The 57,671-nt window shown below is 56.5% G+C and carries 49 protein-coding genes (1 of these 49 running past the window's edge); 19 read left to right on the top strand and 30 right to left on the bottom strand.

Going from position 1 to position 57,671, the window contains the following annotated elements; translation table 11 throughout:
• The first annotated feature begins 91 nt into the window (after positions 1–91).
• Genes marR through marB form a run of 3 tightly spaced genes read left to right on the top strand, consistent with a single transcriptional unit; the run spans position 92 to position 1,175 of the window.
• Positions 92–526, top strand: a complete 435-nt coding sequence (marR, locus tag L463_RS07725) for a multiple antibiotic resistance transcriptional regulator MarR (RefSeq protein WP_017383983.1) — start codon at positions 92–94, stop codon at positions 524–526.
• A 20-nt stretch (positions 527–546) separates the two neighbouring features.
• Positions 547–927 (top strand): MDR efflux pump AcrAB transcriptional activator MarA, encoded by a 381-nt coding sequence (gene marA / locus L463_RS07730; protein ID WP_001303241.1) that lies wholly within the window; start codon positions 547–549, stop codon positions 925–927.
• Positions 928–959: 32 nt separating this feature from the next.
• Positions 960–1,175, top strand: coding sequence for a multiple antibiotic resistance protein MarB (gene marB, locus L463_RS07735; protein ID WP_015570538.1), 216 nt, complete (start codon positions 960–962; stop codon positions 1,173–1,175).
• Between the two features lie 38 nt (positions 1,176–1,213).
• Here marB and eamA read toward each other — a convergent pair whose 3' ends face one another.
• The gene (gene eamA, locus L463_RS07740) at positions 1,214–2,113 is read right to left on the bottom strand and encodes an O-acetylserine/cysteine exporter (protein WP_023303725.1); all 900 of its coding nucleotides are present in this window, start codon (positions 2,111–2,113) and stop codon (positions 1,214–1,216) included.
• 193 nt (positions 2,114–2,306) lie between these two features.
• Here eamA and ydeE point away from each other — a divergent pair, with 193 nt between their 5' ends.
• On the top strand, positions 2,307–3,524 hold the full coding sequence (gene ydeE, locus L463_RS07745) for an efflux MFS transporter YdeE (protein ID WP_017383985.1): 1,218 nt from the start codon (positions 2,307–2,309) through the stop codon (positions 3,522–3,524).
• 46 nt (positions 3,525–3,570) lie between these two features.
• Here ydeE and zinT read toward each other — a convergent pair whose 3' ends face one another.
• From zinT to L463_RS07785, 8 genes are all read right to left on the bottom strand, one after another.
• The gene (zinT, locus tag L463_RS07750) at positions 3,571–4,209 is read right to left on the bottom strand and encodes a metal-binding protein ZinT (protein WP_023296607.1); all 639 of its coding nucleotides are present in this window, start codon (positions 4,207–4,209) and stop codon (positions 3,571–3,573) included.
• A gap of 52 nt (positions 4,210–4,261) precedes the next feature.
• Positions 4,262–4,960: an urea ABC transporter ATP-binding subunit UrtE gene (gene urtE, locus L463_RS07755; protein WP_032103021.1), complete on the bottom strand. Its 699-nt coding sequence runs from the start codon at positions 4,958–4,960 to the stop codon at positions 4,262–4,264.
• A gap of 9 nt (positions 4,961–4,969) precedes the next feature.
• Complete coding sequence (urtD, locus tag L463_RS07760) at positions 4,970–5,767, bottom strand: urea ABC transporter ATP-binding protein UrtD (protein ID WP_032103022.1); 798 nt, start codon at positions 5,765–5,767, stop codon at positions 4,970–4,972.
• Positions 5,767–6,840 carry an urea ABC transporter permease subunit UrtC gene (gene urtC / locus L463_RS07765; protein ID WP_032103023.1) on the bottom strand — a complete coding sequence of 358 codons (1,074 nt, stop codon included), beginning with the start codon at positions 6,838–6,840 and terminating at the stop codon, positions 5,767–5,769. Before urtC ends, urtD begins: the two co-directional genes overlap by 1 nt.
• Positions 6,840–8,414, bottom strand: coding sequence for an urea ABC transporter permease subunit UrtB (gene urtB, locus L463_RS07770; RefSeq protein ID WP_032103024.1), 1,575 nt, complete (start codon positions 8,412–8,414; stop codon positions 6,840–6,842). The genes urtC and urtB overlap by 1 nt, the downstream gene beginning before the upstream one ends.
• A 22-nt stretch (positions 8,415–8,436) precedes the next feature.
• Positions 8,437–9,708, bottom strand: a complete 1,272-nt coding sequence (gene urtA, locus L463_RS07775) for an urea ABC transporter substrate-binding protein (RefSeq protein ID WP_015570544.1) — start codon at positions 9,706–9,708, stop codon at positions 8,437–8,439.
• A gap of 200 nt (positions 9,709–9,908) precedes the next feature.
• Entirely contained in the window at positions 9,909–11,012 is a 1,104-nt protein-coding gene (locus L463_RS07780; protein ID WP_032103025.1) for a cobalamin-independent methionine synthase II family protein, read from the bottom strand.
• 156 nt (positions 11,013–11,168) lie between these two features.
• A complete protein-coding gene (locus tag L463_RS07785; RefSeq protein ID WP_032103026.1) occupies positions 11,169–11,579 on the bottom strand; it encodes a rhodanese-like domain-containing protein in 411 nt (136 codons plus the stop codon).
• Between the two features lie 73 nt (positions 11,580–11,652).
• On the opposite strand from L463_RS07785, the gene ftrA reads away from it, so the two are divergent.
• Entirely contained in the window at positions 11,653–12,651 is a 999-nt protein-coding gene (gene ftrA / locus L463_RS07790) for a transcriptional regulator FtrA (protein ID WP_032103027.1), read from the top strand.
• A 148-nt stretch (positions 12,652–12,799) separates the two neighbouring features.
• Here the strand turns inward: ftrA and L463_RS07795 are convergent, their stop codons facing one another.
• Complete coding sequence (locus tag L463_RS07795; RefSeq protein ID WP_015570547.1) at positions 12,800–13,162, bottom strand: hypothetical protein; 363 nt, start codon at positions 13,160–13,162, stop codon at positions 12,800–12,802.
• A 243-nt stretch (positions 13,163–13,405) separates the two neighbouring features.
• Between L463_RS07795 and L463_RS07800 the strand changes: the two genes are divergently transcribed.
• Entirely contained in the window at positions 13,406–13,639 is a 234-nt protein-coding gene (locus L463_RS07800) for a DUF2554 family protein (protein WP_015570548.1), read from the top strand.
• Here L463_RS07800 and L463_RS07805 read toward each other — a convergent pair.
• The gene (locus L463_RS07805; protein ID WP_032103028.1) at positions 13,636–15,600 is read right to left on the bottom strand and encodes a peptidase U32 family protein; all 1,965 of its coding nucleotides are present in this window, start codon (positions 15,598–15,600) and stop codon (positions 13,636–13,638) included. The two genes, L463_RS07800 and L463_RS07805, sit on opposite strands and share 4 nt — an antisense overlap.
• Before the next feature lie 80 nt (positions 15,601–15,680).
• Positions 15,681–16,208, bottom strand: coding sequence for a helix-turn-helix domain-containing protein (locus L463_RS07810; RefSeq protein WP_032103029.1), 528 nt, complete (start codon positions 16,206–16,208; stop codon positions 15,681–15,683).
• 92 nt (positions 16,209–16,300) lie between these two features.
• Here L463_RS07810 and L463_RS07815 point away from each other — a divergent pair, with 92 nt between their 5' ends.
• Positions 16,301–17,467, top strand: a complete 1,167-nt coding sequence (locus tag L463_RS07815) for a benzoate/H(+) symporter BenE family transporter (RefSeq protein ID WP_032103030.1) — start codon at positions 16,301–16,303, stop codon at positions 17,465–17,467.
• On the opposite strand, the gene L463_RS07820 is transcribed toward L463_RS07815, so the two are convergent.
• Positions 17,447–18,319 (bottom strand): helix-turn-helix domain-containing protein, encoded by an 873-nt coding sequence (locus tag L463_RS07820; protein ID WP_006810606.1) that lies wholly within the window; start codon positions 18,317–18,319, stop codon positions 17,447–17,449. The genes L463_RS07815 and L463_RS07820 overlap by 21 nt on opposite strands.
• Positions 18,320–18,493: 174 nt before the next feature.
• Here L463_RS07820 and L463_RS07825 point away from each other — a divergent pair, with 174 nt between their 5' ends.
• A complete protein-coding gene (locus L463_RS07825) occupies positions 18,494–19,390 on the top strand; it encodes a DMT family transporter (RefSeq protein WP_032103031.1) in 897 nt (298 codons plus the stop codon).
• Between the two features lie 33 nt (positions 19,391–19,423).
• Here the strand turns inward: L463_RS07825 and L463_RS07830 are convergent, their stop codons facing one another.
• Positions 19,424–20,098: a DUF3313 domain-containing protein gene (locus L463_RS07830; protein ID WP_015570552.1), complete on the bottom strand. Its 675-nt coding sequence runs from the start codon at positions 20,096–20,098 to the stop codon at positions 19,424–19,426.
• 134 nt (positions 20,099–20,232) lie between these two features.
• Positions 20,233–21,828, bottom strand: coding sequence for an ABC transporter substrate-binding protein (locus L463_RS07835; RefSeq protein WP_017693443.1), 1,596 nt, complete (start codon positions 21,826–21,828; stop codon positions 20,233–20,235).
• Between the two features lie 111 nt (positions 21,829–21,939).
• On the opposite strand from L463_RS07835, the gene pepT reads away from it, so the two are divergent.
• Positions 21,940–23,169 (top strand): peptidase T, encoded by a 1,230-nt coding sequence (gene pepT / locus L463_RS07840; protein ID WP_032673216.1) that lies wholly within the window; start codon positions 21,940–21,942, stop codon positions 23,167–23,169.
• Here the strand turns inward: pepT and tehB are convergent.
• Together tehB and tehA are read right to left on the bottom strand one after the other, a co-directional pair.
• Complete coding sequence (gene tehB, locus L463_RS07845) at positions 23,166–23,759, bottom strand: tellurite resistance methyltransferase TehB (protein WP_032104100.1); 594 nt, start codon at positions 23,757–23,759, stop codon at positions 23,166–23,168. The two genes, pepT and tehB, sit on opposite strands and share 4 nt — an antisense overlap.
• Entirely contained in the window at positions 23,759–24,754 is a 996-nt protein-coding gene (tehA, locus tag L463_RS07850; protein ID WP_023296595.1) for a dicarboxylate transporter/tellurite-resistance protein TehA, read from the bottom strand. The genes tehB and tehA overlap by 1 nt, the downstream gene beginning before the upstream one ends.
• Before the next feature lie 121 nt (positions 24,755–24,875).
• Between tehA and ydcK the strand changes: the two genes are divergently transcribed.
• Positions 24,876–25,856: a YdcK family protein gene (gene ydcK / locus L463_RS07855; protein WP_032104101.1), complete on the top strand. Its 981-nt coding sequence runs from the start codon at positions 24,876–24,878 to the stop codon at positions 25,854–25,856.
• Here the strand turns inward: ydcK and rimL are convergent.
• From rimL to L463_RS07875, 4 genes are all read right to left on the bottom strand, one after another.
• On the bottom strand, positions 25,851–26,390 hold the full coding sequence (gene rimL, locus L463_RS07860) for a 50S ribosomal protein L7/L12-serine acetyltransferase (protein WP_017384000.1): 540 nt from the start codon (positions 26,388–26,390) through the stop codon (positions 25,851–25,853). The two genes, ydcK and rimL, sit on opposite strands and share 6 nt — an antisense overlap.
• A gap of 95 nt (positions 26,391–26,485) precedes the next feature.
• Positions 26,486–28,141: a glucan biosynthesis protein D gene (locus L463_RS07865; RefSeq protein WP_017384001.1), complete on the bottom strand. Its 1,656-nt coding sequence runs from the start codon at positions 28,139–28,141 to the stop codon at positions 26,486–26,488.
• A gap of 230 nt (positions 28,142–28,371) precedes the next feature.
• Complete coding sequence (locus tag L463_RS07870) at positions 28,372–29,145, bottom strand: ABC transporter substrate-binding protein (RefSeq protein ID WP_003857237.1); 774 nt, start codon at positions 29,143–29,145, stop codon at positions 28,372–28,374.
• A gap of 10 nt (positions 29,146–29,155) precedes the next feature.
• Positions 29,156–30,325: a pyridoxal phosphate-dependent aminotransferase gene (locus L463_RS07875; RefSeq protein WP_017384002.1), complete on the bottom strand. Its 1,170-nt coding sequence runs from the start codon at positions 30,323–30,325 to the stop codon at positions 29,156–29,158.
• Between the two features lie 113 nt (positions 30,326–30,438).
• Here L463_RS07875 and L463_RS07880 point away from each other — a divergent pair, with 113 nt between their 5' ends.
• Positions 30,439–31,281, top strand: coding sequence for a LysR family transcriptional regulator (locus tag L463_RS07880; protein ID WP_015570561.1), 843 nt, complete (start codon positions 30,439–30,441; stop codon positions 31,279–31,281).
• On the opposite strand, the gene L463_RS07885 is transcribed toward L463_RS07880, so the two are convergent.
• Together L463_RS07885 and L463_RS07890 are read right to left on the bottom strand one after the other, a co-directional pair.
• A complete protein-coding gene (locus L463_RS07885) occupies positions 31,268–32,773 on the bottom strand; it encodes a carboxylesterase/lipase family protein (protein WP_032104102.1) in 1,506 nt (501 codons plus the stop codon). The genes L463_RS07880 and L463_RS07885 overlap by 14 nt on opposite strands.
• Before the next feature lie 42 nt (positions 32,774–32,815).
• Positions 32,816–34,159 carry a 2-oxoadipate dioxygenase/decarboxylase HglS gene (locus L463_RS07890; RefSeq protein ID WP_017384005.1) on the bottom strand — a complete coding sequence of 448 codons (1,344 nt, stop codon included), beginning with the start codon at positions 34,157–34,159 and terminating at the stop codon, positions 32,816–32,818.
• A 227-nt stretch (positions 34,160–34,386) separates the two neighbouring features.
• Here L463_RS07890 and L463_RS07895 point away from each other — a divergent pair, with 227 nt between their 5' ends.
• Positions 34,387–35,310, top strand: a complete 924-nt coding sequence (locus L463_RS07895; RefSeq protein ID WP_032104103.1) for a LysR substrate-binding domain-containing protein — start codon at positions 34,387–34,389, stop codon at positions 35,308–35,310.
• A 41-nt stretch (positions 35,311–35,351) separates the two neighbouring features.
• Here the strand turns inward: L463_RS07895 and L463_RS07900 are convergent, their stop codons facing one another.
• The 3 genes from L463_RS07900 to L463_RS07910 form a co-directional block, all read right to left on the bottom strand.
• Positions 35,352–37,043, bottom strand: a complete 1,692-nt coding sequence (locus L463_RS07900; protein ID WP_032104104.1) for a methyl-accepting chemotaxis protein — start codon at positions 37,041–37,043, stop codon at positions 35,352–35,354.
• 159 nt (positions 37,044–37,202) lie between these two features.
• Complete coding sequence (locus L463_RS07905; protein ID WP_017693450.1) at positions 37,203–38,321, bottom strand: S-(hydroxymethyl)glutathione dehydrogenase/class III alcohol dehydrogenase; 1,119 nt, start codon at positions 38,319–38,321, stop codon at positions 37,203–37,205.
• Between the two features lie 32 nt (positions 38,322–38,353).
• Positions 38,354–38,629: a metal/formaldehyde-sensitive transcriptional repressor gene (locus L463_RS07910; RefSeq protein WP_032104106.1), complete on the bottom strand. Its 276-nt coding sequence runs from the start codon at positions 38,627–38,629 to the stop codon at positions 38,354–38,356.
• A gap of 606 nt (positions 38,630–39,235) precedes the next feature.
• On the opposite strand from L463_RS07910, the gene L463_RS07915 reads away from it, so the two are divergent.
• From L463_RS07915 to L463_RS07940, 6 genes are all read left to right on the top strand, one after another.
• Positions 39,236–39,547: a hypothetical protein gene (locus L463_RS07915; protein ID WP_032673214.1), complete on the top strand. Its 312-nt coding sequence runs from the start codon at positions 39,236–39,238 to the stop codon at positions 39,545–39,547.
• Positions 39,548–39,886: 339 nt separating this feature from the next.
• Positions 39,887–40,510, top strand: a complete 624-nt coding sequence (locus L463_RS07920; RefSeq protein WP_032104107.1) for a hypothetical protein — start codon at positions 39,887–39,889, stop codon at positions 40,508–40,510.
• Between the two features lie 143 nt (positions 40,511–40,653).
• Positions 40,654–40,926: an ElaB/YgaM/YqjD family protein gene (locus L463_RS07925; protein WP_003857263.1), complete on the top strand. Its 273-nt coding sequence runs from the start codon at positions 40,654–40,656 to the stop codon at positions 40,924–40,926.
• A gap of 187 nt (positions 40,927–41,113) precedes the next feature.
• Positions 41,114–41,353, top strand: coding sequence for a regulatory protein YcgZ (ycgZ, locus tag L463_RS07930; protein ID WP_003857265.1), 240 nt, complete (start codon positions 41,114–41,116; stop codon positions 41,351–41,353).
• 119 nt (positions 41,354–41,472) lie between these two features.
• Complete coding sequence (locus tag L463_RS07935) at positions 41,473–41,772, top strand: hypothetical protein (RefSeq protein WP_017693452.1); 300 nt, start codon at positions 41,473–41,475, stop codon at positions 41,770–41,772.
• Positions 41,773–41,795: 23 nt separating this feature from the next.
• On the top strand, positions 41,796–42,074 hold the full coding sequence (locus L463_RS07940) for a biofilm development regulator YmgB/AriR family protein (protein WP_017384011.1): 279 nt from the start codon (positions 41,796–41,798) through the stop codon (positions 42,072–42,074).
• 84 nt (positions 42,075–42,158) lie between these two features.
• Here L463_RS07940 and L463_RS07945 read toward each other — a convergent pair whose 3' ends face one another.
• Positions 42,159–43,616, bottom strand: a complete 1,458-nt coding sequence (locus L463_RS07945; RefSeq protein WP_023296586.1) for an EAL domain-containing protein — start codon at positions 43,614–43,616, stop codon at positions 42,159–42,161.
• Between the two features lie 285 nt (positions 43,617–43,901).
• Here L463_RS07945 and L463_RS07950 point away from each other — a divergent pair, with 285 nt between their 5' ends.
• Entirely contained in the window at positions 43,902–44,786 is an 885-nt protein-coding gene (locus L463_RS07950) for a hypothetical protein (RefSeq protein ID WP_032104113.1), read from the top strand.
• 33 nt (positions 44,787–44,819) lie between these two features.
• On the opposite strand, the gene L463_RS07955 is transcribed toward L463_RS07950, so the two are convergent.
• The 3 genes from L463_RS07955 to L463_RS07965 all read right to left on the bottom strand — a co-directional run.
• Entirely contained in the window at positions 44,820–45,995 is a 1,176-nt protein-coding gene (locus tag L463_RS07955) for an HlyD family type I secretion periplasmic adaptor subunit (protein ID WP_032104109.1), read from the bottom strand.
• The gene (locus tag L463_RS07960) at positions 45,992–48,157 is read right to left on the bottom strand and encodes a type I secretion system permease/ATPase (protein ID WP_032104110.1); all 2,166 of its coding nucleotides are present in this window, start codon (positions 48,155–48,157) and stop codon (positions 45,992–45,994) included. The genes L463_RS07955 and L463_RS07960 overlap by 4 nt, the downstream gene beginning before the upstream one ends.
• A 176-nt stretch (positions 48,158–48,333) precedes the next feature.
• A protein-coding gene (locus L463_RS07965; protein ID WP_032673213.1) for an Ig-like domain-containing protein crosses the window boundary here: on the bottom strand, positions 48,334–57,671 show its 3' portion. The gene runs 6,871 nt beyond the window's last position; only the last 9,338 of its 16,209 coding nucleotides appear in the window; its start codon lies beyond the right edge, outside the window; the stop codon is at positions 48,334–48,336.

Here is a 57,671-nt window from a genome sequence, read left to right as displayed (position 1 = left end):
TTTCGTGGCATCGGCCGATTCATTCAGTTGACTTATACTTGCCTGAGCAATAATATCTGCCGTGACTAAACTACTTGCCAGGGCAACCATTGTGAAAAGCACCAGTGACCTCTTTAACGACATAATCCCACTGGGTCGTCTAATTCATATGGTTAACCAGAAAAAAGATCGCCTGCTCAATGACTATCTGTCACCGCTGGATATCACCGCAACACAGTTCAAAGTGCTGTGTTCCATTCGCTGCGAAGTGTGTATCACGCCGGTTGAGCTGAAAAAGGTGCTCTCTGTCGATCTGGGTGCGTTAACCCGCATGCTGGATCGTCTCGTCTGTAAAGGATGGATAGAACGAAGCCCTAACCCGAATGACAAACGTGGCGTACTGGTGAAACTGACCAGCGATGGCGCGGCCATGTGTGAGCAATGTCATCAATTAGTAGGACAAACACTGCACCAGGAACTGACAAAAAACTTATCGGCAGATGAAGTGGCAACGCTTGAGCTCTTACTCAAGAAAATCCTGCCGTAAACAGAAAAAGAGGTATGACGATGTCCAGACGCAATACTGACGCTATCACCATTCATAGCATTTTGGACTGGATCGAAGATAACCTGGAATCTCCACTCTCTCTTGAGAAAGTGTCTGAGCGTTCAGGTTACTCAAAATGGCACCTGCAACGGATGTTTAAAAAAGAGACCGGCCATTCATTAGGACAATATATTCGCAGCCGCAAGCTGACGGAGATTGCCCAAAAACTGAAAGAAAGCAATGAGCCGATCCTCTATCTGGCGGAACGCTACGGATTTGAATCGCAACAGACCCTGACGCGTACGTTCAAGAACTACTTTGACGTGCCGCCTCATAAGTACCGTATTACCAGTATGCCGGGTGAATCCCGTTATCTGTATCCGCTAAAACATTGCAGTTAATCATCGCCTGTTAAGACGTAACCGAGGAAATCATGAAATTCATCGCCTCCGCCGCCCTCACCTTGCTGGTGCTGGTTTCCGGCCAGAGCTTCGCGGAGCAAACCCCCAATGCGGGGCAGCAAAATAATCGTGACACCATGATTATGCCGTCCACGCAAAACCAGTCGCCCTGGGACTTCAATCACATGGGCGCTGGCAGCGACAAATCCGACGAATTAGGCGTGCCGTATTACAACCACGACCTGTAATTCGTTTTTGCCCCGCTAATGCGGGGCTTTTTTCTGCCTTAACCCCGCACCTGCGTTGCCCGACGCACCCGCAAGCCAAAGACGTTGATATACAGCCCGGCCATAATCAGCCCTGCGCCACACAGTTGCAGCGCGCTGAGCGTTTCATCCAGCAACAGTGCGGCGCTGGCAAGCCCGACCACCGGTACCAGCAGCGATAACGGCGCCACACGCCAGGTTTCATAGCGTCCGAGCAGCGATCCCCAGATACCATAGCCAATGATTGAGGCGACTAACGCCAGGTAGATCAGCGACAAAATGGTCGTCAGGTCGATCTCCACCAGGCTTTTCAACATCGCCTGCGGACCATCCAGAATAAACGACGCGGCCATAAACGGCACGATTGGGATCAATGCGCTCCAGACCACCAGCGATAAGACCGGCGGACGCGTCTCGTGCTGCATTATCAGTTTGTTAAAGATATTGCCGCACGCCCAGCTCAGCCCCGCCGCCAGGGTGAGCATAAAGCCCAGCAGCGCGACATGCTGACCGTTGAGGCTGCCTTCAATCAGCACCAGCACGCCAAAGACCGCAAGGCTAATGCCCGCCAGCTGCTTGCCCTGCAAGCGTTCGCCGAAGACAAATGCGCCGAGAATGATGGTAAAGAACGCCTGCACCTGAAGCACCAGCGAAGCCAGGCCCGCAGGCATACCGAATTTGATGGCGCAAAAAAGAAACGCAAACTGACCAAAGCTGATGGTAAGGCCGTAGCCCAGCAGCAGCTTAAGGGGAATTTTCGGGCGGGCAACGAACAGCAGCGCCGGGAAGGCCACCAGCAGGAAGCGCAGCCCCGCCAGCATCAGTGGAGGCATGTTGTGCAACCCCATTTTGATGACCACAAAATTGAGTCCCCACACCACGACAACCAGCAACGCTAACAGCCCGTCTTTCCGCGTCATTTTCCGCCCCTGAATTATTAAAATTTTGTAAACACTTCAAGGTAACAGAAAAAATAGCCCCGCGAGAAGATCATTAATTCTGGTACTGGAGAGAAGCACCTGCGGATAAATTGGGTGCTATACAAGCTGCCGATCCCATGATAATCCTGTAATAACACAACAAAAAAAGCATAAGCATTTGTCGGGCAGGAAAATGAAACCATCAATCAGGCGCTCAACCGCAGCGCTGCTGGCATCGTCATTGTTATTAACAATTGGCCGCGGGGCAACGCTGCCCTTTATGACCATATATCTCACACGCGTGTACGATATGAGCGTGGAGAATATTGGCTATGCCCTTACCGTGGCGTTGACCATCGGCGTGGTGTTTAGCCTGGGGTTTGGCATCCTGGCGGATAAGTTCGACAAAAAACGCTATATGCTGATCGCTATCGTAGCCTTTATCGCCGGGTTTGTGGCGATTCCGCTGGTGAATAACGTGACGCTGGTGGTGCTGTTCTTTGCCCTGATTAACTGCGCCTATTCCGTCTTCTCAACGGTGCTGAAAGCATGGTTTGCCGACGTGCTGACCTCCAGCGAAAAGGCGCGCGTTTTCTCACTCAACTACAGTTTCCTGAACATTGGCTGGACGATCGGGCCGCCGATCGGCACCCTGCTGGTGATGTACAGCCTACAACTGCCGTTCTGGCTGGCCGCCTTCTGCGCCGCACTGCCGCTCGGGTTTATCCATTTCTTTGTGCAGAAAAGCATAGCCTCAGACAGCCCTGAGGAGAAAATGCCATGGCAGCCCTCGGTGCTGCTGAAAGACCGGGCGCTGTTCTGGTACACGCTCTCCGGCCTGCTGGCGTCGTATGTGGGTGGATCGTTCGCCACCTGCATTTCCCAGTATGTCCTCGCCGCACATGCGGACAGTGATTTCGCAGAAAAGGTGGTGGCCGTTGTGCTGCCCGTCAACGCGGCGGTGGTCGTCACCCTGCAATACGCGCTTGGACGTAAGATCACCGCCAGCAATATCCGTCCGCTAATGACCGCCGCGACGCTTTTTTTCATCCTCGGGCTGGGCGGGTTTATGCTTTCCGGCGAGAACCTGATTTACTGGGGGATCGCGGCGGCGATTTTCACCCTGGGTGAAATTATTTATGCACCGGGTGAATACATGCTGATCGACAATATCGCCCCGCCGGGCATGAAGGCGAGCTATTTCTCCGCCCAGGCGCTGGGCTGGCTCGGCGCGGCGGCGAACCCGATGATCACCGGGCTCATCCTGACCCATCTGCCGCACTGGTCATTATTTATCATTATGATGGCCGCCATCATTGCGGCCTGGCTGATGATATTGCGCGGGATGCGCGTGAAAAGTGAAGATAGCGTGTCGGGTGGCGCTGCGCTTACCCGACCGACAAAACCCTAATCGTAAGCCGGGTAAGGCGAAGCCGTCACCCGGCAAAACCAACACCCTAGTGGTGCAACATCTCCTCCACCACCTGCTCTTTGTACATCTCATTCGGGTAGTAGGTCGGCCAGTTATCCATCTCTTTCAGCAGCGCCTCGTGGGAGGTGTTGCCCATAAAGATATGGAAGTGTGAAGAGGCTTTCGGCCCGATGATATGGTCGCTGAACTGCACAAACTTAGGCGCCTGGCTCGCGTTATCCTTGCATTCAAACAGGTAGCGCACGCCTTTTTTCCCCGACGCATAGGTCAGAATTTTGTAGCCGCTGTAGTCGTAGCGGCAGCTGCTCACCGTTTTGCCTCGGTGGAATTCCATCACGTTGTTTTCAATGCCGATGGCGTCCACGTCCGTCGCGTACCCCTTGCGGTAGTAGGTCTTCACCTCGGCAGCGGATTTTTCTCCCTTCTGCGCTTTCTTTTCGAAAACCGGATCCAGTGAACCATCAAGCAGGAACGGATAAACGGACTGCCAGGTCCCGTCCCAGTCAGACAGCTTCCTGTCCCTGACGTCTTTATCCTCAAAGACGCCGTTTGCCGCCTTCTGTTCCGCCTCTGTCATCTGATGACCGTGCGAATGGGCAAAAAGCGAGCCGCTTACCAGCAGCGTTCCCAGAGTCAGCGCAATTTTTGCAAGTTGTGCAGCCACAGCAAAATCCTCATTCCGTTTTATAAGAATGAGGATGTTATATTATAACATTTCAGATCGCAACCAGCCCGCGAACGCCCTCCTGCTCCATGTTCTCCCCGCGCCCCTGCTGGACGATGCTGCCGCGCGACATCACCAGATAGCTGTCGGCCAGCTCTGCCGCAAAATCATAAAACTGCTCCACCAGCAGGATGGCCATATCCCCCCGGTTCGCCAGGCTGCGGATCACCTGCCCAATCTCTTTAATCACCGACGGCTGAATACCTTCCGTGGGTTCATCCAGAATCAGTAACCGTGGACGGCTCGCCAGCGCGCGACCTATCGCCAGCTGCTGCTGCTGACCACCGGAAAGATCGCCTCCGCGTCGGTGCTTCATCTCCTTCAGCACCGGGAAAAGCTGCCAAATCTCCTCCGGTACGCTCCTTGCGTTTCCCGCGGAGAAGCGTGACAGCCCCATCAGCAGGTTTTCTTCTACGGTCAGACGCGGAAAAATCTCCCGCCCCTGCGGAACATACGCCACGCCGGACTGCACCCGCTGGTGCGGTTTACTGTGAGTGATGCTCTTTCCCTGCCAGACCACCTCCCCGCCTTTCACCGGGATCAGCCCCATCAGGCACCTCAGCAGCGTGGTTTTGCCCACCCCGTTGCGCCCCAGCAGGCAGGTAACTTCCCCGACGACCGCCTCAAAGCTCACCCCGCGCAGAATATGACTTCCGCCGTAGTACTGATTCAGTTCGCTAACCTGTAACATCACCTCTCCTTAACGTCCCAGATAGACGTCAATTACCTGTTCATTGGCCTGTACCTCGCGAAGCGAACCTTCCGCCAGTACCCGCCCCTGATGCAGCACCGTGACGTGGTCGGCGATGGTCTCGACGAAGCCCATATCGTGCTCAACCACCATCAGCGAATGCTTGCCTGCCAGGGTGCGGAACAGCTCGGCAGTGTATTCCGTCTCTGCGTCGGTCATACCGGCGGCGGGTTCGTCCAGCAGTAACAGGTGCGGGTTCTGCACCAGCAGCATGCCGATCTCCAGAAACTGCTTCTGTCCGTGGGAAAGCAGTCCGGCACGGCGATCGCGCTCGCTGCCAAGCCGCAGCAAAACCAGCATCTCATCAATGCGGTCGCGCTGCTCGCCGCTGAGCGTGGCCCGCAGGCTCGCCCAGACGGACCTGTCGGCTTTCATGGCGATTTCGAGGTTTTCCCCTACGGTCAGCGCTTCAAACACGGTCGGCTTCTGGAACTTACGGCCAATGCCCTGACGGGCGATGGCCGCCGGTTCCAGGGCAGTCAGATCGATGGACTGATCGTAAATAGCTTTCCCGCTTTTTGGCCGGGTTTTGCCGGTAATCACGTCCATCAGCGTGGTTTTACCGGCGCCATTAGGGCCAATGATGCAGCGCAATTCTCCGACGCCGATGTTCAGCGAGAGATCGGTCAACGCCTGAAAACCGTCGAAACTGACGTTAATGGCCTCGAGCTGCAACACCGGATCGGTCTGCTCGCGGTAACGGTCGCCCGGTAGCTGGCGGGTAAAGAGTCCTTCAGAGGGCTGCATTAATTCTCTCCCTTACGAAACAGACCGAACACGCCGCGCGGTAAAAACAGCGTCACGGCGATGAAAATCAGCCCCAGAAACAGCTGCCAGTACTCCGGCATCGCCACGGTGAAAAAGCTCTTCGCACCGTTGACCAGCGCCGCGCCAATCACCGGGCCCACCAGAGTGCCGCGTCCACCCAGCGCTACCCAGATGGCCGCTTCAATCGAGTTGGTCGGCGACATTTCACCCGGGTTGATAATGCCCACCTGCGGAACGTACAGCGCTCCCGCCAGGCCACACAGCACGGCGGAAAGCGTCCAGACCAGCAGCTTGAAACCGCGCGGATCGTAGCCGCAGAACGTGAGACGGTTTTCCGCATCGCGCACCGCCGTTAAAATGCGGCCAAATTTACTCTTCGCCAGCGCGTAGCCTGTGCCCAGGGCCAGAAGCAGCAGCACGACCGTTGCGAGAAACAGCGCGATCCGCGTGGTGGTCGCCGTGACGGAAAACCCGAGCAGCGTGGTAAAGCCGGTAAAGCCGTTATTGCCGCCAAAGCCGGTTTCGTTGCGAAAGAACAGCAGCATGCCCGCGTAGGTCAGCGCCTGGGTCATGATGGAGAAATAGACCCCTTTGATCTTCGAGCGAAAAGCAAACCAGCCGAAGACCAGCGCCAGCAGGCCGGGGATCGTCACAATTAACACCAGAGCCCATGCAAAATGCTGCGTTCCCCACCAGAACCAGGGCAGCTCGCTCCACGAGAGAAACGACATAAACGCGGGCAGCCCGTCCCCGGCCGCCTGGCGCATCAGGTACATGCCCATCGCATAGCCGCCCAGGGCGAAGAATATGCCGTGCCCCAGTGAGAGCATACCGGCATAGCCCCAGACCAGATCGAGGGCCACGGCGACAACTGCGTAGCAGAGGAGCTTGCCGATGAGCGTCAACATCCACGTAGAAACGGCCAGCGGATGCGTTGCGGGCAACAGCGCGAGAAAAGGCAGCACCAGCAGCGCCGCAACCAGCAGACTGCCGAAGATTTGCGTGGAGCGCGGTGCCCTGCGCGCCAGTGTTAAGGTCAATGGCTGGCTCATCAGTCTGTCACCCTCCCTTTAAGTGCGAATAACCCCTGCGGACGTTTCTGAATAAACAGAATGATCGCCACCAGAATCAGGATTTTGCCCAGCACGGCGCCCATCTGCGGTTCAAGAATTTTATTGAAGATCCCCAGACCAAAGGCCGCCGCGACGCTACCGGCCAGCTGGCCGACGCCGCCGAGCACCACCACCAGGAACGAATCAATGATGTATCCCTGGCCCAGCTCCGGTCCCACGTTCCCCAGTTGGGACAATGCCACGCCGCCCAGCCCGGCAATGCCGGACCCGAGGCCAAACGCCAGCATATCTACCCGTCCGGTGGGGACGCCGCAGCAGGCCGCCATGCTGCGGTTTTGCGTCACCGCCCGCACGTTCAGCCCCAGACGCGTTTTATTCAGAATGAGCCAGGTGAAGAACAGCACCAGCAGCACAAACCCGAGCACCACAATGCGGTTCCACGGTAGCGTCAGGTTGGCGAAAACCTGCACCCCGCCGGACAGCCAGGCCGGGTTTGCGACCTCAAGGTTCTGGGCGCCGAAGGTCATGCGCACCAGCTGGATGAGCATCAGGCTGATCCCCCAGGTGGCGAGCAGGGTTTCCAGCGGGCGGCCATACAGATGGCGGATCACCGTGCGCTCCAGCACCATCCCGATACCTGCCGTCAGGCAAAACGCCACCGGCAGCGCCACCACCGGATAAAGCGCCAGCCACTGAGGCATCCACTGCGCCATCACCTGCTGCACCATCCAGGTGGCATACGCCCCGAGCATCAGCATTTCGCCGTGGGCCATGTTAATCACCCCCAGCAGACCATAGGTGATAGCCAGCCCGAGCGCGGCCAGCAAGAGTACCGACCCCAACGACAGGCCCATGAAGGCCTGCCCCAGCAGTTCGCCCCACATCAGCCGGTGCTGAATACGGTCCAGGCTCTCAGCGGCGGCGGCACGTACCCGTGCGTCCGGCTCGGTTTGCGCCCGGGTGAACGGCGTCAGCGTGGCCTGAACGTCCGGATCGTCAGACTGTCCCAACAGTTCAACCGCGTTGAGGCGCGTTTCCGCCTGCGGACTCGCCAGCTGAAGATTTGCCAGCGCCAGCCTCAGCGACTGTCGGGTGACGTCATCCGTTTCGCGGTTAGCCCGCTGTTGCAGAAACCCGAGCATATCCGGCTGGGCGTCACGCTGAAGTTGCCGCGCGGCATGACGCCTTTCGGTGACACTGTCACTGACAAGCTGATGCGTCGCCAGCGCCGTGACGGTTAACACGCGCAGCCGGTTGGTCAGCCGCACGGCTTTGGTCGTTCCTTCGGCGCTCTTTGCCGCGCCCAGGGCAACCATTTCGCCGTCGATGCGGGTAAAAGCCTTCTTCTGGCTGTCGGTGTAGAGGTTCTCCTGTTGCAGCGCTTTAAGCAGCGGCAAACGTGCAGGTTCCGGCATGGCTGCCCAGCGGGTCAGCATGGCGGTCTGCTGGCTGCGGCTAGCGGCAACGAAATCATCGGCATCCGATGCCTGCACCATCCCTGGCAGCAGTCCGGTAAGCCACACAATCGCAATAATTATGCGCATGGCGTTCATGACGTCTCTCCCTGGTGGTGGCTTAGTTGCTGGCGGTTTTCATCGGCTGGTCAGGTTTTTTGTCATTCCCGGCGATAAACGGGCTCCACGGCTGAGCGCGTACCGGCTGTTCGGTTTGCCAGACGACGTTGAACTGGCCGTTGCCTTCGATTTCACCAATCATGACGGGCTTATGCAGGTGGTGGTTGGTGGCATCCATGGTCAGCGTAAAGCCGGACGGCGCGTTGAACGACTGGCCCGCCATTGCCGCGCGCACTTTGTCCACGTCGGTTGTCCCCGCTTTTTCAACCGCCTGCGCCCACATATGCAGGCCGACATAGGTCGCTTCCATCGGATCGTTGGTGACGACGGTATCGGCATTCGGCAGCTTATGGGCTTTCGCGTAGGCTTTGTAGGCCGCGACAAAAGTCTGGTTGGTCGGGTTATCGACGGATTCAAAGTAGTTCCACGCCGCCAGGTTACCCACCAGCGGTTTGGTATCAATGCCGCGCAGTTCTTCCTCGCCCACCGAGAACGCCACCACCGGCACGTCCGTGGCTTTCAGCCCCTGGTTCGCCAGCTCTTTATAGAAAGGCACGTTGGAATCACCGTTGATGGTTGAGACCACCGCCGTTTTACCGCCCGCGGAGAATTTCTTGATACTGGCGACAATGGTCTGGTAATCGCTATGACCAAACGGGGTGTAGACCTCTTCAATATCTTTATCTTCCACGCCTTTCGAGTGCAGGAAGGCGCGGAGGATCTTGTTCGTGGTGCGCGGGTAAACGTAGTCCGTTCCCAGCAGGAAGAAGCGTTTCGCGCTGCCGCCGTCCTCGCTCATCAGGTACTCCACCGCCGGGATCGCCTGCTGGTTTGGCGCCGCGCCGGTATAGAAGACGTTAGGTGACATCTCTTCACCTTCATACTGCACCGGATAGAACAGCAAACCGTTCAGCTCCTCAAAAACCGGCAGAACTGATTTGCGCGATACGGAGGTCCAGCAGCCAAACACCACGGCGACCTTATCCTGGCTCAGAAGCTGGCGGGCCTTTTCGGCAAACAGCGGCCAGTTGGATGCCGGGTCAACCACCACCGGCTCCAGCTTTTTCCCGAGCACGCCGCCTTTGGCGTTGATTTCGTCGATGGTCATCAGGGCGACATCTTTCAGGGGCGTTTCTGAAATGGCCATCGTGCCGGAGAGTGAGTGCATGATCCCGACTTTAATGGTCTCTGCGGCCTGGACGCCAAAACTGACCCCCATGGCGACCACGGAGGCGGACAAGGCGAACGCTTTTATAAAGGTACGACGGTGCATATTTTCACTCCTGAAAAAGAAAGCTGTGCGAAGACGTCCGTTACCGCCCGGACGCAGAAAAAGTAACGTCAGTTTCAGGAGAGCAAAAAGGGTGCCAGGTTGCAGAGGCAGGATTTAAACGGGTTCGAAGAGAGGATCTACGGGAAACGACTCAGAATGGTACAGCGCTGCACTGTAATAATGCAGCGCTGTGAACGATGTTACCAGACGTCGCCGGCGATTTGCGTCACCAGGCGAACTTTATCCCACTGCTGGGCTTCGCTCAGGCTGTTACCCTCTTCCGTGGAGGCAAATCCGCACTGTGGGCTGAGGCAAATCTGCTCTTTCGCCACGTAGCGCGCGGCCTCTTCCAGACGCGCTTTCACCCCTTCCGGGTTCTCCAGTTCACCGTGCTTGGTGGTGATTAGCCCCAGAACCACCTGCTGTTTACCCGGGCGCACAAAACGCAGTGGCGCAAAGTCGCCGCTACGGTCGTTGTCGTACTCCAGGAAGAACGCGTCGACGTTCACCGTACCGAACAGCACCTCCGCCACCGGCTCATAGCCGCCTTCGGAAATCCAGGTTGAGCGGAAGTTGCCGCGGCAGACGTGTAGCCCGATGGTCAGATCGTCCGGTTTGCCCTCCAGCGCCTTATTCAGCACCCGGGCATAGGTTCGGGCAAGTTCGTCTGCATCATCACCGCGCTCGCGGATCTGCCGGCGCTGGTCTTCTGAACAAAGGTAGGCCCAGACGGTGTCATCCAGTTGCAGATAGCGGCAGCCTGCATCGTAAAAGGCCCGAATGGCATCGCGCCAGGTGGTCGCCAGATCGTCAAAGTAATCTTTCAGATCCGGGTAGACCGTGGCATCAATATCCTTGCGGCCACCGCGGAAGTGCAGCACGCTCGGGCTCGGAATAGTCATCTTCGGCTGTGCGTTACCGCTGATGCTTTTGAGGTAGCGGAAATCTTCCAGCATAGGATGATCGCCGAAGCCCAGTTTGCCCGTTACGCGCACGCCATGGGCTTTGGTCTGCACCCCGTTGAACTGAATGCCCTGCTGCGAATCATAACGCTCTACGCCCTGTAGCCCGTCAAAGAAGTCAAAGTGCCACCAGGCGCGGCGGAATTCACCGTCCGTTACCACATGCAGACCGCAGGCGCACTGCTGCTCGACAACATGGCGAATGGCCTCGTCCTCAACCGCGCGAAGCTGACCGGCATCGATCTCACCGCTGGCAAATTGCAGACGGGCCTGTTTAACAGAATCCGGGCGTAAAAAACTGCCGACTACATCGGCGCGGTACGGGGCGTGGTGTCGCTGCATGGAAATCTCCTCTGTCTGTCGGCGTTAATTGCCCACAGTGATAATTCATTTCTTGAATCTTTAGACTTCTGGATGTCTAAACGTCCTGAAAAGATGTCATACCGGCTCGCCGCCGACAAACGAGAAAATTTCATCTGTGTTGAAATAAATTCATGTTCATAGGGTGGGTGATGAAGATCCCGCAAACGCGAACCGCTCATCTTCCCAGCCGGTGATGCCCCCGAGCATAATCTTGACCGGCAGACCCAGACGCGCCAGCTTCAGCGCCGCCCTGTCCGCCCCGTTGCAGTGCGGGCCTGCACAATAGACGACAAACAGCGTGCCCTCTGGCCACGCTTTCATCCGCTCGGCGGTGATCTGGCTCCAGGGTAAATGCAGCGCGCCGGGCAGATGCCGCCGGGCAAAATGTTCAGGTTTTCCGACAACGTGCAGCAGAACAAAGTCCTGCTCACCGCTGGAGACCGCGTGATGGACATCGGCGCAGTCCGTCTCGACGCTCAGACGACGCAGGAAATGCCCCACGGCTTCCTGCGGTTCAGCAGCCGGAAATTCAGTAACATAGCTCATGAATCTTCCTCATTTATGGTGTTTGTGTTAACACTACTCTATCCCTTAATTCAGCCCATGAATGCGTCCGCCTATGCCAGAAAACAGCAAAAAGATGACAAACTTAAGACATCACTCGCCGCGTGCGGTCGTGCTGGCATATGACGGTTTATGTACCTTTGAGTTTGGCGTGGCGGTAGAGATCTTTGGCTTGCCGCGCCCGGAGATGGGCGAGGACTGGTATCAGTTCGCCGTGGCGAGCGTGGATGACGGCGAGCTCCGGGCAACGGGCGGGATCCGTATTCTGGCCGATGGCGATCTGCGTCTGCTGGAGACGGCGGATCTGGTTGTCGTACCCGGCTGGCGAGGGCTGGACGAACCCGTACCCGACGCGCTCTGCCAGGCGCTCCGCGCGGCGCATGCCCGCGGCTGCCAGCTACTCTCAATCTGTTCTGGCGTTTTCGTTCTGGCAGCCTCAGGCCTGCTTGACGGGCGGAAGGCAACCACCCACTGGCGCTACACGCAAGCTCTGAAAGCACGCTATCCCGCTATCACCGTGGTTGAGGATGTGCTGTACCAGGACGAAGGCGATATTCTCACTTCCGCAGGCAGCGCCGCGGGGATTGATCTGTGCCTGCACGTGGTGCGCCGGAATTACGGTATTGAAGCGGCAAACCGCGTGGCGCGTCGGCTGGTGATCCCGCCCCATCGGGACGGCTCGCAAACCCAGCAGCTTAGCCGACCGGTGGCTCAGTTGCGGGAGAGCCAGCGCCTGGGCCAGCTGTTTGATTATCTTCACCAGCATCTGGCCGTTTCCCATACCGTCGAATCGCTGGCCCTGCGGGTGGGTATGAGTCAGCGCACCTTTCTGCGCCGTTTCCAGGACGCGACCGGAACAACGCCCGCGCGCTGGTTATTAACTGCGCGATTGCAGCGGGCAAAAGATTATCTCGAAAACAGTCGGCTCAGCATCGACAATATTGCGGAACAAACCGGATTTGGACAAAGCGGCACGCTGCGCCACCATTTCCGGCAGCAATTTGCGCTTTCGCCCGCGCAATATCGCAAACAATTTTCACAGCCGGTACGATAAACGGGCAAAAAAAAACCGCCATAATCTGGCGGTAAATGCTTGCATGGATAGATTTGTATTTTGGTATCTACGCTCCGGTATTCCATACCGGGATGTGGATCATCTGCAATCTACCACTGTGAGCCTCAACGAAGCATAAACGAATCGATTAACCCGCTTTGGTATTAATTTGCAGATAACGCATCAGCCCCTGCTCTGCACTCTGGCGGGCATCATCATTAATCGCTTCGAGATAAAACGCACGAGAGACCCCATACGGCGCCTGCTCGGATGGATAAACGGCGAACTGGAAGGTTTTGCCCCTCGCCTTATTGGTACAGCCCAGCTCCCAGCGATCTTCACTTACCTGGGTGCTATTACATTCGACACGGCCGTAATCGCTGGTTAAATACGATCCGACACGGCTTTTTGCTGACTGAATATATTCTGGTTCTTCATTTGAATAGATGCTGGCCGCAGCACCCACCGCAACCACTACGCCCAGAAGTGATAGCACGATTATTTTTTTCATTTATTCGATCCAATCCTTAGCCAGAAAAATCTTATTGTAAATGATTTCCCAATAAATCTAGCTTCTCTTTGCATACCAGAAATGGGAGTTTACAACGGCGATATTGCTTTTAAGAATAGTCTTAAGTGAGTTTTATTGCGACCACAATTTTTGACAGTCTATTTTCTCAAATTTAAACAGTCGAATAATTACTCTATGAAATTATCCCTACGATGACCGTAGCGTATTTTCAGGGGATAAAGGATGTTCAGAAAAGAATTTTCGCTACTGCTGGTGATTAGCGCCCTGTTCTCAGGGCAGATTATGGCGGAGCACAAAGGGCATGAATTTGTGTATGTGAAAAACGCCGACCATCAGCTTCGTCATGAAGCTGACAGCGACGAGTTACGCAGCGCGGCTGAGGAGTCTGCGGAGGGGTTGCGCGAGCACCATGCCTGGCAGAAATCGCGCAAACCGGATACCCACTCTGCGGGTTAGCTGCCTTTACGCTTCGGCAGGGTCTTCATCAAATCGTCAGGGCTGACGGAGGCCACAATGCTTCCCGGCGGCGGCATTTTGAAGATGTGATTCTTCATCTTGCCGATAACGTGCATTTCACACGGACGGCAGTCAAACTTCAGCGTCAGCACTTCATCGCCATTCACCAGCTGCATCGGCGTCGCTTTCCAGCTTTTAATATTGCCTTTCGCCTGTTTCGGACAAAGGTTAAAGGCAAACCGCAGGCAGTGTTTGGTGATCATCACCGGCACATCGCCCTTCTCTTCATGCGCTTCATACGCGGCGTCAATCAGCTGCACGCCGTGACGATGGTAAAACGCACGCGCTTTGTGGTTGTAAACGTTCGCGAGGAACGAGAGATGCGTGTCCGGGTAGACCGGCGCAGGCACCGTTTCGGCCTTACGGCTGCCGCGCGGATAGTTTGCCAGCCGTGCTTCATCCAGCATCTCTGCCGTTTCACGGCGGAACTGGTTCAGCAGGCTGTTCGGCACGAACAGCGCGTCCGGCAGATTCACCTCAATATTGCGCGCGTAATAAATGGTCTGCCCCAGCTTCGCCACGCCATCCTTGAGGTTGCTAAGCGCTTTCTCCGCATTGTTCGCCACCTCGAACAGGCCGTCGAGCGTATGCGTCACGCTGATACCGTCTTCGCAGGTCATGGTCAGGATCAGCTGCTCTTCCCAGCCCCCCAGCGCGATATCCACCGCAATGCGGCGCTCGCTGGAGGTCTTGAGCAAGGCCTGCTGCCAGTTGTGATCCAGGTTACGGTTAAGCGCCGCATTAGGACGGACTTTGTAGAGATCGGCAGGCATTTCGTTCGGCCAGACGCGATAGCGATTTTCGCCGGTTTTCTCCACCGTATTGGCACGGAAACCCACCACTTCACGTTTGATCATCACGTTGAGACCATCGCCATTCGCCAGCGGCTCTGTAACCTGAACGTCAAGATGATCTTTCGCCACTTTCAGCACTTCACCCACCGGCAGGCCGATAAACTTCGGTGAATCGAACGCGCCAATATCCCCTTTACGGGCATTCACGAAATAGTCCGTGCTGCCGCGGTGGAAGGTCTTGTCCGTCGACGGAATAAAGAAATGCTCTGTACGACCGGCGGACGCGCGCGCCAGGTCACCGCGATCGTCGATGATGGCATCCAGCATCTGACGATAATGGGCGGTGATATTTTTCACGTAGCTCATGTCCTTGTAGCGCCCTTCAATTTTGAAGGAGCGTACACCGGCATCAATCAGCGCGCCGAGGTTGGCCGTCTGATCGTTATCTTTCATCGACAGCAGGTGCTTTTCGAATGCCACCAGGCGGCCCTGATCGTCTTTCAGGGTATACGGCAGACGGCAGGCCTGAGAGCAGTCGCCCCGGTTCGCGCTGCGCCCCGTCTGGGCGTGAGAGATATTACACTGCCCGGAATAGGCCACACACAGCGCACCGTGGATAAAGAATTCAATGGTCGCGTCGGTCGCCTGGTGGATATCGCGGATCTGGTTCAGGTTCAGCTCGCGCGCCAGCACAATCTGCGTAAACCCGACGTCCGAAAGAAACTTCGCCTTCTCAACGGTGCGGATATCGCACTGGGTGCTGGCGTGCAGCTCAATCGGCGGGATATCCAGTTCCAGAACGCCCATATCCTGAACGATCAGGGCGTCAACGCCGGTCTGGTAGAGATCGGTAATCAGACGCTGCGCGGGCTCAAGCTCATCATCATGAAGAATGGTGTTCAGGGTCACGAACACCTTCGCCCCGAAACGGTGGGCGAACGGGACCAGCTCGGCAATGTCGCGCAGGCTGTTGCTGGCGTTATGACGGGCGCCGAAGCCAGGGCCGCCAATGTAGACGGCATCCGCCCCGTGAAGAATAGCTTCACGGGCAATGGCGGCGTCGCGGGCCGGGCTTAGCAGTTCAAGATGATGGGAGTGCAGGCGCATACTTCGTCGTTATCCGTTATGGTCAAAATGGCGGCTATTGTAGTCAGAAGTCTGTGCCAGTGAAACCGTTTTGCGACGCTTTAGCGGGGATAATGGATCAGAGAGTGAAAATGCACAGTCCGGGCGCTGCTGTTGCGGTATGCGTGCGGTTTGTCGCCGGCAAAACGCACGCCGGAATCAGCGTATAGCGTGCGCCAGACACCGTCGATCTGCATGTCCAGCTCACCGCTTATCACCACCACGTGTTCGATCACCCCGGCTTCGTGCGGCGTGGACTCACTCAGCGCGCCGGGCGACAGGGTGATGGAGAAATGGTCGAACTTAAGCTGTTCATCCCAGGGGAAAAGCGGTTTCACCACCATCGCCTGCTGCTGCGGATCGAACACCGCCTGCGATTCGCTCTCTGGAGTGATAAACGCCGAAAAAGGTACGTTCAGCCCGGTGGCGATTTTCCACAAGGTAGAGACCGTCGGGCTGGACTCATTGCGTTCGATTTGCCCAAGCATCGCTTTCGACACGCCCGTCTCTTCCGCCAGTTTCGACAGGCTCCAGCCCCGCGCCTGACGCAGCGCTTTCAGTGTGGTTGCCAGGTGTTGAGTGATATCCATAGTTCCTCCCGTTGCGGCAAAGCATACCACTTGTACGCTATAGCGCACAGTGATACCTTATCCCGGACGTTATAACGCACAACGGAGTTTCCATGCGATCGACTGCCTCTCTCTTTCCTGCCGTGCTGGCCGGTTTTGTTGCCGTTCTGGTGGGCTATGCCAGCTCTGCCGCCATTATCTGGCAGGCGGCTGCGGCGGCTGGCGCCAGTACACAGCAAATTGCCGGATGGATGACCGCGCTGGGGCTCGGGATGGGGATCAGCACGCTGGCATTGTCGTGGTGGTATAAAGCCCCGGTGCTGACCGCCTGGTCGACGCCCGGCGCGGCGCTGCTCGCCACCAGCCTGCAAGGCGTGACGCTGGCGGAAACCATCGGGGTATTTATATTCGCGAATGCGCTGATTCTGCTGTGCGGCGTCACCGGCCTGTTTGCCCGGTTGATGAAACTGATCCCGCACTCGCTTGCCGCCGCTATGCTGGCGGGCGTGCTGTTACAGTTTGGCCTGAAGGCATTCAGCAATCTTGAGGGACACATTTTTCTTTGCGGCAGTATGCTGGCCGCCTGGCTGGTAGCCAAAGCCGTCGCGCCCCGGTACGCCATTGTCGCCACGCTGCTGGTGGGTGTCCTCGTGGCCTGGGCCGGAGGTGACGTTGTCACGAACAGGATGACGTTATCGGTCATCATGCCGGAATTCATTGCCCCTGCATTCACCATCACCAGCCTGCTCAGCATCGGCTTACCCTTCTTCCTGGTGACCATGGCGTCGCAGAATGCGCCCGGCTTCGCCACCATGCAGGCATCGGGCTATCCGCTGGCGGTCTCACCGCTGATCGTTGCCACCGGCGGGCTGGCACTGCTGTTATCCCCCTTCGGCGTTTATTCTATATGCATCGCCGCCATCACTGCCGCCATCTGCCAGAGCCCGGACGCCCATCCGGATGCCAGTAAACGCTGGCTGGCCGCGGCGGCGGCTGGCGGGTTTTATCTGCTGGCGGGGGTGTTCGGCGGGTCGATTTCCGGGCTGATGGCCGCCCTGCCGCTGAGCGGCATCCAGACGCTGGCCGGGCTGGCCCTGCTCGGCACTATCAGCGGGAGTTTGTATCAGGCACTGAACCATGGAGCAGAACGCGACGCGGCGATCGTTACCTTCCTGATGACCGCCAGCGGCGTCACGCTCCTGGGAATTGGCTCCGCCTTCTGGGGGCTGGTGCTGGGTGGGATCTGTTACGCCGTCTTCTCACGCCTTCGCCGCGCGTAGCTGTGACGGCGTGATGCCGGTCATGCTGCGAAAACGGTTACTGAAATGGCTGGCGGAGTTAAATCCACAGGCCAGCGCGATGTCGGTGAGCGGCGTGGTCGTGTGCTGCACCAGCGCTTTGGCCTTCTCCATGCGGCGCTGCATGACATACTGATGCGGCGCCAGCCCCATCGACTGGCGGAACATCCGCGCGAAGTGATACTCACTGAGTGCGGCCTGGCCCGCCAGTTCCGCCAGCGTTAAGGGTTGCGCCAGGTTTTCCTCGATAAAGGCCAGCACGTTGCGCAGCACAAACGGCGATAACCCGCCGGTCACCACCGGCAGCTTCCATTGTACGCTGGAATAGTGCTGGACCAAATGCGTCAGCAATAAGGTCGACGCGGTGCTCAGGGTGAGCTGATTGGCGTTTTGCTGCCAGTCGCAGCCGAGCAAAAACTGGCGATAAAGGGCGGTGATTTTCGGATCGCTGCCGAAGATTTTTTCCTCAAGCGTCAGCGATAGCGGTCGTTTATCCCAGATTTTCTCCCCCACATCCCGCAGGTGTTCATCGGTGCAGTAAAGGTGCACGAACGACAGGTCGTCACGAATATCCCATGTGGATTCGCTCTCTTCCGGCATCAGACAAAAACGGTCCGGCCCGCCGCCATTTTTCCAGCCACCCGGCGTTTTTTGATAGCTTTCATAACCATCCGCCACGTACAGGCTAAGGGTGTGATGGTTGCTTTTCACGGTGATCGTGTCGTGCTTGTTGTACCACGCCGCCAGTTGAATGCCAGTATTGAGCGCGACGGTTTCCCGCAGCACTGCATTTTGTTGGCGTAACGTTTCAAAGGTGTCGTAAACGAGAGACATGGCCGTAAACAGGTGATTAATCAGACTGTCAGTCTAAGAAGTGTTGCAGCCTGTTACCAGCCATCGCGCGAGAAAAAAGCGCAAGAATTTGCAAGTCTGACGCAAGACGATGAAAGCCGGGCCCCCCTTCTTTCGCCACACTGTTGTTTTTCGCGGTATGAGAAGAGAGAAACCATGAACGCATTACTCTATGGGCTGGTCGTTGTGATCTGGGGCACGACCTGGATCGCCATTTTTTTGCAACAGGGGCCGGTTGCAGCGCCGGTCTCCATTTTCTGGCGCTTCGCCGTGGCCAGCGCCACGATGATGATCGTCCTGGTCGCCCTTCGCCGCCTGCGCAGGCTGGCGCTGCGGGATCATCTCTATTGCATGCTTCAGGGCTGCTGCGTTTTCTGTTTCAACTTCTGGTGCTTTTATACCGCTGCCGCCCATATCAATACCGGCCTTGAGTCGGTGATTTTCTCGATGGCCGTGCTGTATAACGCCATCAACAGCTTTATCTTCTTCGGCCAGCGCCCACCCGCACGCTTCTGGACGGCGGCAGCGCTGGGGCTTATCGGGATCATTACCCTGTTCTGGAACGATCTGCTCGCCAGTGGCTGGAGCGCGTCGTTGCTCGCGGGCATCGGGCTTTCCGCCCTCGGCACCTACGGCTTCTCGCTGGGGAATATGATCAGCATGCGTCATCAGCGAAACGGGCTGGAAACTATGACCACCAACGCCTGGGCGATGCTGTACGGCACCGTCGTGATGGGCCTTATCGCGCTCTTCAGGGGCGATAGCTTTATGCCGGAATGGACGGTGAGCTATATGGGGGCGCTGCTCTATCTTGCGCTGTTTGGCTCGGTGATTGCCTTCGGCGCCTACTTTACGCTGGTAGGCCGCATTGGTCCCGGTAAAGCCGCGTACAGCACCCTGCTGTTCCCGCTGGTGGCGCTGTCGATTTCAACGGTGTACGAGGGTTACGTGTGGCATCTCAATGGGATCGTCGGCCTGCTGTTGATACTGGGCGGGAATATGGTGATGTTTACGAAGCCGGAAACCTGGTTCCGCCGCCTGCGGACGGCATAAAAAAACGGCCTGCGAAAATGCAGGCCGTTTTTATTATTTTGTTGTCTGATGGACATCAAACATGGTGGCATCCGTCGCCATGTCATCCACAACCTGCTTCAGGGTGCCGAAGCCCATTGGCGTATTCTCGTTCGCCAGCTCTTTCCCTTCACCCTTACGAACAACCTTAATCACTGGTTTGTTCGTGGCCGCATCGATTAACTCACCTTCGAAGAACAGATGCGTATCCATGGTACGATGGCCCGTTGCCATCTGCGTCCCCGCAACCAGCAGCGCCACAGGCACCACTTCATAGAACTGCAAACCTTCTTTGTCTGAGCTCACACCCGTGATGGCGCCGCGGAAGATCAGGCTATGTTTGCCCGGCGTCGTCACAATCGGCTTACGCTGGCCAATCGCGGTTTTCAGTTTGGTATTGGTATAATTCAACAGCTCATCAAGCGTTTTTTGCCCAAGCTGAGTGGTCGGTTTTGGCGTCGGATAATAGGTTATCGGCGTCCAGATAATGCTGTCGTAATTCGCCTCATTATAGGACGGGTCAACCCAACGCAGGGTTGGCTTCCCGGTTGCAGATTTCATCTCCTGCAAGCCGGAGTAATCTTTTAAAAAGCCTGAATATTGATCGGGGGCTGCGACTTTTGACGCACAGCCGGAAAGGGCCAACAGACCAGAAAGCACTGCAACTTTAAAAAAAGTGTGAGTACGCATGATGGTATTCCATGTTATCTGCAAGTATGCACTTGAAGTTATAACAAAAAACCGGGCGATGTGTTGTGGCAAAAAATGACGAAGACAGCACAAATAGCGAAAAAACTGCCCGACCGAAACCGGGCAGTGAAAAATTACTCCTTAAGGTCCACTTGCCAGAACAGGTGCTTGCCGAAGGGATCGATTTCATAGCCCGTGACCTCTTTACGGACTGGCTCAAAAATCGTCGAGTGGGCAATCATTACCGCCGGCATTTGATCGTGCATCATCTGCTGCGCCTGCTTGTACAGCGCCACGCGTTTTTCGCGATCGGTTATCGATTTAGCTTCGGCAATCAGGTTATCAAACGGCTTATAGCACCATTTGGCCGAGTTCGACCCGCCGTTGGCGGACGTACAGGTAAACAGCGGGCCGAAGAAGTTATCCGGATCGCCCGTCGCCGTTGTCCAGCCCATCAGTGCGGCCTGATGCTCCCCGCCCTTCACGCGCTTCAGGTATTCGCCCCATTCGTAGGTCACGATTTTGGTCTGCACGCCCACTTTCGCCCAGTCCGCCTGGATCATCTCCGCCATACGCTTCGCGTTCGGGTTATACGGCCGCTGCACGGGCATGGCCCACAGATCGATGCTTACGCCGTTGGCAAATCCCGCCTCCTTTAGCAGCGCTTTCGCTTTTTCTGGATCGTAATCGTAGTCTTTCAGCTCGCTGTCGGCACTCCAGACGCCAGGCGGCAGCAGGTTTTTCGCCGCCGTGCCGGTGCCGTGGAACACCGCCTCAATGATGGCGGGTTTGTTAATCGCCATCGCCAGCGCCTGGCGCACTTTTACGTTATCCAGCGGTGGCTTTTGCGTGTTAAACGCCAGGAAACCGGTATTCAGACCGGCCTTGCTCATCAGGTTGATGTCTTTGTTAGCCTTCATACGCGGCAGGTCCGCCGGGTTCGGGAACGGCATCACCTGGCACTCATTCTTCTCGACTTTGGCAAAACGCACCGAGGCGTCCGGCGTGATGGTGAACACCAGACGATCCAGCTTCGATTTTCCCTGCCAGTAGTCAGGGAAAGCGGTAAAGAGGATGCGGGAATCCTTCTGATATTGCGCCAGCTTAAACGGCCCGGTGCCAATCGGCTGCATATCGACCTTTTCTGGCGTGCCCGCTTTCAGCATGGCATCGGCATACTCCGCCGACAGAATGGAGGCAAAGTACCACGCCAGATCAGCGACAAACGGCGCTTCCGGATGCGCCAGGGTGAAGCGCACGGTGCGATCGTCAACTTTATCAATGGCGGTAATCAGGCTGCCGAACTCCAGACTTTCGAAGTTGGAATAACTGCCGTTGGAGACGTTATGGTAGGGATGATTCACATCCTTCTGGCGCATAAACGAGAAAATCACGTCGTCCGCGTTGAAGTCGCGCGTCGGCGTGAACAGCTTATTACTGTGGAATTTCACCCCTTTGCGCAGGTGGAAGGTGTAGATCTTGCCATCCTCGCTTACCTCCCAGCTTTCCGCCAGGCTCGGCACCAGTTCGGTAGTGCCCGGTTTGAAATCGACCAGACGGTTATAAACCGGTACGGCGCTGGCGTCCACGCTGGTCCCCGACGTATAGAGCTGAGGATTGAAATTTTCCGGCGATCCTTCGGAGCAATACACCAGCGTTTTTGCCGCGACGGTGGAACTGACCGTCAGCGCAGCAAGCGCCAGCGTTATCATTGTGAATGTGCTTTTCATCATTTATTCCTGTCTTTTTAATTCGACGGCTAATTACTTCTTTTGCCATTTCATAAATAACATTAAAGTGATGGCGCAAACACATGAAAAATAAATACAGAAGGAAACACTATGGGCTCAGAACTCTCCAGACAATTAACCCAACGCTTTTTCCGCTATCTCGCCATCACCAGCCAGAGCGACCCGAAAGTCAAAACCCTGCCCTCCACCCCGGGTCAGCACGACATGGCGCGGGAGCTGGCGAAGGAGCTGAAAACGCTGGGGTTAGATGATATTGTGATAGATGAGTTCGCCACCGTTACCGCCGTGAAAAAAGGCAATGTTCCCGGCGCGCCGCGGATTGGTTTTATTACCCATATCGACACCGTCGACGTCGGTTTATCCCCGGATATTCATCCACAAATATTAACGTTTACGGGGAATGATCTCTGCCTGAATAAAGAGAAAGATATTTGGCTGCGCGTAAATGAGCACCCGGAAATTCTGGCTTATCCTGCTGAGGAGATTATTTTCAGCGACGGAACCAGCGTATTAGGCGCAGATAATAAAGCGGCCGTCACCGTGGTCATGACGGTGCTGGAAAACCTCACCGCTGAACATAAGCATGGCGATATTGTGGTGGCGTTTGTGCCCGATGAAGAGATTGGCCTGTGTGGCGCGAAAGCGCTGGATTTGAAGCGCTTTGACGTCGATTTTGCCTGGACCATCGACTGCTGCGAGCTGGGGGAGATTGTTTACGAGAACTTTAACGCGGCGGCGGCTGAAATTCGCTTTACCGGCGTCACGGCTCACCCGATGTCCGCCAAAGGGGTGCTGGTCAATCCGCTGCTGATGGCAACGGATTTCATCAGCCATTTCGATCGCCGGCAAACCCCGGAATGCACCGAGGGGCGCGAAGGTTATATCTGGTTTAACGGCATCCAGGCCGGGCAGAACGAAGCGATACTGAAAGCCAATATTCGTGATTTTGACAAAGATGGTTTCGCCGCCCGCAAGCAGCACATTGCCGATGTGGCGGCGCAAATAGCCGCGCAGCATCCCACGGCAAACGTGGAATACCGCATTGAGGATACCTACAGCAATATCAGCAATGCGATTGGCGAAGACCGCCGCGCGATCGACCTGATGTTCGAGGCGATGGAATCGCTCGGCATCACCCCAAAACCGATCCCCATGCGCGGTGGCACGGATGGAGCGGCCCTGTCAGCCAAAGGCCTGCTCACCCCGAACTTCTTCACCGGCGCCCATAACTTCCACTCGAAGTTTGAGTTTTTACCGCTGTCGTCGTTCGAGGCCTCCTGTCGCACTGCCCTGCAACTCTGTCTGCTGGCCGCGCGTTAAGCGGGCTTGCGTGCGAGCATGGTGGCGAAGCGCAACTTGATACGGTTCCCGTTGGCATCGGTACGGTGGAGTTCCCCCACCTCTTCGTTGTATTTGATCAGCTCCCAGCCTTCATAGTAGTTGCTCAGTTCACCGGTTTTGAAGGCAAACGGGAAGCCGACGGTGCACGGATAATCCTCCGTATCCATGGCGGCAACGATCAGGTTATAGCCGCCTGGTTTAGTGCAACGCTGCATATTGGCGATAAGGCCAGGGATGGTATTCGCTTCGAGGAACATCAACACGACGGTGGAAAGAATAAAATCATATTCGCCGTCAAAGGTCAGGTTGTTCAGATCCTTAATCGCCGTTTGCAGATTCGCGATCCCTTCCGCCGCCTTAATGCGCTCTATGTTATCGATGCTCATCGGGTTTTTATCCCACGCCGTCACGTCATAGCCGTTGGCAGCGAGGTAGAGGCTGTTGCGGCCATTTCCGCAACCGAGATCGAGCGTTTTACCCGGCTTAACAATGTCCGCGCTGAGCAGCACCTCTGAGTGCGTGCGGGTCAGCCCATATTTCTCAGTAAAGTAGTTTTCATCGACAGTCATTATTTTTCCTCAGATTGCATAAGCAGTGCCTTATCAGCGCGCACCAGAAGTTTGCCCTGCATCAGCAAGATAAAAGTACGGACCAGCAGCATCGCGATGATGACGTTGGTGAAAATAAACAGGGGAACCGCGAGGGCATGAAAGAACCCTGACGGACTGCTCTGCCCCAGATGTAAACCGGTGGTCGCCAGCGCCGACACCCCGAACGAGAAGCTCCAGAACGACGCGTTGAACGGCTGCGACAGATACCACGGCATCAGACGCAGCATAAACAGGAGTTGCAACAGGCCATAGCCGAATAGCATTTTGGCGAAGGTGTCCGCTTCGCCGCCGTTGACGCTAAACCAGGCGCTACAGGCCACCAGGGCAGGCGCAAGCTGGATACCGAGCGAGGTACGAAGGGCAGCGGGCAGTTCGCCCGCGCTGCGCAGGCGTTGCAAAATGACCGGCTCCAGGCTCAGCCAGGAAAAGACCCCGGCACCAAGGAACACCAGCCCCGCGTCGTGGAAGCCTAGCGCACCGCAGGCCATCGCGCTGATAAAATTGTTCGCTACCGTCGGCAGATACAGTCCCGGCGTCGTGGCTTCTTCCGGATGCTTGCCGCGCCACAGCCCGGCGCTTTGCCAGGCGGCATACGCAAGCTGGATCACCACGCCCACGCTAAACAACCCCAGCGCCAGCGGGCGATACCACGGCACAAAGCCGATGGCCACCAGCAGCGTTGTGGCAGGAAACAGGCTGACAAAACTGCTCATTACCGGATGCCGCATCTCGGCCAGCACGCTATGTGGAAACCGTACCGCACGGGTAAGAAACGCCACGCTCAGAAGGAACCAGATCCCCACCGCCAGCGCCACCAGGATCTCGCCCGGCCAGCGCGTCACCGGCCAGATGGTGCCGGCGTAACGCCAGGCGAACCCCATGCCTATGGTCCCGAGGACCATACCGAAATACCCGGCGGGCAAGTTAAGAACGCGTTGGTTTTGGTTATGCATTTTTTTTAAACTTTAAAATGTATTTTAAATGCCATTTTAAGGGGTTTCCTGAGCGGACGCCAGCACTTCGAAAAACCAAAACTTTGCTACGTTTATTGAAAGGCTTTTCAGGGATAACACGATGACAAAATATCGGCTTAGCAATGAAACGCGTCTCTGGCGCTGGCAGGACGGATCAACGCCGTGCACAACGCCTCTCAGACAAATTATTGCCGTGAAGGATTTTAACGATGTGACCAGCGGGACTAAAGGCGGTTGGGTTGAGGATGAACACGCGCTCGCCCAGGATGGGGATTGCTGGGTTTACGATGAAAACAGCGTGGTGTTTGCCGGGGCCAGGATATCCGGTAACGCCCGCCTCACCCAACCCTGCATCGTAAGCCACCGCGCACACGTTGGCGGCAACGGCTGGCTTGACGCGGCAGAGGTGAGTCACGGGGCGGTAATAAGTGACAACGTCACCATTCAGCACTCCACCGTACGCGGGGAATGCCGTATCGCGGGTGACGCGCGGGTGCTGCATAACAGCCTGGTAATTGCAGCCAAAGGGCTGACACCCGACCGTGAGCAGATCCTGCAAATTTATGACCGAGCCACGGTCAGCCAGTCGCGTATTGTGCATCAGGCGCAAATCTACGGCGATGCCATGGTGACCTGGGCCTTTGTTGAGCACCGCGCCGAGGTGTTCGATCGCGCCATTATTGAGGGCAACGGGCTGAATAACGTCTGGGTGTGCGACTGCGCCAAAGTGTACGGCAACGCCCGTCTGCTGGCCGGTCTGGAGGATGATGCCATCCCGACCGTGCGGTACAGTTCACAGGTCGCGGAAAACGCCCTCGTCGAAGGCAACTGCGTCATTAAACACCACGTATTAATAGGCGGCGAGGCGTGGTTACGCGGCGGGCCGATCCTGATTGATGACAAAGTGGTCATTCAGGGGCGGGCGCGTATCAGCGGCGATGTCCTGATTGAGCATCAGGTGGAAATAACGGACGATGCGGTTATCGAGGCGCTGGAGGGTGAAAGCATTCACGTCCGGGGAGCCAAAGTGATCAACGGCGACACGCGGATCACCCGGACGCCGCTGCTGGGGGCGCTATAGCGGGAAGATTCTGGCGTACAGGTTCACGTCATCGTAGCGACCGTTGAGCATTTCCGCTTCCCGCAAACAACCTTCCAGCGTGAAACCGTTGCGCTGCGCCACCCGGTTACTGCTCTGGTTATCCACGCGACACTTGATCACAAAACGGCGGATCTCACCGCGCTCAACGTAATAGCGCATAAACGCCTGGAGCGCCTGAGAAAGAATACCCTGCCCCTGATGCGCTTCGTCAAGCCAGTAGCCGATATACCCGGCCTTATTCGCAGGCTCGATCGCGTTGAAGGAGAGCACGCCTATCAGCTCGTCATTCATAAAAATCAGGAACATTTTGGCGTAACCGCGCTGGTGCAACATCTGGTTGCTCTGCACGTTGCGGCGCGTGTCCTCTTCGCTGCCGACATGCTGCGCCCAGTCAAAGGCGGTTTGCAGCCAGGTTTTGTTTTTGATTACGAGGTTATGCAGATCGGTGGTATAGCGCTCTTCGACGGCGCGAAGCTCGATTTCCTGGTTAACGGGGATGATTTCTGAAGACATGGTGCCTCTTAATTGCCGGGTGGCGCTAACGCTTACCCGGCCTACAAATGCGTCCGGAGCAGGCCGGGTCGCCACCCGGCACAAACCCATAAGGACTAGCGCATGATCCGGTCGTCAACGTAGTTACGTTTGTCCGGCGCGGGCGGGAAGTACTGGTAAAGCCAGGTCTCGCTGATGGCATCGCCCTGACAGCGCAGGAACAGACGCATATCCACCGGCTCGGTGGAGTCAGAGGTTGGATACCAGTCAAACAGAATGCGATATCCGTCGAACGGCTCGACGTAGAGGATCTCCACCTGCTTCGCTTCACCGCTGGACAGGGTGATCACCGGCTCAATGCCCTTCGGTGCGGCGGCCTTCAGATCGCCCCCGACGAAATCAATGGCAAAGCGACGGGCCCACACTTTCGGGTAATTTTCACCCGGCGCCCAGCCCTCCGGGAAGCCTCCCATACCGGTACGGGTGGCGTAGACGTTTGCCAGCGGGGAACGCACCGGCGGCTGCGCGCTCCAGTAGAGACGGTATTTGAAGTCCAGCTCATCACCCGCCTGCACCGGTTTCTCTGGCTGCCAGAAGCAGACCACGTTATCGAGCGTCTCGCCGGTTGTCGGGATCTCCATCAGGGCAATGGAACCTTTCCCCCAGTTGTTGCGCGGCTCGACCCACAGGCTTGGTCGCTTGTTATACCAGCCCATGACGTCCTGGTAATGAGAGAAGTCACGGTCAAGCTGCAACAAACCAAAACCCTTCGGGTTTTTATCCAGGTAGGCGTTAAATTGCAGCTTTTGCGGGTTGTTCAGCGGCCGGCAGATCCACTCCCCGTTACCGCGCCACATCGCCAGGCGGTCTGAATCGTGGATCTGCGGATGAATGGTGTCGCACATGCGGCGTTCGTTGTTGCCGCAGCTAAACATGCTGGTCATTGGCGAGATGCCGAGCTGCTTGATGTCTTTGCGCGCATAGAGATGGTTTTCGACGTCCATGATCACCTGGCTCTTCTCACAGTGGATCACAAACTTATAGGCACCGGTAATGCTCGGGCTGTCCAGCAGCGCATAGACGGTAAAGGTGGTATCACCCGGCTTCACGGTTTCAAACCAGAAGGAGGTGAAATCCGGGAACTCTTCCGGGGTGTCGGTAAAGGTATCCACCGCCAGACCACGCGCAGAGAGGCCGTACTGGTAGGTATCATCCACCGCGCGGAAGTAGCTCGCGCCCAGGAACGAAACGATATCGCGTCGCGCCAGCTCCGGCGCTTTAAAGACGCGGAATCCGGCGAAGCCGAGGTCGCTCTGCCCTTCAAGCTGGCGGGTATCCACGCCCGTATCGCCGTAGCTGAACAGCTCAGGCCGGAAGTGGATCTCACGCGCCTGAGAGGTGGTTTGATCCAGCGAGAACATGCGCACGCGGCGGCGGAACCCCATCCCCATATGGAAGAACTGGGCGTCCAGCTGACGGCCTTCAATGTTATTCCACAACGACTGCTTCTCATCGTAACGGATGGCGTTGTACGCCTGCGGCGTCATGGTGGCCAGCGTTTCCGGCAGCGGACGCGGCGCACCGCCCCACGCGGTTTTCGCCAGATCGTGCGCCATGGATTGCAGAACAGAGAAGTCAAAGCGACGGCTCTGACCGTCGGCAATGTCGGAGTCAGCAGCATACGCCGCCTGGGAAAACAGAGAAGCAAGGCCAGAAGTGCCGCTCAGGGCAGCCATTGCCAGGGAACCTTTGAGAAAACGTCTGCGATTCATGCCTGAGAAAACGTCCTTATGGTCGTGTGAATGAGTTTCGCGCGCAGCGAAATGACGGCAAGAAAGAACGCACAGCCTAAACAAAAACGGTTAAGAATCCAATTGTTGGCGGGTGATTATCTGAACAAACCGAGAAATATTTTCTGTCGACCAGAACGGCCTGAAAAAGGGGTAAAGTTATATATAAAAGAGTCCCGGCTGGACATCAACAGCCGGGACCAACGAGGCGGTTATTTTACGCTGACATCGATACCCGGGAAGTACTTATCAGCCAGTTTAGCGATCGTGCCATCGGCACGTACTTTATCAATTGCGGCATCAAGCTGCTTTTTGGTGGCCTCATCCCCCTTACGCAGCCCAAAGCCGATCCCACTGCCGAGGATGGTGTCGTCCGACACCGGTTTGCCGATAAAGCCAAACCCTTTACCCTGCGGCTTACTGAGGAAACCTGCCTGCCCGGCCGCTGACATGACCAGCGAGGCATCGATGCGGCCATTCAGCAGATCTCCCCAGGCCATATTCTGATCTTTATAAGACACCACGGTGACACCGTGCTTTTCCCAGTGCTCTTTGGCGTAAGTTTCCTGAATTGAACCCTGAAGAACGCCGATGGTTTTGCCCTTCAGCCCTTCGGGGGTAGCCTCTACCGCAGAACCGGCTTTGCCCACCAGCTGGGAGGGAATGCGATAGATGGGCTGGGTGAAATCAATGCTTTTGCGACGCTGTTCGGTGATGTTCATCGCCGAGTTTATGGCGTCGAACTTTTTCGCCACCAGACCGGGGATCAACGCATCAAACGAGGTTTCAACCCAGCTGCACTTCAGCGCGGCGGCTTTACAGATGGCATTTCCCAGCTCTACGTCAAACCCTTCCAGCTCCCCTGACGCATTGCGGCTTTCAAACGGCGGATATTCCGCTTCCAGCCCGTATCGCAACTCGGTAGCGGCAAACGACGAGAATGAACACAACAGTCCCATGCCGACAACTAACGCGCGTAATTTCATCTCAAATTCCTTAACGTGGTGTAACCCGACAAAGGGCCTGGGCACCTGCCCGTAACGTCGCCTCATCTTTCGCAAAAGAGAGACGGATTAACTTATTGTCCGTGCCATCGGCATAAAACGCCGACAGCGGAATGGTGGCAACCCCGTACTCGACAATCAGCCTTTTCACCATCTCGCTGTCGCGCTCGTCGCTAAAGCCGCTGTAATCCGCCAGCAGGAAGAACGAACCGGCACTTGGTAGCAGCCTGAACGGTGAGTCGGCGAGCAAACTTTGCAGCAGATCGCGCTTGCGCTGATAAAACGCCGCCAGCGACAGCCAGGTTTGCGGATCGGTCATGTGTTCGGCAAACGCGTACTGCATCGGCGTATCGGCCGAGAACATTAAAAATTGATGGACTTTACATATCTCATCCATCAGCTCCGCGGGTGCCACACAATAACCCACGCGCCAGCCGGTGACGTGATAGGTTTTTCCGAAAGAAGAAATAATCACGCTGCGCTCCGCCAGCTGCGGGTGCGTCGCCATTCCGTGGTGCGGTTCGCCATCAAAAACGACGTGCTCGTACACTTCGTCAGACAAAATGATGATGTCGGTGTGGCGCGTCAGCGCTGCCAGCTGGTGCAGATCGGCGGCTGAAAACACCTGCCCGCTCGGGTTGTGCGGCGTATTGACGATGATCATCCGCGTGCGCGGGGTAATAGCCGCCCGTACTTCATCCCAGTTCACGGCAAAATCCGGTACCGTCAGCTTAATGGCGATCGGCGTCGCCCCTTGCAGACGCACAATCGGCGCATAGCTGTCAAAGGAGGGCTCGAAATAGATCACCTCATCCCCAGGATGAACCAGCCCGCTGATGGCTGAGTAAAGCCCTTCGCTGGCGCTGGCGGTCACCAGCACCTCACTCGCCGGGTCATAGCGTGTGCCATAGAGCGTGGCAATTTTGTCCGCAATGCGCTCCCTGAGCGGTTGCAGCCCGGTCATGGAGGCGTACTGGTTATGCCCTGCCTCCATGGCGCGGGTCACGCCGGTGATAAGTTTTGGGTCGCAGGAAAAATTCGGCGCACCCTGAGAAAGGTTGATGGCGTTATGCCGGGCTGAAAGCTGGCCGATAACGGTAAAAATGGTGGTTCCCACATCGGGCAATTTGGATCGTGTCTGCACCGGCGTTTTCAAAGTCATCCTCTGTCCCTTCTCGTGGTGAATGCATAACTATTCAAACAACAACTTCATTGCCGGGACAATCGAATTGTTGTCATAATAGCCATGACAAAAACGCATAGCTAAGGTGAGATATGTCGCGTCGATCATTTCCGCTCAATGCCGTAGAGACATTTATCGTGACCGCGCGTCACCTGAATCTAACCCATGCCGCCAGGGAGCTTTGTCTGACGCAGGGGGCGGTAAGCCGCAAAATCGCTTCGCTGGAAAGCTGGTTCGGCTTCCCGCTGTTCGAGCGCCATGCGCGCGGCCTGCGTCTCTCCTCTCAGGGAAGCGCCCTGCTGCCGGAGCTGCAATCTGCGTTTGAGCACCTGCTGAACGTTGCTGAACAGGCACGAACGCACCAGACCGTTATTCGTCTGAAAGCGCCTACCTGCGCGATGCGCTGGCTGGTGCCGCGGCTGCTACAGGTGGAGCGCGAACAGCCGGAACTCCAGATTGCGCTGACCACCACCACCGATCATAACGTCAATTTCAAAACCGAATCCTGTGACGCGGCGATTGTGTTTGGGACACACATGAGCGCCGGCGATCTGCTGTTCGAAGAGGCCTTAACCCCGGTGATGAGCCCGGTACGGGCCGGTTCTGCGCTGGAAACTCTCACCTTCCTTCACCCCACGCGGGACAAAACGGACTGGACGCTGTGGCTGGCGAAACAGCCGGGTCCGCCGCCAGCTATGCTCAAAAATCAACACTTCGAAACCATGGATCTGGCCATTACCGCCGCCATTCAGGGGCTGGGCATCGCCATCGCGGATGAAACGCTGGTGGAGGAGGACGTGCGCGCCGGACGCCTGATGCGGCCTTTTGACACAAGCATAAAGACGGGGGCGAGCTACCGGCTGGTATTACGCGACGCACCCGGCCCGGAAAACGGACTGGATGCGTTTCGCGCCTGTCTGCTCAGTCGAGGCTGACGTGGTGTTTCATCACCCGTTTGAAGAGGCTCATACGGGCACGCATGAAGCGGTTTTCAAGCCGAAAACCTGCATGTTTATTCATACCAATACGTAACAGCACGTCCCGCCCTTTCCGGCAGGCGGGCCAGCGCGTGGGCCCTGTCAGGCTATCGCGTGCCCCTGCATCCCGGGCGAAGCTCACCCAGTAGTCCGCCACCTGAGCGGCGAAGGCCAGATCGCGTTCATTTACATACTGCCGCGAGGGTTCCACCTGTCCAAGGGTATCGAACACGTAGGGCACTTCGTTGCCGTGCCAGGCGCCGTTGATGTACGTCGCGTGCTCCGCTTCGGCCACATAATCAAACCAGTATCGCCAGCACAGGCCGCCCGCCCGCTGCTGCGCCTGCATCACCACGTATCCCATGGTGGTGAAGGCCATGTCGCGGCATACCTGCCTGCCAAGTTCCTCATCGCCCTTCACGCCAGGATAAAGCAGCTTAATCAGCCCCAGGCCAAAGCGCCGCTCGCGGCGAAGCTTCTGGATCTGCCCGGCCAGATCGACCCCGAACACCGACATCACGCTGGCTTCGTCGCTGTTTGACCCAATCATCACCGGTACAGGATGCTGGCGGGCCGCGAAGAAAACGTCGAGCATGGCCTCAGGCAAAACGCAATCCCCCACGATGGGCGCAGGGGCGATATTCAGCGGCGAGGTCAGCGGCCAGAACGCCTCAGGCGGGATCGCGCGAAGCTGTTCCGCGGTGGCATTGTGCAGGCCGAAATGGGCGGCAATCGCTTCGCCTTTATGCATGGCCTGCCCGCGTGGGGTGTCGGGCAGCGTGTACCCGCTTTGCACAATGGCTTTATGGAACAGTCCTCGCGCAAGCGGAGAGGCCATCAGCGACAGCACGCTGCGCGCGCCGGCCGACTCGCCAAATACGGTGATGTTCTCAGGATCGCCGCCGAACGAGGCGATGTTATCGCGCACCCATTCCAGGGCCTGGATCTGATCGAGCAGCGCAAAGTTATGCACCACGCGCTCTTCTTCCCCCTCCAGCGCCGGATGGGCAAAAAAGCCGAGGTGTCCGAGACGGTAATTGATCGTCACCACCACCGTGCCGCGCTTCGCCAGCGCCCTGCCGTTATACGGAGGCAGCCCGCCAGCGCCGAGGGTAAATCCTCCGCCGTGCAGCCAGACCATCACCGGAAGCGGATCGGCGCGTGCGACTGGCGACCAGACGTTAAGGTACAGGCAGTCTTCAGAGAACTGGCCGGGATCGCCGCCGCCCAGCTCCTGACAGCTTTCGCTGCTCTGCCAGCTGGAGGCGGAGAACGCCGTCGCCGGACGTACGCCATCCCAGCGCGCGGGGGGACGCGGGGAGCGCCAGCGCCACTGGCCTACGGGCGGTGCCGCATAGGGAATGCCGCACCACACGTGAGTATCGCCTTCAGTAAAACCAATCAATGCGCCCTGGCGCGTTTCAACCACAGGGGCGGAGGGATTTTCCATACCAACCTTCTTTTTCCATCACACCCTTGCAGAGTAACGGTTTCAGAGCAAACCGCAACGCTGTTTGCTGCGCGCTTCCGCCTCCTCGTAAAGCGAAAACTCGTCGTACACCGCACAGCCGAGCGCGGCTTCGAAGGCATTGCGGCTGGCATTGCCGTGGCTGCGCGCCTGCGTTTCATTGCCAAGATTCGACTGGAAGATCCCCGCCGCACTGACGGGCAGAAAATCCTCGTAGGTGATGGGCTGTGCCACAACCCAGCCGCGTTCGATCAGCGGCTGCGGATCGTCGCCGGGACGAAATGCGTGGCGATGCGCCTCACCTGTCGGGGTCAGACGGTAGCGGAAATAAGCCAGCCGCTGACGGCGCAGGAACATTTCGCTGTCCGGGAAGGCGCTGAAGATCTCGCGCAGGTGAAGCTGGTGGGTCAGGTTGTCTTTGCCGGTCCCGGCCTGATTTAACAGACTGTCGTACAGCTCGCGCCCTTTCGGCGTAAGGGCCACACCGCGCTGCTCAATCTCACCGAAACGCGCGGTATGGGTGCCCTTGTGTTCTCCCGCGAAAAGCACCGGCTCCTCCAGCGCCTTAAAGCTGGTCTGGCGCAGGAGGATCGGCACCTCGCGGCGCGGCGGGCCTTCAATCAGAATTTTCGGCTCAATGCCGTACTTCGGCATTAGCTCCTGCACCCGGTCGATATCCAGCGTGCGCGGCGTGAGATGGTTTATATGACACCCCGGGAAACAGACCACGTCGGCAATCAGGCGATGTTCGTTGCTCAGCGCCAGATAGGTTTCCTGATCGACCGTCGCATGGCGATGCCAGCGGAAGGTTTCCAGGGCTTCCTGCACAAATTCGCGCGCCTGTGCCTCAGTAAAGTGTCCCTGCGCATCATGCAGGTCGATCAGTTCCAGGCAGCGCGGCGTAAAGATGTTGCGCCGGGAGAGGATCTCCGCCGCCCTTTCGCGCAGCGCAACGTTTTCAATCAGCTCAAGGCGCAGCAGCGAGGTAAAAATGCGAAACGGATTACGGCAGAGCGCCGCATCGTCTGTCGGACGAAACGCCGTCGAGTGGACGGGCACGCCCGCCTGGGAGAGATCGTAATAGCTGACCGGGTACATGCCCATAATGGCGAAGATCCGGCGCAGGGTGGAAAGCTCCTGCGCGGTGCCAACGCGGATCGCACCGTGACGTTCAACATTCAGGCGCGCCAGTTCGTCTGCGTTTGCCAGTTGTTCATGTAAAAGTGGGTTATTTTCCAGAACCGCCAGGTTAACGTCCGCCACCAGTTCCAGCAAGGTGCCGTACTGCGGAACTTCCTGCTGGTACATCGCCGACATAGCCTGCGAAAAGTGTTCCCGAATATCATCAGCCGTGATGGTGTTCGCCATGATGTCATGCCTCCAGTGAATACTACCTGGAGTGTAGAGAAGCCCGTTCCTTTCGTTGGGAAGAATTTACGAATTGTGATCCAGGCAGACCAGTGGTCAAAGCGTGGGCATTTTCGAAAAACGGTTGTAACTCAAATAGATCAAATGTTAAAAATATTTTGCTATCAGGTTATCAAATTCAAACATCTTAACTTGTCACCCGCGTCGCTCTGTTTTTAACATCGCCTATGGAAAAAAATGGTCTGTTCAGTCAGCGCATACGCTTGCGCCATTTGCATACTTTTGTGGCCGTCGCTCAACAGGGAACGCTGGGGCGAGCGGCTGAAACCCTTAACCTCAGTCAGCCTGCACTATCCAAAACGCTGAACGAACTGGAACAGCTTACCGGAACCCGCCTGTTCGATCGCGGCCGTCTGGGCGCTCAGCTTACTCTCGTGGGTGAACAGTTCCTGACGCATGCCGTTAAAGTTCTCGATGCCCTCAATACCGCCGGTCAGGCGCTCAACCGTAAAGAGGTGTCGGCCTGCGACATCGTGCGCGTGGGCGCGCTGCCAACGGCGGCGCTGGGTATACTGCCTGCGGCGATCGGCCAGTTCCATCGTCAGCAAAAGCACGCCACGCTTCAGGTCGCGACCATGAATAATACCATGCTGCTGGCGGGCCTGAAGTCAGGCGAGCTGGATCTGGGCATTGGGCGGATGTCCGATCCGGAACTGATGAGCGGCCTGAATTACGAGCTGCTGTTCCTGGAATCGCTGAAGCTGGTCGTGCGTCCGAATCATCCCCTGTTGCAGGACACCGTGACCCTGAGCCGCGTGATGGAGTGGCCGGTGGTGGTCTCACCAAAAGGAACCGTTCCGCGTCAGAATGCGGAAGCGTTGCTGCAAATGCAGGGCTGCACGCTGCCTTCCGGGTGTATTGAAACGCTTTCGGCGTCGCTGTCGCGCCAGCTTACGGTGGATTACGACTACGTGTGGTTTGTGCCGTCCGGCGCGGTGAAGGACGATCTGCGACGCGGCGTGCTTACGGCGCTGCCGGTAACATCGCCCGGCGCGGGAGAACCGATTGGGATCCTGACGCGGGTAGATGCCCCGCTCTCTGAAGGCGCCCAAACGCTGTTAAGCGCCATTCGTAAATCAATGCCTCTCTGACCCTAAACGCAGAACCCGCCGCGAGGGCGGGTCTGTCTTACTCAGAACGTTTCCCAGTTATCACCGGAGACGGCCGCCGCCGGGGTTAAAGGCGCGGGTTTCGCTGCGGTTGCAGCGGCTGAAGTCCGTTCTGCGCGCGCCCCGTTGAGACGAAACGCGCCAACGGCCTCCGTCAGACGTGCGCCCTGCTCTTCCAGCGAGGCCGCCGCCGCAGAAGCTTCTTCCACCAGCGAGGCATTCTGCTGCGTCACCTTGTCCATCTCGGAAATCGCCTGGCTCACCTGAACAATGCCGCGGCTCTGCTCATCGGACGCCGCTGCAATCTCCAGCATAATATCGGTGACGCGTTTAACCGCCTCGACGATCTCATTCATGGTATTGCCCGCCGCAACCACTTCCCCGGAACCCTGATCGATAAGCGACACAGATTCATTAATCAGGCTTTCAATCTCTTTCGCCGCATTCGCGCTGCGGCTTGCCAGGGTGCGGACTTCACTCGCCACGACCGCAAAGCCGCGTCCCTGTTCACCCGCACGCGCCGCCTCGACCGCCGCGTTGAGCGCCAGAATATTGGTCTGGAACGCGATACTGTTAATCACGGCGGTAATTTCAGAGATCTTCTTCGAGCTGGTGGAAATATTACCCATGGTTTTCACCACGCCGGAGACCATCTGCCCCCCGCGGCTGGCCTTACCGGAGGCATCTTCTGCCAGTTTACTCGCATGATGCGCGTTATCGGCGTTCTGTTTCACCGTCGCGGTGAGCTGCTCCATGCTGGCCGCCGTCTGTTCAATCGCCGCCGCCTGCTGCTCGGTACGGGAAGAGAGATCGGTGTTACCCGCGGAGATCTCGCTGGTTCCACGGTAGATCTCCTCCGCCCCTTGCCGCACGGTGCCCACGGTTGTCACCAGCGCGTGCTGCATCGTTTGCAGATCGCGCGTCAGGCGGCCAATTTCGCTGCGTCCGGTCGGTTCGTCCGGCATGGTCAAATCGCCTTTTGCGATATTTTCGATACGCGTAGCGGCTCGCTGGAGCGGGTTTATCACCGTACGGCGCAGCACCACAAAGGTGATCACCGCCAGCGCCAGCGCAAGGCCAAACGCGCCGAACATAAACATCAGCCCCAGCCGGGTGCGGGTGTGAGCCTGTGCCGTCAGCGCGTTGGCGCGTTCGGTGCGGATTTTTATCGCCTTCAGCAGCACCGCGTTATAGGCATCGTCCAGCGGACGCGCGGTCTCATTTTCGTGGTTAATAATGGCTTCAAACATGCCATTTTTGGCATATTTCAGCATCGGCTGCATACCGGCGATGTAGGCGTCATAGCGGGCTTTCAGATCGCCATCCAGCGCTTCATCAGCCGGGGTACGAACGGTGCGCTTCATATAGGCGGCAAATCCATCCTGCGACTGCCTGATGCGGATCTCAGCCTCAGCGATGTTTTGTTTCATCGCCTCCATCTCCGCGATACGGCTCGCCGCCCCCGCGTGGATCATGTTGATACGGGCGGTGCGTAAATGGTTGGAACTGTTTGACAGACCGGTGCGCACCTGGATTTCTGCCGTGACATCCTGCTGATCGTTATCGGCCTGGAGCAGGAAATAGCCTGCCAGACCTGAGCTCAATGCAAACAGGAGAATAATGCCACCGAGAATGGAGGAAAACAGCGGAACCAGCCGGATGTGATGCAAGAAACTCAGCTTAGGCTGCGCCTGCATCGATGTTGTGTTGTCCATGACCGTCGACTCTCTTATAGGTAAGATGCGTAATAACACGCCTGTAAAAGAGTCATCGGCACGCCAGGGAATTAAATTACGTCTAAAAGCGCCGGACAGGTCACACTTTAGAGAAGATCAGGGAAGAAATGCCAGCGGAAAAAACCGCTGGCAGAATAATCAGTTGTCGCCGAAATGGATAACGGTGCGAATGGATTTTCCTTCGTGCATCAGATCGAAGGCTTCGTTGATCTGCTCCAGCGGCAGGCGGTGCGTAATGAACGGATCAAGCTGAATTTTACCGACCATCGCATCTTCAACCATGCCCGGCAGCTGAGTACGGCCTTTCACGCCGCCAAATGCTGACCCGCGCCATACGCGCCCTGTCACCAGCTGGAAGGGACGGGTTTTGATCTCCTGACCCGCGCCGGCCACACCGATAATGATGCTCTCGCCCCAGCCTTTGTGGCAGCACTCCAGCGCTGAGCGCATTACGTTGACGTTGCCGATACATTCGAAGCTAAAGTCCACGCCGCCATCGGTCAGCTCAACGATCACGTCCTGAACCGGTTTGTCGTAGTCTTTCGGGTTGATAAAGTCGGTCGCCCCCATCTCACCTGCGAGCTTAAATTTCTCCGGGTTGGTATCCACAGCAATGATACGCCCAGCTTTCGCCTGTACCGCGCCCTGGATAACCGCCAGACCGATCCCGCCCAGGCCGAACACCGCCACGGTGTCCCCTTCTTTCACTTTCGCCGTATTATGCACCGCGCCGATACCGGTGGTGACACCGCAGCCGAGCAGACAGACTTTATCCAGCGGGGCCTGCGGATTCACTTTCGCCAGTGAGATCTCGGCGCACACCGTGTATTCGCTGAAGGTGCTGGTACCCATGTAGTGATAAATGGGCTCGCCGTTATAGGAGAAACGGGTGGTGCCGTCCGGCATAAGTCCTTTGCCCTGCGTGGCGCGCACGGCCTGGCAGAGGTTAGTTTTGCCGGATTTGCAGAACTTACACTCGCCGCACTCTGCGGTGTAGAGCGGGATCACATGGTCGCCGGGCTTCAGGCTGGTGACGCCTTCACCCACTTCCACCACCACACCGCCCCCTTCGTGGCCGAGCACCGCCGGGAATACGCCTTCCGGATCGTCACCGGACAGGGTAAACGCATCGGTATGGCAAACGCCGGTGTGGGTAATTTTGATCAGCACTTCGCCTTTCTTCGGCGGAGCAACATCAATTTCAACGATTTTCAGCGGCTGGCCTGGGCCGAACGCGACAGCTGCGCGAGATTTCATGATGTCTTTCCCTTGTTGTGAGGTGTGTGGGTTTATTTTAGATAAGAGCGCAGTAAATGGCCGACTTCCGCCATCCGCACTGCCCGCTGATCCGGGGTGGTCTCCCCCGTCACCAGCTCATCTTTGAGGTGAATTTCGACCATTTCCCCCATCAGACCATTGGCAGCGCCGCGCACGGCGGCAATTTGCTGCAAAATGGCGAGACAGGGATCGCCCGATTCCAGGGCGCGTTCAAGGGCATCAACCTGGCCCCGAATGCGGCGGACGCGGGTCATAATACGTTTTTTATCTTCGGGTGAATGCGGCATACGCCCTCCTGATACTATAGGGGGGTATTGTATCTGTTAATACGATTTTATGTAAACATGAAGTTTAGTGTGGGTTTTAAGTAGAGCCGTAGATAATGTGAAAAATCCGCGTCTGGAGTTAATATTGGTGACTCGCTGATATACCAGAAGTGGGCAATCAGGTGCGTCATGAGCGAAAAGTAGATTGGATAAATCCATGGCAGACATGCACTGTCCCTTTAAAATTAACGTGTTGGTTGTTCTTGTTATTAAGTGTAATGCAAGTGTGGTACAGATGAAGTCATACAACGTCATTCTCCCTTAAAAATCCTACTTTTAAAGACTTGTGCAAGCACACTACCCCCCACTAAAGAATGTAGGTGTCATAAGAATACGAAAAAGAATAGACTAATACATGTTGGATATATTTATCTTTGATAACATTTAGCCTGTAGTAAAAAAAATAAGTCGGATACAGCATGTTCGGACAGAAAACATTGCTGAAACTGGTTCGGATCCGGTTTATCTAATAGAATTTCTATACACTTTGATAAATATTACTATCACAATTGGGTTTTACATATTGAATTCGGATCACAACGCTTCATCATTAAGGAATGACTAAGTATGAAAAGAATTGTTCTCGCCTCTTTGGTTTTAGCTTTTTCGTTATCTGCTAACGCAAATCAATTAAGCATTGATGACCAAATTAATAATGCTTGCGCTAAGGCCTTAAGCGGTGACAAAGAACCTTTGGGTGACTTCCCGCCAGATAGTTATGCTGCAACAGTCAGTCCGAAAGTTAAAGATGCTTACAACGAAGTTTTAAAATCTCGGTCCTCTATTGTAAACGATCAGAGTTTACAGAATGCAACCAGTTGCGCCAACCTTGTTAGAGGTAAACTGAAATCAAAAGGTGAGTACACAGAAGAAAAATAATTGCCAGGGTAGAGAAACAGCATTTTTTGTGGAACTGAACGCTTTCTCTATCAGAGTTCGTTCTTAAAAAAACATCGACAAGATAGTTCCGCAGCTGTGTTTTCCACCTCTCACTGGTCCCTCAATACCCTAACATCCCGTTGCCTGAAGGCACCCTCCGTAATGACAGCGCCCGCCTAAACAGCACAGACGAGGCTGACGATATTTACGCTTTCGTCTCGTCGTGACCAACCCTATTTAGCTCAAAATGTTAAAAATTCGCACTTATATGGCACAATGTGAACAGAAATAACATTCGCGTCACCTAACATATTCGCTACAAACAAAATGGTGGTGTTAATGATTGTACTAAAGAGCTTTTTATTCTTCGTTGGCGCAGCGGCCGCTTGCGCACTTATTGTACTGTGTCTTTGGGTTGATATGCGGTTTGTCGGCCATGATATTCCGGAATTATCACTGACCGAAATTATGCAGGAAACGGTATTAGCGACTATTGTCTTTCTCCATTTTCGTCTGGCGAAAATGGACGAATCCATGCGTTACTGTAATATTCTGGTGGGCGGATTTTTCCTGACAATGCTAATTCGTGAACTGGACGCGCTTTTTGATCTCATTTCTCATGGGAGTTGGGTGTGGTTCGCGCTGATTACCGCTCTGCTGGCGTTAATTCGCCCCGTTATGCATTTTCGCGCTACCCTGGAACAGCTGGCAAAATATACCCAATCCCCCTGGTACGGCATTCTGTTGAGCGGCCTGCTGGCTGTACTGGTCTTCTCCCGCCTCTTTGGAATGCAGGTGCTGTGGCACGACATCCTGGAGCATGGCTATATGCGTGTCGTGAAAAACGCCGTGGAGGAAGGTTCGGAATCATTCGGCTATATGCTGTGCCTGGCCGCATCCCTTGGCTATTACGTTACCTTTCGCACTCACGCACGGCAGAAACAGTCTCTTCGCGCTGCGTAGAGAACGACATTTTTTGGACTTTATGGTGGTCATGTAAGAAAGACATGTCCTAAAAAGGGGCAATCTGCCGTCGATTTCAGCGAATTCTCGCTCACTCCTGCAATCAGCGTCTATCCTTAGACTACCAACAAAAGGAGGCTGGAATGTCTGATTTCGACACTGATAAAAATGCACAGTACGCTGGCGATAAAGCCAAAAACAAACTTGATGAATTATCCGGCTCTGCGCAGCAGCAGTTTGGTGAATTCGTTGATTCCCCTAAACACCAGGTGAAAGGTGCAGCGAAAAAATATGCTGCCCAGGCCAGTGATGCCGTCTCGGATGTCACTGAAGCCGTCAGAAACAATCCCTTAACGGGCTTAATCGCTGCGGGTGCGGTAGGTATCGTTCTGGGACTTCTGCTGGGACGTAAATAATTTCAGGCCCTTCGGGGCCTTTCCTTTTCCCCTCTTTCCTGCTCTTTCCCCCCCTATTGTTGATAGTTTTCCTGACAAAAACACGATCCATGTGAAAAGTTGTACAATTTTAATGTACAGATTTGACCATATAGTATAAATTCGATGCCAGTGATGTTACAAAATTGTTTGTTAACGGTGGAAAATTATGCGTCGCAACCATGCTCCCTCTACAGCAGAAAGCGCTATCACCTTGTATTTTAACAAGGATAACGTCCCGACACAGCAGGAAACCCTTGGTGCCATCGTCAGTGAGATCATCAAAGAAAATGTACAACTGAGCAGAATGACAATCTGTACAAAGCTGTTGCGCAGAATTGAAGAGTCAACGTCTGACGTTGAGAAAGCGCACTATAACGGTCTGATAGCCCTCTTCTTCGAGCGTTAACCTGAACACTGTTTTTTTAACTTACTAAGTTAGTCATGCTGAGTGAGAATAGAGCTCCTGAATGCGATGACTAACCCCATGCTACAGCCTGCTGCGTGTAGCAGAGTGAGATTGAAGCTATGCATAGAACTAAATTTGAACGACTTAAGGATGACCTTATCGGTGAGGCCGTATTATCCATACTGAAAGAGAACGGACCTATTACCTTTGTGTCTCTTGCTAATCGCCTGCGGGCGATGGCTAACGTTGAATCAAATGATGAACGTAAAAATGCATTGATTGCCGCTGAAGATGAAGTGCGCCAGCGTGTAACCGGCGTCTCGCACGACCGGGGAAGAGTGATGGGCGATTATGAAATTGGGCGCATGCGCTCTCTCTTTACTCACAACACGCTTCTGACCCCAGACAAGAAACACTAATTTTAACCGAAACGGTGACCACCATGAGTAAAGCGATTATGCAGCAGACGTATAATTTTGAAGCCCTGCACGATAAAGAACTGGCGGAACATTTTCTTAATGCTGGAAAGCATCTCAGTGGTGAGGTTGAAGTGTTGGGCTCGGCAATACGCTGTATTATGCTGACCGGTGACAATCTCTCAAATAAAGAGATTATCCTGCAACTGATTCACGCCCTCGAAATTACCGAGGAGCCCGAAGCCTGCGATGTCATTCGAAACACGCTTGAAATTGTTGTCGGTTTTACGCGCGATGATATCTGATAACAGATTATTGCCCTGGTGAGTGACTGTTTTTGCTGGTGGTCGAAGAGTTAAGTCTGTCGTACCACCAGTATAGTGAAGCCATTAACTAAATAGCCGTACCATTCGATCCAGCTCATCTTCTTTAACCGCCCGGGAAAGATAATATCCCTGGAAGCGCTTAACCCCTAATGCGACAAGTTTTTCAAATTTTTCTTCGCTATCGACGCCTTCCGCAACGCATTCCCTTCCCGTCATGTCGCTGTATATCTGTATCGCTTTAATAATGCTATTGTCATTGTCGTTAGCAACAAAGTGCTCGACTATATCGCGGTCAAGCTTCAGTCCATCAACATTAATCTGTCGGATGGGTAACATAGCGTAATGTCTGGAAAAGCAATCATCCAGAAACAGCCGGCATCCCTCGGCGCGTAAACGCTGGAGAGTGACAGGAATATTTGGATCCTTCGTTACATCAATGGTTTCAGCTAATTCGAAGACAAGTTTCCCGGCCCACTGCGGTTTCAGTAACATTTCAACGGCTTTTTTCGCCATTCCCGGCAGCGCGTTCCCGGCAGCCAGTTGAGGAGGAATATTAACCGAAAAATAATATTTTCCATTGTATCTGTTGATACCTGATACGGCCGCGTGAATGACTAACGCCGTCAGCTTGAGCCAAATTTCGCCATTTTTTATCCCATCCAGAAATTGGCCTGGTTTCAGGACCTGACCGTTTTTATGCCAGCGCAGCAGAATTTCAAAGCCTACTCCTTTTTTATCGCCATCGGTAATAATTTGATAAGCCGCAAAGATTTCCCGCTTATGTAACGCCTGCAATATATTTATTTCTGCTTCCGAAAACCCCTGCGCTTTGTTCTTTACTGCATAGACCTCATCCCTTAAGACACGTGCATCGCTAAACCACACTCTGATAAGATATAATTTACTCAACCCCACTTTCCGATGGGTATAAATGGTTTTATCTGACAACCCTAACCTCGCTGACTGCTCTTTTATCGAAATACCCCGATAAAAATTCAGCAATACGGTTAACTCACGTTTTGTTAAACCATGCAGGCTTTCCTTACCTTCCTTCTCAGGTCCTTCACGCAATAAACGTGACGAATCGGCATGCACATCAGAAATACTCTCTACACAATTCATTACCTCTGAAATATTCGCCACCCTGATCCTCGACAACGATTTGGTATTATTAACGAGACTTTTCAGCGTGGCATAAAGCCATCTCTCTGGTATTGCACCATACAGGGTCACGCTACAAATAACCGGCAGTGCATTCAGAACCGAGACCAACCGTTTCAGGCTTTCAAGAAAGGCAGTCACGTCGCGACCAAGAAAAACAGAAATATCAGGCTGTTGATTTTGCATCATTTTTTGCACATCACCTGAGCAAACTTCATCATCTTCAAAATGGAGCCGCGTGACGTTTACGCCACGAGACTTGAGAAGCAGGCTATACCCCTCGAAGGTGAAACCGCAGGCTGAAATAACGAATCGTTGCTTGTAGCAAGTACCTTGCATAAAAGGTAAGTTTTGAGACATAACCTGCTCCTGAGAATGCAAACATCATTCCCAAATGTGATTAAAGCCAATATTCTTTGTCGCATTGAATAATTTTACCGCACCCCATTTGGTTAATAAACCGTTATCAATGTTATGCACGGGAACATCTTTGCGTTAATCAACCCACTCATCCATATGCAGCATAAATATTACTTTCTTTTCATATAACGACAGTAAATATGCACTTCACAAGGTATAATGAAAATTCCGAAAAAGAAGACCGGACACTTCATCTTATCGGCCCAGACAAAAAGAGAAAATGCTATGGATAATCACATTTCATCCAGGGCTTTGCTACATCGAAGGGATGTTATTAAAAACAACCCGCGATTTGGTGAAGCTATAACAGAGCACTACAGAATCAATGATGCCATTTATAAAAAACAACCCTTGTTTTACAAAACGATGCTTCAGGAATCACGCTTCAACATAATACTGTCAATGTGTTGTTTTGTTTTTGGCAATCAGGCTGAGTCAGTTTCAGAGATAAAGGCACTGTGTACCCGTTATAATATCGCCAGTCCTAACAGTGTTATCGCCATCATCACCATACTTAAGACCACCGGGCGAATTAAGACCTGGCGCTGTACCGAAGATCGCCGAAAAACAAAAATCGCACCAACGGAAAAAGGACTGGATGAGCTGAAACGCTATATGTCCGGGGCGTTTACGCCTGTTAGCATTCTTTTTCCGACATTTAATATAAATGCTAACCTTCTGGACAATGATATTCTGAGGCACAACTTTTTCCGGCGCGCCGCAGAGTACCTTTTCCGCGGATTAACATTCAGGAAAGTGCTTCCGGAGGTGGGTTTATTTATTGATAAGGATGGTGGCCGAATGATTATGCTCTATCTCTATTTGCAGGCCATTAAAAACAAAACAGCACACGGTGCCATAATAGCGTATTCAGCCAGCACACTGGCAAAAGAATTTTTCGTCTCGCGTATCCACGTCAACCGCATTATCAAATCGGCGCAGGAGGCAGGTTATCTTAAAGATCGCGGCGATGGCCGGATGTCAATTTACCCGGCCTTTATCGAGCTGGTCGAAAATTATGCCGGATTATATTTTGCGTATGTCACACATTACATTAACGTGGTACCAAAAGAACGACGCCATGCTGTCAACATGACGCCTACACTCTGATCTGACGGGCGTTCGGTTTGCTGAACGCCTTTTTTATCGCTCGCGCAGCGCCTCTTTTGCCTTATTCAATGGTTTCAGCAGATAATCAATGACGGATTTACTGCCGGTTTTGATATCAACCGTGGCTATCATGCCCGGGAACACCGGGAATTCCTTGCCCTGCCTGTTGGTCAGATGGTTACTGTCAGTACGAATATAAACGCGATAATAATAAACATCCCGTTTCACCTCGTCCTGAAGGGTATCCGGGGAAATCATCGTCACCTCCCCTTCCAGCCCGCCGTAGATCGAGTAGTCATAAGCGGTGATTTTCACCAGCGCTTTTTGCCCGGGATGGATAAACGCGACATCGCGCGGCGAGATTTTCGCTTCTATCACCATCTGGTCATCAAGCGGTACCAGGCTCATCAGTTTGCCGTTCGGCGGGATCACTCCGCCCACCGTCGTCACGTCAATGTCCTTCACGATGCCACGCACCGGCGCATTAAACGTTAAGCGGGTGAGTGAATCTTCGCGTCCTTTCATGACCGAACGCTGCGCTTCCATTTCCGCGTTCGCTTTTGCCAGTTCTTCGCGGGCGCGAACGTAGTACTGGTTTTTCATTTCGGTGATTTTGCTCTCCAGCTCATTTTTTTGACGTTCAAGGCGTAAGACTTCGACCTTACTGGCCGCCCCCTGCGTCACCAGCGGGCGCGTTAATGCCAGTTCACGCTGCACGAGATCCGCTCCCTGGCGTAAACCCGCCAGCCCTTTTTCAAGGCTTTCGCGACGTGACTGATAAAGCGCCGTTTCCTGTTTTACCAACTCAACGTCGTCATCCAGCTCTGCCGGGAATGTCAGCCCGGTGTCGTTTACCTCAGCATTCAGACGCGCGGCCGTCGCCATCGCAGCGTTTAATCGAGACTCGCTCTCCAGCACGCTGGACTCGGTTTTCGTCCGGTCCAGTTGGGCAAGCTGTTGACCACGCTCGACGATATCGCCCTCGCGCACCATCAGACTGTGAATAATCCCTCCTTCCAGGGACTGGATCACCTGCTCGTGGGAGGACGGGATCACCTTGCCGCTACCCGTCGTGACCTCATCCAGCTGGAACAGGCTGGCCCAGGTTATAAAGACCACCAGCAGGGCAAACAGCGACCATGCCACCAGCGACGAACGCGGCAGGCGGGGCTCCTTCAGCCGGCTGTTAAAGCGGGAGAAATCATTCATGCCACGCCCTCCGTTTTCAGTTTAACCGTGCGCTGCGGCGCCTGCTGCGGGGCCATTCCGTGCTGGCGTAAAATGGCATCACGAGGGCCATCCATCACCACTTTGCCGTTTTCCAGGACGATGATGCGGTCAACCAGGTCCAGAATCGGCAGACGATGCGTCGCCACCACCAGCGTCCGGCGCTTACCGAGCCACTGGTGCAGATGCTGGATAAACTGCTTCTCGCTGACCTCATCCAGCCAGGCGGTGGGTTCATCCAGCAGCAGAATATTCGGCGAGGTGATCAGCGCGCGCGCCAGCAGCAGCGCCTGACGTTGCCCGCCGGAAAGCCCCGTTCCGCCCTCATTGATGATGGTGTTCAGCCCCATTTTCTGCTTGCGCACAAACTCCAGCGCGCCGCTGTTGACCAGCGCCTGATGGATTTCCTCGTCTGTCGCCAGCGGATTACCCATCAGGATGTTGTCGCGTACGGAGCCGAAGAACAGCCGCGCCTGCTGGCTGAGCAACTGCATATCGCGGCGCACGTCGGCCGGGTCAAGATGATTGAGAGCAATATCGTCCAGCAAAATGCTGCCCTGCTGCGGCTCCTGCATTCCCGCCAGCAGATGCAGCAAGGTGCTTTTCCCCGAACCATTCCGCCCGAGCACCGCCACGCGCTCCCCGGCGCGAATGCGCAGTTTGCTGATATTCAGCACGGTAAGCTTCTCTTCTTCATCGTAATAAAACCCAACGTCGTCCAGCCGATAATCACCGCGCAGATGGGCTTTATGCACTTTTTTGCCGTGCTGGGGATCGTCAATCGGGCGCTGCATCAGGTCATCCAGTCCCTTGCGGGCCACCTTTGCCGACTGCCAGCGGGAGAGCACGCCGGAAATCTGCGACAGGGGCGCGATGGTGCGGGACGCCAGAATCGAGGTCCCCACCAGCGCACCGGTGGTCATGTCGCCGCTGATAACCAGATAACACCCCACCAGCAGCACCACGGCGTAGACGATAGACTGCACCTCCTGGGTCCAGGTCAGCAGCAGCCCCGTCAGCCAGCGCTGCTTCATGCCGACGCTCGCGGCAACGTCATTGGTGTTATTCCACTGGTTCTGGAACCTCTGCTCGGCGCGCATTAGCTTGATGTCCTCAAGCCCCTGCACCGCTTCCACCAGCGTGGCGTTACGAATCGCCGATTCACGCATCCCTTCGCTGGAGAGTTTTCCCAACGGGCGCTGCACCAGCAGGCCGGGAATGAGCAGCAGCGGTACGGCCAGCAGCACCACCAGCACCAGCGGGCCGCCAATCATCCACAGAATGAAGACGAACAGCAGGAAGAACGGCAGATCGGAGATAGCGGCAATGGTGGTGGAAGTGATCAGCTCCCGCACCGACTCCAGCTCGCGGATCTGGGCGATAAACGACCCGGTCGATTTCGACCGTGCGCCGTTTTTAATCCTCAGGGCGTGGGCAAACACGCGCTCGGAAATACGCAGGTCGGCGCGTTTCCCTACCACGTCCGAAATATGCACCCGCAGCATGCGCATGATGAATTCAAACACGATGGCGATCATCACACCGCCAAACAGCACCCACAGCGTGGCCTCCGACTGGGACGGCACCACCCTGTCATACACCTGCATGGAAAAGACCATGCCGGAGAGCGCCAGCACGTTGGCGACCAGCGCCACCAGCATTATGTCGCTGTAACGACGCCAGTCTTTCAGCGCCAGCTGCCAGAACCAGTTTTTCTCATAGGGTTTGATGTAATCATCCACGCGCGCATCCGGCGTGGACTCCAGGGGACGCAGCACCATCAGCCCCTTTAACCGCGAACCGAGTTCGTCGCGCGTCAGCGTCGTCTCCAGGCTCCCGTCGCCGCTAAACTGCACGCTGACGTTTCCTTCGTTGTCCATACGGTTGATGACCGCAATTTGCCCGCCGGTGAACTCCGCCAGCAGCGGTAAACGCCACGGATCGAGCGCTACGGCTCCCGCCGCCACCCAACGCATCCCCAGCCCAAGCTGGCGCGCCATCTCCTCCAGCACCAGCTGGCGTGGAGACTGGCTTTCATGGTTAATCGTGACCCGAACATGCTCCGCCGAAAAATCCAGCCGATAATATTTCGCGATGATGAGCATGCCCTGCAACCAGGGTTCGTACTGTGGATGTGTCTTCATAATGCTACGTCCTGTTCAGGGCGATGATTTCGCTCTGAAATGATACCTTTCCGGGATGATTAGAAATCGAACACTGTCTAAACGAGCCCGCAAAATAATCTTGTGAAATATAGGGTTATGGCTATTCGTGTAAAGAAACGCAAAAGGCCGCGAGGATCGCTCCCCGCGGCGTTGTTTTACGCAATTAACAGTTGATGATTGGCCAACAGCGTCGCCAGATCCGTCTGCACGCCGTTCAGCGTTACCAGCGTGGTGGGCGTGAACTGACCGCCCGTCCCGTCCAGGTCAACCTGGATCTCGGTGTTGCTGCCGTTTTGCACAACGCGGATGTAGTCGGCGATGTTGCCCGCGCTGCTGTCCAGCGTCGCCACGCCGTTCACGTAGCTCGCCGAGCCGGTGCCGGTATAGCCGCTGTCGGAAAGCAGGTCGCGCAGATCGATACGGTCCGTATCCGCCGTCCCTTCCCAAGTGCCGACGGTAAAGCCGTTCACCACATCGCTACCGTTGCCGCCCGTCGCGTCAGACGCGTTGATCAGCTTATAGAGCAACGTATCGTGACCGCCGCTGCCGATGTTGAAGGTGTCGTTCCCGCCCCGGCCTTCGAACTGGTTATCACCGCTGTTGCCGGTGATCACGTCGTCATAGTCGGAGCCGTTAATCCCTTCAATATTCAACAACCGCGTGGTACCGAATCCGGTGTCCTGCGCCGTTGAGAGGCGCAAATCAACGGTTATCCCAGAGGTGGCATTACGATAATCCACCACGTCCATGCCGCCGGTATTGCTCCAGGTGTCGTAGTCGGAATGGGTATTCCAGCCGCCGGAGCCGTTATAGGTATAGGTCCCATCCTCTGCGATAAAGGTGTCGTTATACCCGGTACCGGTAATGGTTCCGCTGTGGCCGCCGGTGGCCGCTTCGGCGGTGAGAACATAACCCTCTTTGCCGTTGCCCGCGTCCAGGCCGGTCCAGGTGACGTTATCCGAGACGCCGTTGGTGATCTTCACGATCTCCGCCGAGTAGGTTTCGTTCGGATCCAGCCCGTAGAAACTCACCAGCGCAGAGGTATCGTTCGAGCCAATGCCGGACTGAGCGTTGATGATCTGCGAGGCCACCAGCACGCCCGCAGCGTTATACAGATTGACCGTATTGCCGTAGTACGCGTTGATGCCTTCGCTATCGACAATGTGCAGATGCATCGCGGTACCGTCAGCGATCTCCGCATTGTTCTGCACCAGCACCACCTTACCGTTCTGCTGAGACACCAGCAGATCCTGCGCACCGTCCCAGTTGTAGTCCACCGCGGCGACGCCGGTGACGTTGGCCAGCCCAGAAGCCAGCTGGCTTGAAGTCCAGGTTGAGCCGTAGCCGTTGTTGGTGAACAGGGTCGCCGTCTGTGAGCTGCCGTAGGTGCTGAGCTTGATGATGTCCATCTGCCCGTCACCGTTCCAGTCTACCGCCACCGACAGATAGCCCGCCGTGGCGTTAGAGGCTTCCACCGCGCTTTTGGTCGTGGAAAGCTGCCCGGTACCGTCGTTGTAGTAAATCACCCCGCCGTTGTTGTTGTAGCTGCTGCCGAGGTACAGATCCATGTAGCCATCGCCGTTAAAGTCCGCCCACGTCATGGAGGCCGCCGTGGTGGTATTCGAGGCGTTGGCCACAAACACGTTGGTCAAGTTCTGGCCAATGGAAAGCGTACCGTTCCCGTTGTTGTTAATCACGGTGAGCGAGTACGCCCCGCTGCGGTTGGTGTGCTGCACGATGTCCACGGTACCGTCGTTGTTCAGGTCGACGCCGGAGATTTCACGCCCGGAATCGAACTGGCCGTAGAATCCACCTTCCCCGCCGGTGCCGTCCGGCGACAGAACGCCGTTGGTATTCACCAGGTAGGTCAGGGAGTCCATACCGGCATCGCCGTACGCCAGATCAAGATAGCCATCGCCGGTTTTATCGTAGGCAATTACGCCGCCGTACCAGATGGTGGTTCCCATCGCCAGCTGGCTGGCGGTGTAGCTGCTGCCATCGTAGGTCCACATCACCTGCGTAGAGCCCGCGTAGGTGTTCTCCGTCGCAAAGATATCCTGCGTGCCGTTACGGTCAAAGTCAGCTGCCGTCTGGCTCACCACATAGTAGCTACGGGTGTTAGTTAACGTATTCCCGGCATAGGTTGAATCATCGCTGCTGGAATAAGACTGTCCATTAGCAATGATATTCCACAGCCCGCTGCTGTTCATGCCGAGAGTCATGGTTGAGTTGTTGCTGTTCCCCGCAGTGGTCGCCCAGTCGGTATTCACCGAGGTGGTATCGATCACCAGGCTACCGGTTGCCGTACCGGTGGTGTTACCGTTGCCCGCGCTACTCTTCACCTGCGCGGTTACGTCGTAACTCGCCACACTCAGGGCATCGCTGTCCGGGATCTGTAGATACCAGGTATTGTGATCCGGGTCGACGACCACCGCACCGCCGGTCTGGGAGGTGTAGGTTTTCCCGTTCACCGTCACCACCAGATATTCACCGTTCACCAGGTCTGCGGAGACCGTACCGCTGACAATCGGCGTGGTATCCGAGGTGGTCTGGGCAGTAATCGCCGCGGTGGTGGTCGGGATGCTGGTATCGACGTTCAGCACAAAGCCATCCGATTCCGTGTAGTTACCGGCTTTGTCGGTGACGCGCAGAATGTAGGTGTGATTCCCGTCGAGCAGGCCGTTGTCCTGATAGGACCAGCTTGCGCTGCCGTTCATCGTGACCTGACCCAGCAAGATCCCGTCCCGGTAAAGCTGCACGATTTCGCCATCTTCCGGAGCGCGGTTAAGCGTACCGTTGATCAGCGGCGAGGTATCGTCCGTCGCGACTGATGCGCCGTACGTGCCTGTACGTTCACCTTCCCCGTCGGTATAGCTGACCACCGTTCCCACCGTGTCAGGCGGCGTGGTATCAACCGTTACCACCTGCGAAGAGGTTGAGCCGACGTTGCCCGCCTGGTCGATGATCCGCACCTGGTAGGTGTAATCCCCATCTGCCAGATCGCGGGTATCCGTATAGCTCCAGCGCTGGTTAGTGACGGTAGTGTCAATCCAGGTATTACCGCCGTCGAGGCTGATCTGTACGCGCTCGTCGCTGGCCAGCGCGCTGCCCAACGAGCCGTTGATCGTCAGCGAGGTGTCCATGGTGATGAAATCACTCCCGGACTGCCCGGTATCTTCGCTGATGCTGTCAATGGTGATGCCGTACTGCGGCGCCTGGGTATCCACCGTCACGTCCTGCGTGGTGGTGGCCCCAACGTTGCCCGCCTGATCGACAACCCGCACCTGATAGCGGTAGTCGCCGTCGGCCAGGGTGCGGGTGTCGTTATAACTCCACCGGGTGCCGCTTACCGTGGCGTAAACCCAAGTGGTGCCGCCATCCATGCTCACCTGCACATACTCACCCGCCCCGAGTTCGGCCCCAAGCGTCCCGTTGAGCGTGTACGAGGTCGAACTGGTCAGGAAGTCGTTATTGTCGAAGCCGGTATCGACGGTGATGTTATCCACGGTCACCGTAATCGCCGCATCCGGCGCGACCGTATCGACCGTCACCTGCTGATGAGCGCTGGCACCTACGTTGCCTGCCGCATCCACTACGCGAACGTAGTAGTCATAGGTCTGGTTACCCAGCGTGCGGCCGTCCACGTAGTACCAGCTGTTGCCAGTGACGATCACGTTCTGCCAGGTGACCCCGCCGTCGATGCTGATCTGGGCATATTCGCCGTCGGCCAGCGTTGCGCCGAGCGAGCCGTGCAGCGTCAGGGAGGTATCATTGGTGATAAAGTCGCTGCTGCTCAGGCCGGTATCGTCGCTGATGCTGTCGATAGCGATCGTTTTGCTGGCGTCCGGCGCGACGGTATCAATGGTCACCACCTGGCTGGTAGTGGCGCTGATATTCCCCGCGTCGTCAATCACCCGCAGCTGATAGTTGTAGTCTCCGTCGGCCAGCGTGCGGCCGTCAACGTAGGTCCAGCTCAGGCCGCTGACGCTCACGTCAGTCCAGGTTGCGCCACCGTCGAGGCTGATCTGAGCGTGGTCGCCGCTGCCCAGGGCCGCGCCGAGCGTCCCTTTCAGGCTGATCTGGTTGTCGCTGGTAATAAAGTCGCTGTCGGACAGGCCGGTATCCTGCGAGACGGAATCCACGGTAATAGTCGCCGCCGCAGGCTTCGTCAGATCGATTACCACGTCCTGGCTGTCCGTTGCCCCAACGTTGCCCCCATTGTCGATCACGCGCACCTGGTACTGGTACGTACCGTCGGTCAGGGTACGGCCATCGGTGTAGCGCCAGGTGGTGCCGGTGACGGTCAGGTCAATCCAGGTGGTACCGCCGTCAAGGCTGATCTGCGCCTTCTCGTTATTGCCGAGCTGCGCGGTCAGGGAACCATTCACCACCACCTGGCTGTCGTTGGTGATGAAGTCATTCGCGCTGAGGCCGGTATCGTTTTGCAGGGAATCAATGCTGATCCCCATCGACGGTGCGGTGAGATCCACGGTAACGGTATGGTTATCGCTGGCGCTGTTGCCGATGGCGTTGCTCACCTGCGCGTTAATCACGTACGAACCGCCGTCCGCCAGCGCGGTCACGTCTGCGCTGCCGACCGTATAGCTCCAGGTGCCGTCATTTTGAACGGTAGCCGTGTAGGTTTTACCGTTAAGCGTAATGGTCACCGTCTGGCCCGTTGGCGCATCGGTGGTGCCGCTGATAACCAGCGGCGTGCCGTGCTCGGCGGCGTTGACGATATCATCCTGCGCAAAGGTGTTAATGGCGATGGTCGGCACGTCGCCGTTCAGCGTCACGTCGTGCGTTGCGCTGCCCGGGTTACCTGCCTTATCGCTCACCGTAGCCGTAATGGTGTAATCCCCGTCGCTCAGTCCGAGGAAGTCGCGTCCCGGCACGAAGACGGACCAGGAGCCATTCGCCGCCACGGTCGCCTGATAGCTGTTGCCGTTGAAGGAGACGGTCACCGTCTGGCCCTGCTCCGCGGTGGTGGTCCCGCTGATGGTCTGTCCCGCCAGCTGCTCGGCGTTGTTGACGATATCGTCATCGGCCACGGTGCTGATGGTCACGGCTGGCGCGACGGTATCGACCGTTAAGGTATGCGTCGTCTGGCCGTTATTACCCGCCTTGTCGTTCACCGACGCGGTGACCGTCAGCGCGCCTTCGCTCAGGTTGGCAAGATCGGCGGCCGGGACGTCGAGCGTCCAGGTGCCGTCGTTTGCCACAAGCGCAGTGTAGGTTTTCCCGCCCAGCGTGACGGTCACCGTCTGGCCTGCTTCCGCGCTGGAAGAGCCGTGTACGGTGAGCGGCTGTTGGGCTTCCGCCGCATTCAGCACATCGTCGCCCGACAACGTGTTCACGCTAATCACCGGCGCGGTGGTGTCCACGCTGATGGTGTGCGTCGCCGAGGCGCTGTTCCCGGCGCTGTCCTGCGCCGAAACAGAAACCTGGTAGCTCGCGCCGTCGGCCAGGGTGCCCACGTCGGCGGCCGGTACGGTGGTTGTCCAGGAGCCATCGCTCTGGATAGTGGCCGTATAGCTCTTACCATTCAGGGTGATAGTGACCTGCGTGCCGTTAGCAAACTGCGCGCTGGAGCCGTTGATGACCAGCGACGCCCCCGCTTCTGCCGCATTGATCACGTCATCACCGCTGAGGGTGTTGACGGTCAGCGCGACCGATGCGGTATTTACCACCACGTCATGGGTCTGGGTGCTGCTGTTGCCCGCGCTGTCGGTGATTGTCGCGCTGAGGGTCACGGTGCCGTCGGTCAGGGCAGAAATGTCGCTGGCAGGAACGCCCACGCTCCATTTGCCACTGGCGTCAACGGTGGTGGTGTACTGGTTCGAACCTATCGTGATGACCAGCTTATCGCCGACGCTGGCGCCGGTTGCGGTGCCGCTGATGACCTGCGCCTGCCCGTGCTCAACGCTGTTGATGACGTCATCGCCCGCCACGACGTTAAAGCTGACGGTCGGCGGCGTGGTATCGAGCGTAATCGCTTTGCCCGCGCTGCCCGGGTTACCCGCGGCGTCACTCACGCTCACCTGCACGGTGTAGCCGTTATCCGCCAGAGTGGACAGATCGGCGGCCGGCACGTTAATGCTCCAGACGCCGCCCTGCTGAACCTGTGCGGTATAGCTGTTTCCACCGAGGTTAACGGTTACCGTCTGACCGACTTCAGCCGTGGTGGTGCCGGAAATGGCCACGCCCGCAGCCGCTTCGCTGCCGTTGATCACGTTGTCGCCGGCTACCGTGTCGATGGTCACGGTTGGCGCCGTGGCATCGACGCTGTACTCCCGGCCCGCAGACGCGCTGTTGCCGTTCACATTGGTCACGCTCACCTGCACGCTGGCGTCGCCGTCTTTCAGACCCGCAAGATCCGAGGAAGGCACGGTGGCCGTCCAGTTGCCGTCGGCATCGACTTTGGCGGTGTACGTCTTGCCGCCGAAGGTGACGGTAACGGTCTGGTTTTCCTCTACGTTCGAGGTGCTGCCGGACAGCACCAGATCCGCGCCTTTTTCTGCCGCGTTAATCACGTCGTCGGTGGCGATGGCATCAATGCTGATCGCCACGGCTGCCAGATCGACGGTGACGTCGTGGCTGATAGAGACCGGATTGCCCGCCGCGCTCTGGCCTGCAACGGTCACGGTAACCGTGCCCGCAGCCAGGGCCCCGACGTCTGCTGCCGGGATCGCCGCGCTCCAGGTACCGTCTGCCAGCACGGAGGCCGCATAGGTTTTGCCATTGACGGTCACGGTGAGCGTAGTGCCTGCCGCCAGTCCGTCGCTGGAGCCGGTGACAATCAGGTTCTGTCCATGCTCGATGCTGTTAATCACATCGTCGCCCGCGACGGTATCCACGCGCAGGCCCGGCAGGCTGGCGTCGATAGTGATATCGCGCTCGCCCGTTCCCGTATTGCCATGGTCATTAGTGACGGTTGCTGACACCGTTAAATCGCCATTGCCCAGCGCGGTCAGGACGGATTCCGGCACGTTAACGGACCAGGTCAGATCGCTCTGCACCGTCGCGGTATAGGTGTTGCCGCCGATGTTCACCGTCACGGTGTTACCGATGTCCGCGTTCGCCACCTTACCGGTAATGGTCTGGCCTGCGGCCACTTCCGCCGCGTTGATGACGTTGTCCCCCGCCACGGTGTTGATGGTGACGGTTGGCAGCGCGGTATCGACAAGCAGGTTCGCCGTAGTGCTGATGCTGTTGCCCACGCCGTTGGTGGCCGTCGCGCTCAGGGTGTAGCTGGCTTCACCGAGGCCTGACAGATCCGCAGCCGGAACGGTCAGGCTCCAGGTGCCGTCTGCCGCAGTCGTCGCCGAGTAGTTTTTACCGTTCAGGGTCACGGTGACCACGGTGCCTTCCGCCAGGTTGGCGCTGGTGCCGTTGACGCTCAGATCCTGCCCTTTTTCTACCGCGTTCAGGACGTTGTCATCGCTGATGGCGTTGAAGCTGACCGACGGCAGACCGGTATCGACGGTCACATTATGCGTGCCGCTGCCGGTATTGCCCGCCGCGTCGGTGACTGACGCAGTGACGGTCACGCTGCCGTCGCTGAGGCCTGAAATCACATTCGCCGGAACGCCCACGCTCCAGTTACCCGCCGCATCCAGCACGGTGGTGTACGACTGGCCGCCGATGGTGACGGTGACGGTGTCGCCCGCCGCCGCGCCGGTGGCGGAGCCGCTGATAATTTGCGCCTGATTGTGTTCAGCCACGTTAATCACATCGTCGCCTGCAACGGTGTGGATGGTCACCGCAGGTACGGTGACGTCCACCGTCAGGGTGTGGTCAACCGACGCCGGGTTACCCGCCTTGTCGCTGACTGAGGCGGTGACCGTCACGCTGCCGTCGGTTAATCCTGCCAGATCCGCCGCCGGAACGTTCAGCGTCCAGCTGCCGTTCGCGCTGACGGTTGTGGTGTAATCTTTGCCGTTCAGCGATACGGTCAGCGTCTGGCCTGCTTCGGCGGTACTGGTGCCGGAGATTGCCAGGTCTGACTGAGCTTCCGTGGCGTTCAGGATATCGTCGGTGGCAATCGTGTTGATGGTCACGGACGGCGCGGTAGCATCCACGCTGTACTCACGGCCCGCCGAGGCGCTGTTGCCGTTCACGTTGGTGACGCTCACCTGCACGCTGGCGTCGCCATCCTTCAGGCCAGCCAGATCCGCTGACGGCACGGTGTAAGTCCAGTTGCCGCTGTCGTCCACGGTGGTGGTGTAGATCCTGCCGTTCAGACTGATGGTCACGGTCTGCCCGGCTTCCACGTTGGTGGTCACACCGGACAGTACCAGATCCGCGCCCTTCTCCGCCGCGTTAATCACGTCGTCGGTGGCAAGCGCATTGATGCTGATGGCAACGGTAGCCAGATCCACGGTCACGTCGTGGCTGATGGTGATCGGATTACCCGCCACGCTGTCACCGGTAACGCTGATTTTCACGGTGCCTTCCGGCCACGCGCTCACGTCGGTGGACGGGATCGCCGCGCTCCAGGTGCCGTCTGCCAGTACCGTTGCCGCGTAATCTTTACCGTTGACGGTAACCGTCAGCGCCGTGCCCGGCGCCAGCCCGTCGCTGGAGCCTGAAACAATCAGGTTCTGCGCGTGCTCGATGGTGTTGACCACGTCGTCACCCGCCACGGTATTCACGCGCAGGCCCGGCAGGTTAGCGTCGATAGCGATCTCGCGTTCGCCGGTGCCGGTGTTGCCGTGGCCGTTGGTGACGGTCGCCGTCACGCTCAGGCTGCCGTTGCCGAGTGCGGTCAGAACGTCAGACGGCACGTTGACGGACCAGGACAGATTATTCTGCACCGTTGCGGTGTAGCTGTGGCCACCGATAGTCACGGTCACGGTGTTGCCCGCTTCGGCATTCGCCACGGTGCCGCTCAGTGTCTGGCCTGCCGCCACTTCCGCCGCGTTGATGACGTTGTCGCCCGCCACGGTGTTGATGGTGACGGTTGGCAGCGCGGTGTCGACAAGCAGGTTCGCAGAACTGCTCACGCTGTTGCCAACGCCGTTGGTGGCCGTCGCGTTCAGGGTGTAACTGGCCTGACCGAGACCGGCCAGATCCGCAGCCGGAACCGTCAGGCTCCAGGTGCCGTCTGCCGCAGTTGTCGCCGTGTAGTTTTTACCGTTCAGGGTCACGGTGACCACGGTGCCTTCCGCCAGGTTGGCGCTGGTGCCGCTGACGCTCAGATCCTGGCCTTTTTCAACGGCGTTCAGGACGTTGTCATCGCTGATGGCGTTGAAGCTGACCGACGGCAGACCGGTATCGACGGTCACATTATGCGTGCCGCTGCCGGTATTGCCCGCCGCGTCGGTGACTGACGCAGTGACGGTCACGCTGCCGTCGCTGAGGCCGGAAATGACGCTGGCCGGAACGCCCACGCTCCAGTTACCCGCCGCATCCAGCACGGTGGTATAAGTCTGGCCGCCGATCGTGACGGTGATCTTATCGCCCGCCGCCGCGCCGGTGGCGGAGCCGCTGA

It is taken from the genome of Enterobacter sp. BIDMC 27, from assembly GCF_000534415.1.
Lineage (GTDB): Bacteria > Pseudomonadota > Gammaproteobacteria > Enterobacterales > Enterobacteriaceae > Enterobacter > Enterobacter hormaechei_C.
This window is presented reverse-complemented; position numbering and strand designations above follow the sequence as displayed.

What these genes read in the sequence shown, in the direction of transcription:
- L463_RS07945 (WP_023296586.1), bottom strand. Translation starts at nt 43,616, where the DNA reads ATGTCTCAAAACTTACCTTTTATGCAAGGTACTTGCTACAAGCAACGA.
- tehB (WP_032104100.1), bottom strand. Translation starts at nt 23,759, where the DNA reads ATGACTGTCGATGAAAACTACTTTACTGAGAAATATGGGCTGACCCGC.
- L463_RS07865 (WP_017384001.1), bottom strand. Translation starts at nt 28,141, where the DNA reads ATGAATCGCAGACGTTTTCTCAAAGGTTCCCTGGCAATGGCTGCCCTG.
- L463_RS07935 (WP_017693452.1), top strand. Translation starts at nt 41,473, where the DNA reads ATGCATAGAACTAAATTTGAACGACTTAAGGATGACCTTATCGGTGAG.
- tehA (WP_023296595.1), bottom strand. Translation starts at nt 24,754, where the DNA reads ATGCATAACCAAAACCAACGCGTTCTTAACTTGCCCGCCGGGTATTTC.
- L463_RS07925 (WP_003857263.1), top strand. Translation starts at nt 40,654, where the DNA reads ATGTCTGATTTCGACACTGATAAAAATGCACAGTACGCTGGCGATAAA.
- L463_RS07900 (WP_032104104.1), bottom strand. Translation starts at nt 37,043, where the DNA reads ATGGACAACACAACATCGATGCAGGCGCAGCCTAAGCTGAGTTTCTTG.
- L463_RS07880 (WP_015570561.1), top strand. Translation starts at nt 30,439, where the DNA reads ATGTCGCGTCGATCATTTCCGCTCAATGCCGTAGAGACATTTATCGTG.
- L463_RS07885 (WP_032104102.1), bottom strand. Translation starts at nt 32,773, where the DNA reads ATGGAAAATCCCTCCGCCCCTGTGGTTGAAACGCGCCAGGGCGCATTG.
- urtC (WP_032103023.1), bottom strand. Translation starts at nt 6,840, where the DNA reads ATGAGCCAGCCATTGACCTTAACACTGGCGCGCAGGGCACCGCGCTCC.
- urtA (WP_015570544.1), bottom strand. Translation starts at nt 9,708, where the DNA reads ATGCACCGTCGTACCTTTATAAAAGCGTTCGCCTTGTCCGCCTCCGTG.
- L463_RS07905 (WP_017693450.1), bottom strand. Translation starts at nt 38,321, where the DNA reads ATGAAATCTCGCGCAGCTGTCGCGTTCGGCCCAGGCCAGCCGCTGAAA.
- L463_RS07875 (WP_017384002.1), bottom strand. Translation starts at nt 30,325, where the DNA reads ATGACTTTGAAAACGCCGGTGCAGACACGATCCAAATTGCCCGATGTG.
- pepT (WP_032673216.1), top strand. Translation starts at nt 21,940, where the DNA reads ATGGGCTCAGAACTCTCCAGACAATTAACCCAACGCTTTTTCCGCTAT.
- L463_RS07785 (WP_032103026.1), bottom strand. Translation starts at nt 11,579, where the DNA reads ATGAGCTATGTTACTGAATTTCCGGCTGCTGAACCGCAGGAAGCCGTG.
- urtD (WP_032103022.1), bottom strand. Translation starts at nt 5,767, where the DNA reads ATGCAGCCCTCTGAAGGACTCTTTACCCGCCAGCTACCGGGCGACCGT.
- L463_RS07795 (WP_015570547.1), bottom strand. Translation starts at nt 13,162, where the DNA reads ATGAAAAAAATAATCGTGCTATCACTTCTGGGCGTAGTGGTTGCGGTG.
- ftrA (WP_032103027.1), top strand. Translation starts at nt 11,653, where the DNA reads ATGCCAGAAAACAGCAAAAAGATGACAAACTTAAGACATCACTCGCCG.
- ydcK (WP_032104101.1), top strand. Translation starts at nt 24,876, where the DNA reads ATGACAAAATATCGGCTTAGCAATGAAACGCGTCTCTGGCGCTGGCAG.
- L463_RS07800 (WP_015570548.1), top strand. Translation starts at nt 13,406, where the DNA reads ATGTTCAGAAAAGAATTTTCGCTACTGCTGGTGATTAGCGCCCTGTTC.
- L463_RS07830 (WP_015570552.1), bottom strand. Translation starts at nt 20,098, where the DNA reads ATGCGTACTCACACTTTTTTTAAAGTTGCAGTGCTTTCTGGTCTGTTG.
- L463_RS07920 (WP_032104107.1), top strand. Translation starts at nt 39,887, where the DNA reads ATGATTGTACTAAAGAGCTTTTTATTCTTCGTTGGCGCAGCGGCCGCT.
- marA (WP_001303241.1), top strand. Translation starts at nt 547, where the DNA reads ATGTCCAGACGCAATACTGACGCTATCACCATTCATAGCATTTTGGAC.
- ydeE (WP_017383985.1), top strand. Translation starts at nt 2,307, where the DNA reads ATGAAACCATCAATCAGGCGCTCAACCGCAGCGCTGCTGGCATCGTCA.
- L463_RS07950 (WP_032104113.1), top strand. Translation starts at nt 43,902, where the DNA reads ATGGATAATCACATTTCATCCAGGGCTTTGCTACATCGAAGGGATGTT.
- L463_RS07895 (WP_032104103.1), top strand. Translation starts at nt 34,387, where the DNA reads ATGGAAAAAAATGGTCTGTTCAGTCAGCGCATACGCTTGCGCCATTTG.
- L463_RS07890 (WP_017384005.1), bottom strand. Translation starts at nt 34,159, where the DNA reads ATGGCGAACACCATCACGGCTGATGATATTCGGGAACACTTTTCGCAG.
- rimL (WP_017384000.1), bottom strand. Translation starts at nt 26,390, where the DNA reads ATGTCTTCAGAAATCATCCCCGTTAACCAGGAAATCGAGCTTCGCGCC.
- eamA (WP_023303725.1), bottom strand. Translation starts at nt 2,113, where the DNA reads ATGACGCGGAAAGACGGGCTGTTAGCGTTGCTGGTTGTCGTGGTGTGG.
- L463_RS07825 (WP_032103031.1), top strand. Translation starts at nt 18,494, where the DNA reads ATGAACGCATTACTCTATGGGCTGGTCGTTGTGATCTGGGGCACGACC.
- L463_RS07810 (WP_032103029.1), bottom strand. Translation starts at nt 16,208, where the DNA reads ATGGATATCACTCAACACCTGGCAACCACACTGAAAGCGCTGCGTCAG.
- L463_RS07960 (WP_032104110.1), bottom strand. Translation starts at nt 48,157, where the DNA reads ATGAAGACACATCCACAGTACGAACCCTGGTTGCAGGGCATGCTCATC.
- L463_RS07940 (WP_017384011.1), top strand. Translation starts at nt 41,796, where the DNA reads ATGAGTAAAGCGATTATGCAGCAGACGTATAATTTTGAAGCCCTGCAC.
- L463_RS07780 (WP_032103025.1), bottom strand. Translation starts at nt 11,012, where the DNA reads ATGCAGCGACACCACGCCCCGTACCGCGCCGATGTAGTCGGCAGTTTT.
- L463_RS07955 (WP_032104109.1), bottom strand. Translation starts at nt 45,995, where the DNA reads ATGAATGATTTCTCCCGCTTTAACAGCCGGCTGAAGGAGCCCCGCCTG.
- L463_RS07805 (WP_032103028.1), bottom strand. Translation starts at nt 15,600, where the DNA reads ATGCGCCTGCACTCCCATCATCTTGAACTGCTAAGCCCGGCCCGCGAC.
- urtB (WP_032103024.1), bottom strand. Translation starts at nt 8,414, where the DNA reads ATGAACGCCATGCGCATAATTATTGCGATTGTGTGGCTTACCGGACTG.
- L463_RS07870 (WP_003857237.1), bottom strand. Translation starts at nt 29,145, where the DNA reads ATGAAATTACGCGCGTTAGTTGTCGGCATGGGACTGTTGTGTTCATTC.
- L463_RS07915 (WP_032673214.1), top strand. Translation starts at nt 39,236, where the DNA reads ATGAAAAGAATTGTTCTCGCCTCTTTGGTTTTAGCTTTTTCGTTATCT.
- L463_RS07820 (WP_006810606.1), bottom strand. Translation starts at nt 18,319, where the DNA reads ATGTCTCTCGTTTACGACACCTTTGAAACGTTACGCCAACAAAATGCA.
- marB (WP_015570538.1), top strand. Translation starts at nt 960, where the DNA reads ATGAAATTCATCGCCTCCGCCGCCCTCACCTTGCTGGTGCTGGTTTCC.
- urtE (WP_032103021.1), bottom strand. Translation starts at nt 4,960, where the DNA reads ATGTTACAGGTTAGCGAACTGAATCAGTACTACGGCGGAAGTCATATT.
- L463_RS07815 (WP_032103030.1), top strand. Translation starts at nt 16,301, where the DNA reads ATGCGATCGACTGCCTCTCTCTTTCCTGCCGTGCTGGCCGGTTTTGTT.
- L463_RS07910 (WP_032104106.1), bottom strand. Translation starts at nt 38,629, where the DNA reads ATGCCGCATTCACCCGAAGATAAAAAACGTATTATGACCCGCGTCCGC.
- L463_RS07835 (WP_017693443.1), bottom strand. Translation starts at nt 21,828, where the DNA reads ATGAAAAGCACATTCACAATGATAACGCTGGCGCTTGCTGCGCTGACG.
- ycgZ (WP_003857265.1), top strand. Translation starts at nt 41,114, where the DNA reads ATGCGTCGCAACCATGCTCCCTCTACAGCAGAAAGCGCTATCACCTTG.